Annotated in this window: 44 protein-coding genes and 1 tRNA gene; 17 read left to right on the top strand and 28 right to left on the bottom strand. The window is 69.9% G+C overall.

Annotated elements, in window-relative coordinates; translation table 11 throughout:
- Positions 1–152: 152 nt before the first annotated feature.
- Both mtnC and CQ393_RS03770 read left to right on the top strand, forming a co-directional pair.
- Positions 153–851, top strand: a complete 699-nt coding sequence (mtnC, locus tag CQ393_RS03775; RefSeq protein ID WP_153190282.1) for an acireductone synthase — start codon at positions 153–155, stop codon at positions 849–851.
- A 178-nt stretch (positions 852–1029) separates the two neighbouring features.
- The gene (locus CQ393_RS03770; RefSeq protein ID WP_153190281.1) at positions 1030–1533 is read left to right on the top strand and encodes an MgtC/SapB family protein; all 504 of its coding nucleotides are present in this window, start codon (positions 1030–1032) and stop codon (positions 1531–1533) included.
- 22 nt (positions 1534–1555) lie between these two features.
- On the opposite strand, the gene CQ393_RS03765 is transcribed toward CQ393_RS03770, so the two are convergent.
- Positions 1556–2722 (bottom strand): metallophosphoesterase, encoded by a 1167-nt coding sequence (locus CQ393_RS03765; RefSeq protein ID WP_153190280.1) that lies wholly within the window; start codon positions 2720–2722, stop codon positions 1556–1558.
- Between the two features lie 244 nt (positions 2723–2966).
- Entirely contained in the window at positions 2967–4787 is a 1821-nt protein-coding gene (locus CQ393_RS03760; RefSeq protein WP_228114241.1) for a DUF885 family protein, read from the bottom strand.
- Positions 4788–5005: 218 nt separating this feature from the next.
- On the opposite strand from CQ393_RS03760, the gene CQ393_RS03755 reads away from it, so the two are divergent.
- Positions 5006–6274 carry an amino acid permease gene (locus CQ393_RS03755; RefSeq protein WP_153190278.1) on the top strand — a complete coding sequence of 423 codons (1269 nt, stop codon included), beginning with the start codon at positions 5006–5008 and terminating at the stop codon, positions 6272–6274.
- Positions 6275–6322: 48 nt separating this feature from the next.
- Here the strand turns inward: CQ393_RS03755 and CQ393_RS03750 are convergent, their stop codons facing one another.
- Together CQ393_RS03750 and CQ393_RS03745 are read right to left on the bottom strand one after the other, a co-directional pair.
- On the bottom strand, positions 6323–6943 hold the full coding sequence (locus tag CQ393_RS03750) for a cytochrome b/b6 domain-containing protein (protein WP_194269575.1): 621 nt from the start codon (positions 6941–6943) through the stop codon (positions 6323–6325).
- Complete coding sequence (locus CQ393_RS03745; RefSeq protein ID WP_153190276.1) at positions 6940–7614, bottom strand: hypothetical protein; 675 nt, start codon at positions 7612–7614, stop codon at positions 6940–6942. Before CQ393_RS03745 ends, CQ393_RS03750 begins: the two co-directional genes overlap by 4 nt.
- A gap of 126 nt (positions 7615–7740) precedes the next feature.
- Here CQ393_RS03745 and CQ393_RS03740 point away from each other — a divergent pair, with 126 nt between their 5' ends.
- Positions 7741–8289: a sigma-70 family RNA polymerase sigma factor gene (locus CQ393_RS03740; RefSeq protein ID WP_153190275.1), complete on the top strand. Its 549-nt coding sequence runs from the start codon at positions 7741–7743 to the stop codon at positions 8287–8289.
- Positions 8282–9271, top strand: coding sequence for a hypothetical protein (locus CQ393_RS03735; RefSeq protein WP_153190274.1), 990 nt, complete (start codon positions 8282–8284; stop codon positions 9269–9271). Before CQ393_RS03740 ends, CQ393_RS03735 begins: the two co-directional genes overlap by 8 nt.
- A gap of 528 nt (positions 9272–9799) precedes the next feature.
- Here the strand turns inward: CQ393_RS03735 and CQ393_RS03730 are convergent.
- Positions 9800–10285 carry a MarR family transcriptional regulator gene (locus CQ393_RS03730; protein ID WP_153190273.1) on the bottom strand — a complete coding sequence of 162 codons (486 nt, stop codon included), beginning with the start codon at positions 10283–10285 and terminating at the stop codon, positions 9800–9802.
- Between the two features lie 53 nt (positions 10286–10338).
- On the opposite strand from CQ393_RS03730, the gene CQ393_RS03725 reads away from it, so the two are divergent.
- The 3 genes from CQ393_RS03725 (at position 10339) to CQ393_RS03715 (ending at position 12984) form a co-directional block, all read left to right on the top strand.
- Positions 10339–11415 (top strand): bifunctional NAD(P)H-dependent oxidoreductase/GNAT family N-acetyltransferase, encoded by a 1077-nt coding sequence (locus tag CQ393_RS03725; RefSeq protein WP_265588065.1) that lies wholly within the window; start codon positions 10339–10341, stop codon positions 11413–11415.
- Between the two features lie 94 nt (positions 11416–11509).
- Positions 11510–12472 (top strand): C13 family peptidase, encoded by a 963-nt coding sequence (locus CQ393_RS03720; RefSeq protein ID WP_194269574.1) that lies wholly within the window; start codon positions 11510–11512, stop codon positions 12470–12472.
- A 50-nt stretch (positions 12473–12522) separates the two neighbouring features.
- On the top strand, positions 12523–12984 hold the full coding sequence (locus CQ393_RS03715; protein ID WP_153190271.1) for a YciI family protein: 462 nt from the start codon (positions 12523–12525) through the stop codon (positions 12982–12984).
- 9 nt (positions 12985–12993) lie between these two features.
- Here CQ393_RS03715 and CQ393_RS03710 read toward each other — a convergent pair whose 3' ends face one another.
- From CQ393_RS03710 to hisS, 11 genes are all read right to left on the bottom strand, one after another.
- Positions 12994–14520, bottom strand: a complete 1527-nt coding sequence (locus CQ393_RS03710; protein WP_153190270.1) for a calcineurin-like phosphoesterase family protein — start codon at positions 14518–14520, stop codon at positions 12994–12996.
- Positions 14521–14640: 120 nt separating this feature from the next.
- Entirely contained in the window at positions 14641–15276 is a 636-nt protein-coding gene (hisIE, locus tag CQ393_RS03705) for a bifunctional phosphoribosyl-AMP cyclohydrolase/phosphoribosyl-ATP diphosphatase HisIE (protein WP_153190269.1), read from the bottom strand.
- Positions 15266–16042 carry an imidazole glycerol phosphate synthase subunit HisF gene (hisF, locus tag CQ393_RS03700; RefSeq protein WP_153190268.1) on the bottom strand — a complete coding sequence of 259 codons (777 nt, stop codon included), beginning with the start codon at positions 16040–16042 and terminating at the stop codon, positions 15266–15268. Before hisF ends, hisIE begins: the two co-directional genes overlap by 11 nt.
- Complete coding sequence (gene hisA, locus CQ393_RS03695; RefSeq protein ID WP_153190267.1) at positions 16036–16770, bottom strand: 1-(5-phosphoribosyl)-5-[(5-phosphoribosylamino)methylideneamino]imidazole-4-carboxamide isomerase; 735 nt, start codon at positions 16768–16770, stop codon at positions 16036–16038. Before hisA ends, hisF begins: the two co-directional genes overlap by 7 nt.
- Positions 16767–17369 carry an imidazole glycerol phosphate synthase subunit HisH gene (gene hisH, locus CQ393_RS03690; RefSeq protein ID WP_343199492.1) on the bottom strand — a complete coding sequence of 201 codons (603 nt, stop codon included), beginning with the start codon at positions 17367–17369 and terminating at the stop codon, positions 16767–16769. Before hisH ends, hisA begins: the two co-directional genes overlap by 4 nt.
- Positions 17366–18439 (bottom strand): bifunctional histidinol-phosphatase/imidazoleglycerol-phosphate dehydratase HisB, encoded by a 1074-nt coding sequence (gene hisB / locus CQ393_RS03685; RefSeq protein WP_153190266.1) that lies wholly within the window; start codon positions 18437–18439, stop codon positions 17366–17368. Before hisB ends, hisH begins: the two co-directional genes overlap by 4 nt.
- Positions 18436–19518 (bottom strand): histidinol-phosphate transaminase, encoded by a 1083-nt coding sequence (gene hisC / locus CQ393_RS03680; protein ID WP_153190265.1) that lies wholly within the window; start codon positions 19516–19518, stop codon positions 18436–18438. The genes hisB and hisC overlap by 4 nt, the downstream gene beginning before the upstream one ends.
- On the bottom strand, positions 19515–20810 hold the full coding sequence (hisD, locus tag CQ393_RS03675; RefSeq protein ID WP_153190264.1) for a histidinol dehydrogenase: 1296 nt from the start codon (positions 20808–20810) through the stop codon (positions 19515–19517). Before hisD ends, hisC begins: the two co-directional genes overlap by 4 nt.
- Entirely contained in the window at positions 20807–21718 is a 912-nt protein-coding gene (gene hisG / locus CQ393_RS03670) for an ATP phosphoribosyltransferase (RefSeq protein ID WP_153190263.1), read from the bottom strand. The genes hisD and hisG overlap by 4 nt, the downstream gene beginning before the upstream one ends.
- Positions 21719–21728: 10 nt before the next feature.
- A complete protein-coding gene (locus CQ393_RS03665; protein ID WP_153190262.1) occupies positions 21729–22055 on the bottom strand; it encodes a YerC/YecD family TrpR-related protein in 327 nt (108 codons plus the stop codon).
- Positions 22056–22191: 136 nt separating this feature from the next.
- A complete protein-coding gene (hisS, locus tag CQ393_RS03660; RefSeq protein WP_343199491.1) occupies positions 22192–23598 on the bottom strand; it encodes a histidine--tRNA ligase in 1407 nt (468 codons plus the stop codon).
- 108 nt (positions 23599–23706) lie between these two features.
- Between hisS and CQ393_RS03655 the strand changes: the two genes are divergently transcribed.
- The gene (locus CQ393_RS03655) at positions 23707–24465 is read left to right on the top strand and encodes a helix-turn-helix domain-containing protein (RefSeq protein WP_153190260.1); all 759 of its coding nucleotides are present in this window, start codon (positions 23707–23709) and stop codon (positions 24463–24465) included.
- Between the two features lie 90 nt (positions 24466–24555).
- On the top strand, positions 24556–25002 hold the full coding sequence (locus CQ393_RS03650) for a hypothetical protein (RefSeq protein ID WP_153190259.1): 447 nt from the start codon (positions 24556–24558) through the stop codon (positions 25000–25002).
- A gap of 132 nt (positions 25003–25134) precedes the next feature.
- Here CQ393_RS03650 and thrC read toward each other — a convergent pair whose 3' ends face one another.
- The 7 genes from thrC to CQ393_RS03620 all read right to left on the bottom strand — a co-directional run bounded on the left by thrC (position 25135) and on the right by CQ393_RS03620 (position 32487).
- Entirely contained in the window at positions 25135–26433 is a 1299-nt protein-coding gene (thrC, locus tag CQ393_RS03645; protein WP_153190258.1) for a threonine synthase, read from the bottom strand.
- Positions 26434–26655: 222 nt separating this feature from the next.
- Positions 26656–27606, bottom strand: coding sequence for a homoserine kinase (locus tag CQ393_RS03640; protein ID WP_153190298.1), 951 nt, complete (start codon positions 27604–27606; stop codon positions 26656–26658).
- 11 nt (positions 27607–27617) lie between these two features.
- Positions 27618–30122, bottom strand: coding sequence for a bifunctional aspartate kinase/homoserine dehydrogenase I (gene thrA / locus CQ393_RS03635; protein WP_153190257.1), 2505 nt, complete (start codon positions 30120–30122; stop codon positions 27618–27620).
- An 88-nt stretch (positions 30123–30210) separates the two neighbouring features.
- Complete coding sequence (locus CQ393_RS18340; protein WP_265588064.1) at positions 30211–30345, bottom strand: hypothetical protein; 135 nt, start codon at positions 30343–30345, stop codon at positions 30211–30213.
- Between the two features lie 279 nt (positions 30346–30624).
- Entirely contained in the window at positions 30625–31557 is a 933-nt protein-coding gene (locus CQ393_RS03630) for a DMT family transporter (protein WP_153190256.1), read from the bottom strand.
- A gap of 82 nt (positions 31558–31639) precedes the next feature.
- Positions 31640–32335, bottom strand: coding sequence for an AraC family transcriptional regulator (locus CQ393_RS03625; RefSeq protein WP_153190255.1), 696 nt, complete (start codon positions 32333–32335; stop codon positions 31640–31642).
- A 75-nt stretch (positions 32336–32410) separates the two neighbouring features.
- A tRNA-Arg gene (locus CQ393_RS03620) sits at positions 32411–32487 on the bottom strand.
- A gap of 151 nt (positions 32488–32638) precedes the next feature.
- On the opposite strand from CQ393_RS03620, the gene CQ393_RS03615 reads away from it, so the two are divergent.
- From CQ393_RS03615 to CQ393_RS03590, 6 genes are all read left to right on the top strand, one after another.
- Complete coding sequence (locus CQ393_RS03615) at positions 32639–34171, top strand: aldehyde dehydrogenase family protein (RefSeq protein ID WP_153190254.1); 1533 nt, start codon at positions 32639–32641, stop codon at positions 34169–34171.
- Between the two features lie 303 nt (positions 34172–34474).
- Positions 34475–34762: a DUF4190 domain-containing protein gene (locus tag CQ393_RS03610; protein ID WP_153190253.1), complete on the top strand. Its 288-nt coding sequence runs from the start codon at positions 34475–34477 to the stop codon at positions 34760–34762.
- A gap of 7 nt (positions 34763–34769) precedes the next feature.
- Positions 34770–35537: a class I SAM-dependent methyltransferase gene (locus CQ393_RS03605; protein ID WP_343199490.1), complete on the top strand. Its 768-nt coding sequence runs from the start codon at positions 34770–34772 to the stop codon at positions 35535–35537.
- A 6-nt stretch (positions 35538–35543) separates the two neighbouring features.
- Positions 35544–36599 (top strand): quinone-dependent dihydroorotate dehydrogenase, encoded by a 1056-nt coding sequence (locus tag CQ393_RS03600; protein ID WP_153190252.1) that lies wholly within the window; start codon positions 35544–35546, stop codon positions 36597–36599.
- Positions 36596–37636, top strand: coding sequence for a UDP-N-acetylmuramate dehydrogenase (gene murB, locus CQ393_RS03595; RefSeq protein ID WP_153190251.1), 1041 nt, complete (start codon positions 36596–36598; stop codon positions 37634–37636). The genes CQ393_RS03600 and murB overlap by 4 nt, the downstream gene beginning before the upstream one ends.
- Before the next feature lie 32 nt (positions 37637–37668).
- Entirely contained in the window at positions 37669–38556 is an 888-nt protein-coding gene (locus CQ393_RS03590) for a DMT family transporter (RefSeq protein WP_153190296.1), read from the top strand.
- A 3-nt stretch (positions 38557–38559) separates the two neighbouring features.
- On the opposite strand, the gene CQ393_RS03585 is transcribed toward CQ393_RS03590, so the two are convergent.
- From CQ393_RS03585 to CQ393_RS18425, 5 genes are all read right to left on the bottom strand, one after another.
- On the bottom strand, positions 38560–39867 hold the full coding sequence (locus CQ393_RS03585; RefSeq protein ID WP_153190295.1) for an McrC family protein: 1308 nt from the start codon (positions 39865–39867) through the stop codon (positions 38560–38562).
- A gap of 5 nt (positions 39868–39872) precedes the next feature.
- The gene (locus CQ393_RS03580; RefSeq protein WP_228114240.1) at positions 39873–42023 is read right to left on the bottom strand and encodes an AAA family ATPase; all 2151 of its coding nucleotides are present in this window, start codon (positions 42021–42023) and stop codon (positions 39873–39875) included.
- Positions 42024–42080: 57 nt separating this feature from the next.
- Positions 42081–42245 (bottom strand): hypothetical protein, encoded by a 165-nt coding sequence (locus CQ393_RS03575; protein ID WP_153190249.1) that lies wholly within the window; start codon positions 42243–42245, stop codon positions 42081–42083.
- A 209-nt stretch (positions 42246–42454) separates the two neighbouring features.
- Positions 42455–43588, bottom strand: a complete 1134-nt coding sequence (locus CQ393_RS03570; protein ID WP_194269573.1) for a hypothetical protein — start codon at positions 43586–43588, stop codon at positions 42455–42457.
- A gap of 322 nt (positions 43589–43910) precedes the next feature.
- Positions 43911–44105, bottom strand: coding sequence for a hypothetical protein (locus CQ393_RS18425; RefSeq protein ID WP_153190247.1), 195 nt, complete (start codon positions 44103–44105; stop codon positions 43911–43913).
- 424 nt (positions 44106–44529) lie between these two features.
- Between CQ393_RS18425 and CQ393_RS03560 the strand changes: the two genes are divergently transcribed.
- The gene (locus CQ393_RS03560) at positions 44530–45567 is read left to right on the top strand and encodes a hypothetical protein (RefSeq protein ID WP_153190246.1); all 1038 of its coding nucleotides are present in this window, start codon (positions 44530–44532) and stop codon (positions 45565–45567) included.
- Positions 45568–45916: the final 349 nt, after the last annotated feature.

Here is a 45916-nt window from a genome sequence, read left to right as displayed (position 1 = left end):
CTGCCCCCCCCCCCCGCTCCACCGTAACCCCTTCCGCCCTTCGGGCACCTGCATCCGGCACACCCCTGTGCCTCACCCTCCGGGCGGTTTCGCCGTGCAGCTGGCAATCCTGCCAAGCTGTCCCCCGCAAGGAAAGGAACTGGACTCCCCGCATGACCATCCGCGCCATCCTCACCGACATCGAAGGCACCACTTCGAGCATCTCCTTCGTCAAGGAAGTGCTGTTCCCCTATGCCCGCGCCGCCCTGCCCGGCTTCGTGCGCGCGCATGGCCAGGAACCGGAGGTGCGCCGCTGGCTCGATGCCGTCGCCACCGAGATCGCCGCCAGCGCCTGCCAGGACGAGGTCATTGTCGAGACGCTGCAGGGCTGGATCGACCAGGACCGCAAGCACACCGCGCTCAAGGCGCTGCAGGGCATGATCTGGGACGCCGGCTACCGCAACGGCGACTACACCGCGCACCTGTATCCGGAAGTGGCCGCGGTGCTGCGCGGCTGGCATGCCGCCGGCATCCCGCTGTACGTGTATTCCTCCGGCTCGGTGGCGGCGCAGAAGCTGTTCTTCGGCTACAGCGACGCCGGCGACCTCGGCGGCCTGTTCTCGGGAAATTTCGACACCGAGATCGGCGGCAAGCGCGAAGCCGGCAGCTACGCGCGCATCGCCGCGGCCATCGGCATCGCGCCGCACGACATCCTGTTCCTGTCCGACATCGTCGAGGAGCTGGATGCCGCGCGCGAAGCCGGCCTGCGCACCGTGCTGCTGGACCGCCTGGACGACTACCCGATGCCGCGCACCGGTGATGCCACGCATGGCCACGCGCGCGTGGAGAACTTCGGGCAGATCGTGCTCTGAGCGCACGCCGGCGCACCCGCGACGCATGACCGCGACGGCCCCTCAGCGGGCCGCCGTCGTCTGCGCGCTTCCATGATCTTGCGTCCGCGGCCCTCACCCCGGCCGCATCGGCCCGATGCTAGCGTGCGGCGGCAAGACGTCCCTCGACCCGTAGTCCCATCCGCGCCGGAGGCACCCGATGAGCATCACCGCACAGATCGGCCAGGCGCTGGCCGCCGAGTTCGCCATTCCCGACATGGGCACGCTGACCGTTGTCGCTACCCGCCTGCTTACCGCCATCGTGCTCGGCGGGCTGCTGGGACTGGAACGCGAGAGCAAGGGCCGCGCGGCGGGGTTGAAGACCCACATCCTGGTGTCGGTGGGCTCGGCGCTGTTCGTGCTGGCGCCGCTGCAGATGGGCATCGGCGGCGCGGACGTCACCCGCGTCATGCAGGGCATCGTCTCGGGCATCGGCTTCCTCGGCGCCGGCGCCATCCTGAAGCAGGACCGCAAGGAACGGGTACAGGGCCTGACCACGGCCGCCGGCATCTGGATGACGGCGGCGATCGGCATGGCCGCCGGCATGGGCATGCAGATGGTGGCGCTGGCCACCACCGTGGCCGCATTGGCGGTGGTGAGCGCGCTGCCCAGGCTGATGCCCGACCGGAAGGCCGCGCCCGGCAGCCTGGCCGACGACGGTTGACGGCATGCGGGTCGGCGGCGCCTCAGCGCCCGTTCGTGTTCCCGCTCCTCAGCACCAGCACGTCGATGCTGGACGGCACGCCCAGGCGCACGGTGAAACCGTCCCACTGCCCGGCGCCGCTGCTGACGAACAGCGTCATGCCGCCGACCCGGTACGCGCCGCGCACGTAGCCGTGGTTGGCCGGCGCCACCACCCAGCGGTCGAAGCCCAGCATGTGGCCGCCATGGGTATGGCCGGACACCTGCAGGTCGAACGCGCCGGTCGCGGCCGCCTCGCGCGCCTGCTTGGGCTGGTGGGCGAGCAGGATGTGCGCGTCGCTGCCCTTGCCCGCGGCGATCACCGCCGGCAGGTCCGGGGCGAGCCCGCCGCGCATGTAGGCGCTGGGCCGCAGCGCGGCCAGATCGCCCACGCCGGACACCGCCAGCGTGCGGCCATGGATGTCCAGCCTGGCGGTCTGGTTCTCCAGCACCCCCAGGCCCAGGCCGCGGAAGTGCGCCATCCAGCGCCGGTAGCCGTGGTAGTACTCGTGGTTGCCCGGCGCCACCCATACGCCATGGGGCGCGGCCAGTTCCGCCAGCGGCGCGACGAAGGCGGCCGTGTCCTCGACCTCGCCGTCCACCATGTCGCCGGGCAGCACGATGAGGTCGGGCCGTGCGGTCATCACCGCATCGACGATGCGGCGCGTGCGCCAGGTGCGCTTGACCGGGCTGGCGTGCAGGTCGGCGAGCACCGCCATGCGCAGGCCGTCCAGTTCGTCCGGCAGGCCCGGCACGACCAGGTCGCGCTCCTGCACCTGCGGCGGTTTCAGGCCGTTCCAGATGCCGAGCGTGGCCAGCAGCACGATCGCCGCGGCGGCGGCCTGGTTCGTGCGTGCGCCGTGCCACGGCGTGGCCAGGGCCGAGGTGCGCGGCGCCAGGCGCGACAGCAGCCAGCCGGCCTCGCGCAGCACCAGGTAGGCGAACAGCATCACGAACATCGCCAGCACCCAGCCGAACGCCAGCTGGATCCAGGCTTCGACCGCGTACGCGAGCACGTCCATGCGCCACAGCGTGGCCAAGCCCACTCCAAGCAGGGCCAGCGCGAGGGTAATGCCGAGGTGCCAGCGGCGCTGCCGCCGGCCAAGGGACTGCACGGGCCACCACAGCCACAGGGCCAGCAGCGGCAGGAGCAACGATACGATCAGGGTCATCTGCGGGGGCGGCAACCGGGCGGACGCGGACGGACCGCGGACCGGCTGGCGGAAAGTCGTTCAAGGGGATGGCGGGTACTGTGGCACAGCCGCGCCGCGGCACGATGGCACCGGCTGGACCAGTGCGTTCTTCGCGCGCAACACGAATGCGGCGGGCCAAGCACGGCGCCGTGCACGCACGGCGCCATCGGCCGCGGACGAGGCGACGCGGCCATGCCGGCGCCCCGTCCGTGCGCGGCGTCGCTCAGCCGCCCTGCGCGGCGATCCAGCCGTCCACCTTTTCTTCCAGCACGTCCAGCGGCACCGAACCGTCCTTGAGCACCTCGGCATGGAACTGGCGGATGTCGAACCTGGCGCCCAGTTTCTCCTGCGCGCGCTTGCGCAGCTCCTGGATCTTCAGCTCGCCGGTCTTGTAGGCCAGCGCCTGGCCCGGCCAGGCGATGTAGCGCTCGGCCTCGGCGATGGCATCAGGCTCGCTGACCGAGGAGTTGGCGAACATGTAGTCCAGCACCTGCTGGCGGCTCCAGCCCTTGGAATGCAGGCCGGTGTCCACCACCAGGCGTACCGCGCGCCACAGCTCGCCCTGCAGGCGGCCGAAGTAGCTGTACGGATCGGTATACACGCCCAGGTCCTTGCCCAGGCTCTCGGCGTACAGGCCCCAGCCCTCGATGAAGGCGGTCTCGCCGCCGAAGCGGCGGAACGCCGGCACGCCCTTCAGCTCCTGCTGCAGCGCCAGCTGGAAGTGGTGGCCCGGGATCGCCTCGTGCAGGAACAGGTCCTCCGCATCCCAGGTCTTGCGGGTCGGCAGGTCGTAGGTGTTGACGTAGAAGATGCCCGGACGGCTGCCGTCCTCGCTGGGCTGCATGTACTCGCCGCCGGCGGCCGACTTGGCGCGGAACGCCTCGATCGGGCGGATCTCGAAACCGGCCTTCGGCGTCAGCGAGAACAGCTTGGGTACATTGGCATTGATCTTGGCTTCCAGGCCGCGGTAGTGCTCCAGCAGGGCCGGCTCGGAGGTGAACTCGAACCGCTTGTCGTTCTGCATGAACTTGAAGAAGTCCTGCAGCGAGCCCTTGAAGCCCACCTGCTCCATCACCGTGCGCATCTCGCCGTGGATGCGCTCCACTTCCTTCAGGCCGATCTCGTGGATCTGCTCCGGGGTCTGCGCGGTGGTGGTGCTTTCCTTGGCGTTGAAGGCGTACCACGCCTTGCCGTCAGGCAGGGAATCCAGGCCGACCGTGTCGCGGGTGGCCGGCAGGTATTCGTTGGCGATGAAATCGCGCTGCTTGCGGATCGCCGGCAGCAGCTGGTCGGCGATCAGCGTGCGGTAGGCGGCGGTCAGGCGCTCCTTGTCGGCCTGCGCGAAGTCCGCCGGCATCGCCGTGACCGGCCCCCAGAACTGGCTGTCCTCGGCGCCCTTGGCCGCCAGGATCTCGTCGAACTGCGGCACCACCTTTTCCATCAGCACGCGCGGCTGCACCACGCCGGCCTTCATGCCCTCGCGCATGTTGGCGATCTCGGTATCCAGCAGCACCGGGATGCGCGCGGCGCGCGCCAGCCAGTTGTCGTAGTCCTTGACCGTCTTGAACGGCTGCGCGACCTGGCCCGAGCCCAGCATCACCGCATAGCTCACGGTCGACCCCATCTGGTTGACCGGCATCATCCAGCCGGGGAACTTCTCCCCTTCCAGCGACTGCTTCTGCTCCTCGACGAAGATGCGGTAGCTGAGCAGGTCCTGCCCGGCCAGGCCGGCGTCGCCGATCTTCTCCACCCTGGCCAGCCATTCGCTGGTGAAATCGTGGCTCTGCTTGCGGAACTGCGCCGAGCCGAAATCCGGCAGCTGGTCGTTGTAGCGGTTGTCGCCCTGGAAGGTGGCCTGCAGCGGATTCAGCTTGAGCACGCCTTCCCAGTAGTCGGCATAGAGCTGGTTGAGCTGGGCGGCCTTGTCGGCCTGCGGCGCCTGGCTGGCGGCGTCGCCGCCGGCCGGCTGCGAGGACGGGGAACAGGCCGACAGCGCGGCGGCCAGGGACAGCGAAACGGACAGGGCCAGGGGGCGGAGCTTCATCGGGCAATCCATTGGGTACAGGAAGCGGCCAGCGTCCATGCAGCGCCCCGGCCGGGGAAAGGGCCAAAGGTCATTGCCGCGGCGGCCGTCGCGGCGGTGCCGGCAAACCGTCATAATCCGCGCCCGATCCCGCGCCCGTCCACGCAGGCGTTCCTCCTCCCTCTTCCGCCCGGTCCGGCGCCACCGCGCCCGCGGCCGCGCCTTCCTCCGCGCATCCGATGACTACCTCGCACCGCCCGCTGGGCTTCTGGTCCGCCACCGCCCTGGTCGTGGGCAGCATGATCGGCTCGGGCACCTTCCTGCTGCCGGCCACGCTGGCGCCCTACGGCGCCGCCACCCTGGTCGGCTGGGCCATCACCCTGTGCGGCGCGCTGCTGCTGGCCGTCACCTTCGCCCGGCTGGCGCGGCGCTGGCCGCAGACCGGCGGCCCGTACGTATTCGCACGCAACGCCTTCGGCGAACTGCCCGGCTTCGTGGTGGCGTGGAGCTACTGGATCTCGATGTGGTGCGCCATCGCCGCGATTGCCGTTGCCTTCGCCGGCAGCGTCGGCGCCATCTTCCCGGCATTGACCGCCACGCCGGTGCGCGCGGCCAGCTGCGGCCTGATCGCATTGTGGCTGTGCGCCGGCGTGAACCTGGCCGGGCTGCGCGAGGCCGGCCGCCTGCAGCTGCTGACCACCGTGCTGAAGGTGGTGCCGCTGCTGCTGTTCGGGCTGGTGGCGCTGTGGTTCGTCGATACCGGCCGCTACGTGCCGTTCAACCCCAGCGGCCAGTCGCTGGGCAGCGTGGCCGGCGCCACCGTGGCGCTGACGCTGTGGGCGATGATCGGCCTGGAAGCGGCCACCGTGCCGGCCGGGTCGGTGGACGACGCCCCGCGCACGGTGGCCCGCGCCACCGTGGCCGGCACCGCCCTGGCCGGCGTCGCCACCGTGCTGGCCTGCACCACCGTGCTGGGCCTGCTGCCAGCCGAGATGCTGGCCCGCTCCAGCGCACCGATGGCCGACGCCGCCGCCGCGCTGTGGGGCCCGGCGGCCGGCGTGCTGCTGGCGCTGGTGATGGCGGTGTCCTGCGTGGGCGCGCTCAACGGCTGGACCCTGCTGGCGGCGCAGCTGCCGATGGCCGCGGCCCGCGACGGCGTGCTGCCGCGCGCCTTCGCCCGCGAGAACCGCCGCGGCGCGCCGGCCTTCGGCGTCCTGGTCAGCTGCCTGCTGGCGACCGTGCTGGTGATCAGCAACTACAACCGCTCGCTGGTGGACCTGTTCAAGTTCTCGGTGCTGCTGTCCACCGCCGCCACCCTGCTGCCCTATCTCGCTGGCGCCGCCGCATGGCTTTGGCGCGGCAACGGCGGCGCCTCGCGCCTGGCCGCCGCCGGCGCGCTGGCCTTCAGCCTGTACGCGCTGGGCGGCATCGGCGCCGAGGCCCTGCTGTGGGGCGCGGGACTGGTCGTGGCCGGGCTGCCGATCTATTTCTGGCTGCGGCGGGGTTGATGCGCCGCCGGCAGGCGGCGGGCATCTGCCCTCCGTCGGATGCCGACTTCATTCCCCGACCTGCGACGCCGCGCCGGTGCCGGTGCATCGTGCCGGCCCGCCGTCTGCAGCCTTTCCGGACAACGCCCCGAACCCCATGCGCCGGGCGATGAAACCGTCGCCATGCCGGATCTGGCGCGACACCGCGGCCGCCACGTGCAGGGCGGCCAGGGCCGACAGCGCCCAGGCGCCGTACACATGCACGTACCAGGCGAGCGCCCGTCCTGTTTCGTCGGCTGGCGGGACGAACAGGGCCGGCACCTGCACGCCCGCGAACAGGGTCCGGTCCGCGCCCATCCATACCCAGATGACGTGGCCGCTGACCGGCAGCACCAGCGCCAGCGCGTACAGCAGGCCGTGGACCCCGCCGCGGAGCCGCGCGCCCCACCGCGCCCCGCCGTCGTGACCGGGCACCGGCAGCCACACGCGCACGGCAAGGCGCAGCAGCATCAGGCACAGGATCAGCACGCCCAGCCGGAAATGGAGCGGGAACAGCGCCTCGGACAACGCCGGCGTGGGCGCATGTTCGGCCGCGAACCCGAGCGCGATCTGCAGCGCCAGCAGCAGCGCGAGCAGCCAGTGCAGCAGGCGCAGGGCGAGCGGATAACGCTGCACGCGGCGGCCGCTCACGGCGCGCACCCCGGGTATCCGGGGATGTTCCGGCCCAGCACGATGTCGCGCGTCGCTTCCCAGCCATCGGCGACCCGCACCGGCGCGACGATGCCCGGGCCGCCGCGGCCCTGGGCCGCCTTGCGCGCGACCGTGGGCGTCAGGTGCGGGTCGTCGCGGAACAGCACGTCGTCGATGTAGTACAGCGCGCAGCCGCGCTCGATCACGTACAGGTGGATGTGCTGGGGCATGCGCGTTCCCGGATAGCTGCCGGGGCGGACGGTGAGGAACGCGTAGCGCCCGTCGGCGTCGGTGGCGGCCCACGCGCGCAGCCGTCCATGCTGGCGGACGCCGGGGGCGGCGTCCGTCTTCTCGCCCGGGTAGATGCCCTGCTGGTTGGTCTGGTGCGCGTAGACGACGACGCCCTGGCGTGGCCGTCCCTGCGCGTCGGTCACCCGCCCGTGCAGGCGCAGGCGCTGTCCGGGTTCGTCGGCGGGCGCCAGCAGGGCCGTGGCCGGCGGCGCGGCGGGCAACCCGATCAGCGGTACGTCGCAGTCCTCGCAGGGCAGCCCGACGACCGGCGTCGTGCCGGCGCCGACGCCGCTGCAGGCGACCAGCAGGACAAGCAGGATCGGCACGCGTGCGACGCGCGCGGCGGGGTTCGGGATCGACGGCGGGGTGGATCGGTGCATGGGGACGCTCCAGGCGGGGTTCGCCAATGAAGAGCGCATCCGGCGCGGCGGCGTTAACCGCGCCGCCGTGTTAACACTCCACGCCGACGTGCCCTCTTTCTCCGTGCTCCCCCGACCCTCCAGGACATGAAGGCCGCGACCCTCCCGTTGGACATCGCCCGGCAGGTACAGGACGCCCGCCGCGGGTCGCAGGCGGCGTTCGCCTGGCTTTACCGCACCTTCGCCCCGCTGGTGCATGCCATCCACCTGGGCATGGCCTCGCGCGCGCGCGCCGAGGAGCTGACCCAGGAAACCTTCGTCATCGCCTTCGCCCGGCTGGAGCAGCTGCGCGAGCCGGCGCGATTCGGGCCGTGGATCGCGATGATCGCGCGCAGGAACCGCCCGTCCACGACCATCGACGAACGCGGGCTGGCCGACGCGGACGAGCCGGTCTGGCCCGGGTCGGGCCCGGATGCGATGGCGCAGGCCGGCCAGGCGCTGCGTGCGATCCGCAACCTGCCCGCGGCCTACCGCGAGACCCTGATCCTGCGCCTGGTCGAAGGCCTCAGCGGCCCGGAGATCGCCAGCCTCACCGGACTGACGCCGCAATCGGTCCGGGTGAATCTTCATCGCGGCATGCAGCGCCTGCGCGATGCGCTGGGCATCGCCCGGCAGGAGGAAACGAGCGATGGTTGAGACACCCGATCCGCTGTGGGACCCGGATCTTCCCGGCGACGGTGAACTGGAGCGCCTGACGGCGCTGCTGGGCGCTTACCGCCATGTTCCCGGGCCGGTGCCGGCCGCGCCGCCGCTGCGCCGCCGGCGCAGGCGCCTCTTCCCCCTGGCCGCGGCCGCCGCGCTGGTCGCGTGCGCGATCGGCATCGCCGCCTGGGTGCCGTGGCGCCTGCAATGGAGCGAGCACCGGCAGTGGGCGGTGCAGACCGATGCCCCCCCCTTCCCGGCAACGCTGGCGGTCGGACAGACGCTGGCGACGGCGGCGACGCAGTCGGCCACGCTGCAGGTGGCGCGCATCGGCCGGATGCAGGTGATGCCGGGGACGCGGATCCGGCTCGCGGACACGCGCACCGGCCATCACCGCCTCGAACTGCTGGAAGGCCGCATCCGCGCGCGCATCTGGGCGCCGCCCGGCCATTTCGGCATCGCCGCCGGCGCCAGCGAAACCGTCGACCTGGGATGCGAGTTTGAAATGAGCCGCACGCCGCAGGGCGAAGGCACGATCCATGTCACCAGCGGCTGGGTCATGCACAGCGTGGAAGGCCAGGAAACCCTGGTGCCGGCCGGTTCGACGCTCGACTTCACCGGCGAACGCAGCGGCATCCCGCTGGCGACGGGCGCCAGCGCCGGTTTCCGCGCGGCAGTGGACCGGTTCGACCGGGCGATGGCGGCGGGACAGCGCCCCGCCGACGCCGAGGCGCTGATCGCCCGCGAGGCGACGGCCGCGGACCGGTTCACCCTGCTCACCCTGCTCACCCGCTATCCGGCGCTGGCCTCCGGGCCGCTCTACCCCCGGCTCGCGGCGATGTTCGACGGCGCGCCTGCGCCGGGGCACCGCACGGCATGGCAACACGGCAGCGTGCACGCCATGAACCAATGGTGGGAGCAGATCCCGCGCCCGCCGAAGGCGTGGTGGCTGAACTGGCGCGACGCGCTGGATTGAGCGGCGGCGGTCCATCGCCCGGCCGATGGCGCACGATCATTCCGTTCCGCCCATGCCGCGACGGTGCCTCCAGCCGCCATCGCCCTGCTCTGCCTCGTTCGGCATTCGCGCACCATCGCCCTCGCCTGCGCTCTGGTCGGCGCGATCTGGCTGGCGCTGGCGCATATGCCAAACACACCACCATGGGAACCGACCACGCCGAAGCGGGAAGGCGCGCAGTTGGCCCTGCTCGACGTCGCGCTGGACCGCCTGCTGCCGCAGCATCCAGGCGTGACCCATACGTGTTCGGCGTGGCCGACGACACCGTGCGCCACCGTGAAAAGCAGGAAGGCGAACTGCAGCCGCAGTTCGCCGTCGGTGAGGTGATCGGGCTGGTACCGGCAGGCTGGCGCGCCGATGCCGTATCCGTTCTTGCACGCATCGCCGGCCGTCCGCGCGCGAAACCGGCCATGCACGGATCGCACCAGACGGCATCGGCGCGGAAGCGCTGCCCGCGGACACCGGACCGATCGTGGCTTGATTGCCGATCTAGTCGGGTTGCGGCGCGGCAGAGCCACCCGCGCAGAGTTTCTCCGCGATCCGCTTGAGGTCGCGCAGGTCGTCGGCATCGAGCAGATCGGCGAAATGGTGGCGCACAGACTCCAGGTGCCGCGGCGTCGCCGCGCGCAGCGTGTCCCGGCCCGCGCGGGTCAGGACCAGCAGGCACCCGCGGCCGTCCTCGGGGTCGGGCGCACGCTCGATGAGCCCGCGCGCCTCCATGCGCGAGGCATGCCGCGAGAGCCGGCTGCGCGACCACCCCATCTTGGCGGCCTGCAGGTGCAGGGTGCTGGTCGTGTCCGGGCGCTCGACCAGGGTGCTGAGCACCTCGTAGTCCGCTTCGGACAACCCGGTGGCGGCCAGCGCCTGGCCGATCCGCGTGCGCACGCCGACCGTCATGCGCCGGAAGGCGCGCCATGCCTCCTCCTCCTCGCCGTCGAGCCAGTCCGAGGTGGCCGTCTTCTTTTTCGTTGACATGTAATCGAATATCCCCCAGTCTCGATTACATGTCAACGAACAAACCCCGCATCATGGTGCTCGCCTGCAGCACCCGCCCAGGCGCACTGGCCCCCGCGGTCGCAGACTGGTTCGTGCGTGCGGCCGCGCCGCATGCGCAGACGCTGGACGTGGAACTGGTACCCGTCTCGCTGGCCGACCTGGACCTGCCGTTCCTGGACGAACCCGAGCACCCCGCGTCCGGCGTCTATCGGCAGCCGCACTCGCTGGCCTGGAGCGCGCTTGTCGATGGCGTCGATGGCTTCGTCTTCGTCACCCCCGAATACAACTACGGCATGCCCGCGGTCCTGAAGAACGCGCTCGATTACCTCGGTCGCGAATGGGCGTGGAAGCCGGTCGGCTTCGTCAGCTACGGGCATACCTCCGCCGGCACGCGGTCGGTGCAGCACGCCAAGCAGGTCGTGTCCGCACTGCGGCTCGTCCCGACCGGGGCGACGGTGTCCCTGCGCATCGGCGACGCCATCGCCGAGGGACAGGTGCGGCAGGACGAGCGCCTGGACGGCCTCGCGGCCCGGCTCCTGGGAGAGGTCGTCAGGCTGGGCCATGCGCTGCGGCCCATGCGCGAGCCGCTGGACGCCGCGACGCAGGCCGGGCCGGTCGCCGGCTCCCACGTCCGCAGGCTGACGCCGGCGGATGCAGCCGATGCCATCGTCCTGCAGCGCTGCTGCTGGGTGGACGAGGCGCTTGCCAACCAGACCCTGGACATCCCGGCCCTGCACGAAGGCCTCGACGATGTACGCCACTGGCTCGGGCAATGGACGGCGCTCGGGCTGTGGCGCGACGGCAAGCTGCTCGGCATGATCCGCGCCCGGCGCGAAGGCGATGCATGGAACATCGGCCGCCTGGCCGTGGCGCCGCACATGCGCGGAACCGGCGTCGGCCGCTGGCTGCTGAAGCTCGTGGAAGGCAAGGCCGAGCCGGCCTGCGCCCGGGCGACGCTGGAGACCGGGGCCCGGAGTGCGCAGAACATCGGCCTGTACCTGAGCGAAGGTTTCGAGCACATCGCCGGCATGGAAGGGGGCGACGTCGTGCATCTGGCGAAGCCGTTGCGGGAAAAGGCCGCGCAGGCAGGCATTCCAGCCGAACACTGAGGCAGGGCCGGGGCCGACGGCGGTCCGCAACGGTCACGCTAGAATCGCCCCGCCTTCCTTCGCGCCTGTACCGATGACGTCCACAACTTCTGCCATGACGCGCGTCGTCCGACGCTCCAAGGCGATGGCGCCGGTCCTGGCATTGCTCGCCTGCATCTGGCCGGCGCTGGCGCAGACGCCCGAAGCCGATGCGTGGGAACCGACCACGCCGCGGCTGGAAGGCGCGCAACTGGCCCTGCTCGATGCCGCGCTGGAGCGCCTGCCGCCGCAGCGCCCGGGCGTGACCGATCTGTACGTGCTCGGCGTGGCCGGCGACGCCGACGAGGACGTGTTCCGCAACGAGGTCGCCTACCTGCGGCAGCTGTCGGCGCAGCGCTGGGACGCGCAAGGGCGCATGGTCGCGCTGGTCAACCAGCCTGATGCGCTGCCCGGCGAGCCCGCCGCGCCGCTGGCCACCTATGAAAGCATCGGCTATGCACTCGACGTGCTGGGGCAGACGCTGGACCCGCGCGAGGACGTGCTGTTCCTCTACCTGAGCAGCCATGGCCTGGACGACAACAGCGTCTACCTGCACACCGGGCCGGACGAGGAGGATTACCTAGCGCCGGAGGACCTGGCGCAGTTGCTGGACGAGGCGAAGATCGGCAACGCGGTGATCGTGATCTCGGCCTGCTACTCGGGCGGGTTCGTGCCGGTGCTGAAGGCACCCGACCGCATGGTCATCACCGCCGCGCGCCGGGACCGCCCGTCGTTCGGCTGTGGCAACACCGACAGTGCCACCTGGTTCGGCCGCGCCTTCCTGGTCGAGGCGCTCAACGCCACCAGCGACTTCGCCGCCGCCTTCGGCATGGCCCGCGACACCGTGCGGCGGCGGGAGCAGGAGGAAGGCGAGCTGCCGTCGCAACCGCAGTTCTTCGCCGGCAGGGCGATCGCGCCGGTGCTGGCTCGATGGCGCACGGGCCTGCCCGAACGCGCGCCGGTGCCCTATCCCTTCGTCCACGTGCCGCAGCCGGCCCCGCACGCATCCGCGGGCGCGCCACCCGGCCCGGAACCGTAGCCGCCGCGGCGCAGTACGATGCCTGCACTCGAAACCCCGGGGAGAACGCCATGTTCTTCAGGATTGCCGGCACGCTTGCCGGCTTGCTGATGCTTGCCCTGCCCGCTGCCGCGCAACCGGCGGCGCCGGCGTATGACCCGGCGCTGGCGGCGAGGTTCGGCGCCGACGAGCGCGGCATGCGCGCCTACGTGCTGGTCATCCTGAAGACCGGGCCGAACAGGGTACCGGACGGACCGGAACGCGATGCGATGTTCCGCGGCCACTTCGCCAACATGCAGCGCCTGTCGGACGAGGGCAAGCTGGTGCTGGCCGGCCCGCTGGACGGGGTGGACGGCTGGCGCGGGCTGTTCGTCTTCGCCGTGGCCGACATCGAAGAGGCGCGCCGCCTCGCCGCGACCGACCCGGTGCTGGTCAACGGCGAGATGGTGGCCGAATACCACGCGTACTACGGCAGCGCCGCACTGGCCGGCCTGGCCGAGGTGCACAAGCAACTGGTCAAGCCGCAGCCCTGACCCCCGCGCTCAGGGGTTCGCGTCCTGCAGCTGGTAGGTGGTGCGGCTGCGGTATTCCCTGCCGTCGAGCGTGGCGCGCACCTCGACCGCGTGCTCGCCCGCATCCAGTTTTGTCGGCAATGCCGCGCGCCACAGGTGCGAGGACGGCGTCGCCTCGGGCGAACGGTCGTAGCCGCGCAGGCGCCCGGCCTGATCGTCGGCCACGTTCTCGGCCAGCAGGCGCGGGTCGGGCTGCTCGACGCGCTTCATCGGCTGCCACTGGCCACCATCGACGCGGAACTCCACCGGCAGGCCGTCGTGGCCCATGAACACGTTGGCGTACACGCCCCACGCCGGGTAGGCGCCGCGACGCAGCACCTTGGGCGCATGCAGCGCGATCTGCTCGTCCTCCGGCGCGCGGGCGACGCGGTATTCCACGCTGTAGTAGCCCTGCGGCTGCACGTTGAGCAGGCCGTAGCCGTTGGGGGTGCCGTCGGACATGGTGGTGTCGGGAATGCCCTGCGCATCCTTCACCCCGGACCAGAACGCGCCGCAGGCCGCACCGACGTTGTACTCGTGCAGCGGCCGCGCGCCCTTCCAGCCCTGCGCCGCATTCCAGAACACCTGGTTCTGGTTGTGGGTATGGCCGCTCAGGACCAGCGGGTGCCGCACATTCTCCAGCAGCGCGAACAGGCGCGCGCGGTCCCCGGCGCGGAACGCGTGGTCGAACAGCGGGATGTGGATGCCCAGCACCACCAGCCGGTCCTGCGGCACCGTCGGTAGGTAGCGTTCGAGGAAGGCGAACTGGTCCTCGCGCAGGCCGCCGACATAGGCCGGCTTCTGTCCCGGCTGGGCGAGGATGTCGTCCAGGCCGATGAACACCATCGACGGCTCCTCCCAGGCATAGGTGTCCGGGCCGAGCTGGCGGTGGAAGCTGTCCAGCGACTGCGCATCGCTGCGCGCGCCCAGGTCCATGTCGTGGTTGCCGGGCACGTGCAGCCACGGCACGCCGAGCGAGGTCACCGCCTTGACCAGCAGCGGGTACAGCGAGGGATCGTCGTTGGTGATGTCGCCCAGGGTCATGCCCAGCCGCGCCTGGTGCCGGCCGCGCAGCGGCGCGACGATGTCGCGCTCGAAATAGCCCACGTCCAGCGCGCTGGCGGTCTGGCTGTCGGCCATCACCAGCGCCTGGAAGACGTCCGGCGCATCCGGCTGCGGCACCAGCGCGAACGGCCGACATTGCCCGCCCTGCGCCTCGCCCGCGCGCGGGCGCCAGATGTCCGGCAGCCCGTCGGCGCGCGATGCGGCGCGACGGCCGGCGGGCTTGATGACGAACACCGTGGGCTGCGCCGAATCCGGCAGGCGGTAGCGGCCATCACGGCCGGTGACGGCGATGTGCTCGCCATCGGAAACGCGGATGCCCGGCAACGGCTGCTCGCCCGCCTCGCGCACGCCGTTGCCGTTGGCATCGTCGAACACCAGGCCCTCCACGCAGGAAGCGGCCGCGGTCAGCGGTACGCAGGCCAGCAGCAGGCCGGCGAGCAGGTAAGGGCGCATGGAAGCCTCGTCGGGCGAACGGACAGGCCGCCATTATCGCCCCGTCATGCGACAGGCGCATGGCGCTGGGTTTGCCGCGGCCGGCGGATCGACAGACGGGATCGCTGAAGACGCCCGTCCTCAACCGGCGGCCTTCTCCGCCGCCCTGGCATGACGCTGTTCCAGCACCGCCACCGCATCGTCCAGCGACAGCCCGCGCGCGCGCAGCAGCACGATCAGGTGGAACAGCAGGTCGGCCGATTCGCCCAGCAGTTCGTCGTCGCGCTGGACCACGCCGGCCAGCGCCGTCTCCACGCCCTCCTCGCCCACTTTCTGCGCGATGTGGCGCGTGCCCTTCTCGAACAGTTTGGTGGTGTAGCTGTTGAGCGGGCGGTCGTGCTCGCGCTGCCGGACCAACGCGTCCAGCGCGCCCAGGAAATGCCCCGGCGCGTGACCGAAACAACTGGTGCTGCCGGTGTGGCAGGTCGGCCCGTGCGGGCGCACGCTGACCAGCAGCGTATCGGCGTCGCAGTCGGTACGCACCGCCACCAGTTCCAGGTGGTTGCCCGAGGTCTCGCCCTTGGTCCACAGGCGCTGCCGGCTGCGGCTGAAGAAGGTGACCTTGCCGCCCTGCAGCGTCCGCTCCAGCGCGGCGCGGTCCATGTAGCCGAGCATCAGCACGCGCAGCGTGGCCGCGTCCTGCACGACGGCCGGCATCAGCCCGCCGACCTTGTCCCAGTCCAGCGCGGCCGGGTCGAAGGCGTTTTCAGTAGACATCGCGTACCTCGATCTGTTGTGCGCGCAGGAAGCGCTTCAATTCCGCAATGGCGATGGCGCCGGAGTGGAATACGCTGGCCGCCAGCGCGCCGTCGACGTCGGCCTGCTCGAACACGTCGGCGAAATGCTGCGGCGTACCCGCGCCGCCGGAGGCGATCAGCGGCACGTGGCACAGGGCGCGGGCCTGGCGCAGCTGGACGATGTCGTAGCCCTTGCGCACGCCGTCGCTGTCCATGCAGTTGAGCACGATCTCGCCGGCGCCGCGCTGCTGCGCCTCGCGCAGCCAGTCCAGGGTGAGCCGCGCCTCGTCGCGGGTTTTCGCCGGGTCGCCGGTATAGGAACGTACCCGCCACTGCCCGTCGGGCTCGCGGATGGAGTCGATGCCGACCACCACGCATTGCTGGCCGAACGCCTCGGCCAGCTCGCCGATCAGCGCCGGCCGCTCCAGCGCCGGCGTGTTGATCGAGACCTTGTCGGCACCGGCGTTGAGGATGCCGCGCGCGGTCTCCACGTCGCGGATGCCGCCGGCCACGCAGAACGGGATGTCGATCAGGCGCGCGACGCGCTCGATCCAGGCGCGGTCCACCGAACGCCCCTCCGGGCTGGCGGAGATGTCGTAGAACACCAATTCGTCGGCGCCGGCGTCGCGATACCGCAGCGCCAGTTCGGCGATGTCGCCCATGTCGACGTGGTCGCGGAAACGCACGCCCTTGACCACGCGGCCCTCGCGCACGTCCAGGCAGGGAATGATGCGGCGGCTCAGCATGCCAGCGCCTCCTCCAGCCGCAGCCGGCCTTCGAGCAGCGCCTTGCCGAGCACCGCACCGGCGCAACCGGCCGCGCGGGCCGCGGCCACGTCGGCCACGTCGCGCACGCCGCCGGAGGCCTGCACCGCCACGCCGGGCAGCAGCCGCGACAGGTGCGCGTACAGGTCGAGATTGGGACCGGACAGCATGCCGTCGCGGGCGATGTCGGTGCACAGCAGATGCTTCATGCCCGCCTGCGCGTAGCGCACGGCGAGTTCGTCCAGGGTGGCGTCGGCGGTTTCGGTCCAGCCGTGTACCGGCAGGCGCCACACGCCATCGCCGCCCTGCCGCGTATCCAGCGCGATGGTCAGTCGCTCCGCGCCGAATTCCTCCAGCCAGGCCAGCACGCGTTCGGGTTCGCGCACCGCCAGCGAACCGATCACCACCCGGCGGGCGCCGGCGTCGAGGATGCGCGCCACGTCGTCGCGGCCGCGCACGCCGCCGCCGGTCTGCACGTCCAGCGAGGTGCTCGCCGCGATCCGCGCCAGCAGCGGCGACAGCGTATAGCCGCCGGCCTTGGCCGCGTCCAGGTCGACCAGGTGCATCCACCGCGCGCCGGCGGCGGCGAAGGCCTGCGCGCGCGGCAGCGGGTCGTCGCCATAGATGGTCTGCTGCGCGTAGTCGCCCTGCAGCAGGCGTACCACCTGCCCATCACGGATGTCGAGCGCGGGATAGACAACAAAGCTCATGAAAAGTCGTTCTCGATGAAGTTGCGCAGGATGCGCGCGCCGGGCCCGGCCGAACGTTCGGGGTGGAACTGCGCGCCGCACAGGCGGCCGCGCTGCACCACCGCGGTGAACAGGCCGCCGTGATCGCAGGCCGCCACCGTGTCGGAGGTGACCGGCGCGGCGTAGCTGTGCACGAAATAGGCGCTGGACCCGGCCGCAACGCCATCGAGCAGCGGCGATTCGCGCAGCGCCAGCAGCTTGTTCCAGCCCATGTGCGGCACGCGCACGCCCACTGCCGGATGCAGGCGGCGCACCACGCCCGGCAGCAGCCCCAGGCATTCCACCCCGCCCTCCTCCGAGCGCTCGAACAGCAGCTGCATGCCCAGGCAGATGCCGATCAACGGCACCTGCAGTCCGCGCAGCGGCTGCACCAGCCCCTGCGCGTGCAGCCGGCGCATGCCCTCGGCCGCGGCGCCGACGCCCGGCAGGATCACCCGCGACGCACCTTCCAGCTCGGAGGGTTCGCGCACCATGCGCACCGCCACGTCGAGCCGTTCCAGCGCATAACGCACCGAGCCGAGGTTGGCGCCGCCGGCGTCGATCAGGCCGACCGTGATCACAACGCGCCCTTGGTCGACGGCAGCTCGGTGCCCTCGCGGCGGATCGCCTGGCGCAACGCCCGCGCCAGCGCCTTGAAACAGGCCTCGACCTTGTGGTGGTCGTTGTCGCCCTCGACCTTGAGGTTGAGGTTCAGCCCGGCGGCGTCGCACAGCGAACGGAAGAAGTGCGGCACCAGTTCGGTCGGCATGTCGCCCACGCGCTCGCGCTTGAATCCGCCCTCGAACACGAAGTACGGGCGGCCGCTGAAATCCAGCGCGGCGCTGGCCAGGGTCTCGTCCATCGGCAGGGTGAAGCCGTAGCGGCCGATGCCGCGCTTGTCGCCCAGCGCCTCGCGCAGTGCCTGGCCCAGGGCCAGACCGGTGTCCTCGATGGTGTGGTGCTCGTCGATGTGTAGGTCGCCTTTGGCCTGGACTTCCAGCGCGAACCCGCCGTGGCGGCCGATCTGGTCGAGCATGTGGTCGAAGAACGGCAGGCCGGTATCGATCTTCGCCGCGGTCGCCTTGTCCAGGTCGACGGCCACGCGGATCTGCGTTTCCTTCGTATCACGCTGCACGACGGCGCGCCGCGGCGCATCGGCCAGTTCGTGGGCGATGCCGTCCCAGTCCCACTCGCCTCCGAACTGCGCGGTGCGCAGCTGGAAACCGCGGATCTTCATGTTGTCGGCGAACTGGATGTCGGTGGGCCGGTCGCCGACCATCGCCGAACGCGCCCAGTCGATATTCCGGTCCTGCAGGTACGGCAGCATCATGCCGATGCCCGGCTTGCGGCTGGGGCTGTTGTCGGCCGGCCAGCTCGGGTCGACCAGCACGTCGCGGAAGACGATGCCCTGGCTGGCGAAGATCTGCAGCATCAGGTCGTTGGGGCCGTCGAAACTTGCCTGCGGGTAGCTCTCGCTGCCCAGCCCGTCCTGGTTGGAGACGATGACGAACTGGTAGCCGGCGTCGCGCAGGCGCAGCATCGCCGGGATGACATTTTTCACGAAGCGGATCTTCTCGTAGGCGTCGATCTGGAAATCGGCCGGCTCCTCGATCAGGGTGCCGTCGCGGTCGACGAACAGGATGGGGGTCATGCGGCAGGCTCCAGGGTGGCAAGCACGCCCAGCACGCGCGCGTTCTGTTCGGGGGTGCCGAGGGTGATGCGCAGCGCGTCGTGCAGCTGCGCCGCGGCGCGCTGGTCGCGCACCACCACGCCGGCGGCCAGCAGGCGCTGGAACGCGGTTTCGGCATCGACGAAACGCACCAGCAGGAAGTTGGCATCGGAGGCGTAGACCCGGCGCACGCCGGGCAGTTCCGCCAGCGCGGCGCGCAGCCGCTCGCGCTCGGCGCGCACCAGGGCCACGCGCTCGCGCGTGCGCGCCAGCGCCGCCTCGTCCAGCCCGTCCATGGCCAGCGCCGAGCAGGGCGACGGGATCGGGTACGGCGCCTGGCAGCGGCGCAGCACCGCGATCAGGGCGGCGTCGGCGATCACGCAGCCGATGCGCGCGGCGGCCAGCGCATGCGCCTTGGACAGCGTGCGCAGCACGGCGATGTTGTCGTGGCGCGGCAGCAGGCTCACCGCCGAGGGTTCGTCGGCGAACTCGGCATAGGCCTCGTCCACCACCACCAGCGCCTGCCCGCGCAAGGCGGTAGCCACCTGTTCGACCTGCGCCAATGGGATGCCCAGGCCGCCGGGATTGGAGGGCGAACACAGGAACACCAGCCGCGCGTTGCCCTGCCGGGCGGTGGCGATGATGGCCTCGATGTCCGGCACCAGGCCCGCTTCCTCGTCGCGCAGCGGCACTTCCAGCGTCGCCGCGTTCTGCAGCCGCGCACTGACCGCGTACATGCCGAACACCGGCGGCGTGTACAGCACCGCGTCGCGGCCCGGCACGCACAGCGCGCGCACCAGCAGGTCGATGGCCTCGTCGCTGCCGCGTCCGATCAGCAACTGCCCGGACGTGCAGCCGTAGAGCTGGGCCAGCCGTTCGCGCAGGGCCTGCGGCTGCGGTTCGGGATAGCGCCGGCACGTGGCTGCCGCGTCGCCCGGATTGGCCCATGCCGATTCGTTGGCGTTGAGCCAGACCTCGCCCTCGATCTTCGCGCTGCGCGCGGAGGCGTAGCCGGCGAAACCGCGCAGGTCCTCGCGCACCAGGTCGAGCACGCCGCTCATGGCGCCGCTCCCAGCCGCAGCGCGACCGCGTTGGCGTGCGCGTCCAGCCCTTCGGCGCGGGCCATGACCAGGGCGCACGGGCCGATGCCGGCGATGCCCTCGGCGCTGGCCGCCTGCACGCTGATCTGGTTCTGGAAACTGGCCACGCTGACGCCGCTGTAGGCGCGCGCGGCGCCGGCGGTGGGCAGCACGTGGTTGGTGCCGGAGCAGTAGTCGCCCAGCGCTTCGGGCGTGTAGTCGCCGAGGAACACCGAGCCGGCGGCTTCGACATGATCCAGCCAGCGGCGCGGCTCGCGCAGCGCCAGGATCAGGTGCTCGGGCGCATAGCGGTTGGAAACGGCGAAGGCCTGCTCGATCGACGCCACCTTGATGAGCTGCGAAGCAGCCAGCGCCTGCCGCGCGATGTCCTGCCGCGCCAGCCGCGCCACCTGCGTTTCCACCTCGGCCTGCACCGCCGCGATCAACCCGGCATCGTCGCTGAGCAGGATCACCTGCGAATCCGGGCCATGCTCGGCCTGCGACAACAGGTCGGCGGCGACGAAGGCCGCAGTGGCGCCGGCATCGGCGATCACCAGCACCTCCGACGGACCTGCCGGCATGTCGATCGCCGCGGCGCCGGCCTGCGCCACCTGCTGCTTGGCTTCGGTGACGTAGCTGTTGCCCGGTCCGAACAGCTTGTCGCAGGACGGGACGGTTTCGGTGCCCCAGGCCATCGCCGCGATCGCCTGCGCGCCGCCGATCTTGTAGACCCGGTGCACGCCGGTCAGGCGCGCGGCCACCAGCACCGCCGGATCGGCCGTGCCGTCCCTGCGCGGCGGCGTGCACAGCACCACTTCGCGGCAACCGGCGAGCTTGGCCGGCACCCCCAGCATCAGCGCGGTCGAAGGCAGCGGCGCGCTGCCTGCCGGCACGTACAGGCCGACGCGGCCGATCGGGCGGATGATCTTTTCGCAGACCACGCCGGGCGCGGTTTCCACGCGGTACGGCTGGGCCATGCCGGCGCGGTGATAGGCGTCGATGCGGCCGGCCGCCTGCTGCAGGGCGATGCGCAGTTCGGCCGGCACCGCCAGTTCGGCGGCGGCGAACTCGGCCTCGCCCACCTCGAAGCGTTCCAGCGCCACGCCGTCGAAACGTGCGGTGATCTCGCGCAGGGCAGGATCGCCGACGCCGCGCACCTGTTCGATCAGCGCGGCTACCGATTCGCGGGTCTGCGCGGCCACGGCCTGTACCGGCCGGGTCAGCGCGCGCGCCTGCGCGTCGGCGTCCAGTGCGTTCCAGTCGAGGATGTTCATGCCAGCGACTTCTCCACCGCCAGCACCATCAGCCCCTGCGCGCCGGCGCGTTCGAGTTCCTCCAGCCGCTGCCAGCTCAACGCGCCGTTGCACATGGTCTGCAGGCGCACCGCCCCGCCATCGCCCGGCAGGCGCAGCAGCGGTTCGGCGTCGGGCAGCAGCCGCGCCAGTTCGTCCACGCGTTCCTCGGCGGCGGAGAACATCAGCAGCTTCCGGTCCTGCACCCGGGTCAATCCGTCCAGGCGGCGCAGCAGCATCGCCATCAGCCCGGCGCGGGCGTCGTCCAGTTCGTGCGCCGGCCCGGCCAGCACGGCCTCGCTTTCCAGCAGCGTTTCCACCGGCGTGAGCTGGTTGGCCGCGAGCGTGGCGCCGCTGGAAACCAGGTCGCAGATCAGGTCGGCGGTGCCGAGCTTGGGCGCGATCTCCACCGAGCCGGACAGCTCGACCACCTGCGCGTCCACGCCCTTGTCCTTCAGCCAGGCGGCGAGGATGGCCGGGTAGCTGGTGGCGATGCGCTTGCCGGCCAGCTGCGCCGGCCCCTGCCAGTCCCATTCCTCGGGTATGGCGATCATCAGCCGGCACTGGCCGAAGCCGAGGCCGCGCAGCGGCTGGTAGGCATCGGCCAGCCCCAGCTGGCGACGCGCGTTGGCCTGCTCGTCCAGTTCGTTGAGGCCGACCACGCCCAGGTCGCAGACGCCATCGGCGATCAGCCCCGGGATGTCGTCGTCGCGCACCAGCAGCAGGTCCACCGGCAGCGTCTCGCCGAAGCAGAACAGCTTGTCGCGGCTCTGCCGCCAGCTCAGTCCGCAGGCGGCCAGCAGGCTGCGCGCCGGGTCGGCCAGGCGGCCGCTCTTCTGGATGGCGATGCGCAGCCGGTCGCGGGCCGGCGCGGAGGTGGAAGCACTCATGGGTCTTGTCTCAGTTGGATTCGGTCTTGCGCGCGGACAGGCGCGCGATGGCGACGGCGTAACCGCCGGCGCCATGCTCGAGCGAGCGCGCGACCCGGCCGATGGTGGTCACGCTCACCCCGGTCAGGTCGTGGATCTCGCGGTACGGCACGCCCTTGCGCAGCAGCGGCACCACCCGCCAGCGGTCGGCCATGGCCTCCAGCTCGGCCGGGGTGCACAGGTCGCGCAGGAAGGCCTGCACGTCCTGCGGCCGTTCCAGCGCGGCGAACGCGCGCGCCAATGCCTTGAGGGATGCGTCGGAAGCCTTTTCGCGGTCGGAGTCGGGGCGGGTCTTCATACGTACCAATGTAATAGCGTGCTAGCACATTAATCCAAACCGGACAGCCCGGTCAAACATCCGGCCCGCGGCCGCCATCCGGACAAAAGAAAAGGCCCCGCGATGCGGGGCCTTCCGTAGCGGCGGCACCAGGCGCTCAGCGCGCCATGGCGCGGGCCTGCTCCAGCTCCACCCGCAGGGTGGACGCCAGTTCGTCGCGGGCGACCTCGAACTGCTGCTCGCGCAGCAGGTCCTTGACCGCGACCACCCCGCGCGCCAGTTCGTCCTCGCCGGCCAGCACCACGAAGCGGATGCCGGCCTTGGCCGCGTACTGGAACTGCTTGCCGACCTTCTTCGGCTCCATCTGCACTTCGGTGTTGATGCCGCCGGCGCGCAGGCGGCGGGCGATGTCCAGCGAGTGCGGCATCGCCTCCTCGTCCATCAGCGCCACCATCGCCTGCACGCTGCTCTCGGCGATGCCGTCGATCAGGCCGGCCTCGCGCAGCTGCCAGAACAGGCGGGTCAGGCCGATGGAGATGCCCACGCCCGGCAGCCGGCTCTTGGTGTAGTGGCTGGCCAGGTCCTCGTAGCGGCCGCCCGAGCAGATCGAGCCGATCTGCGGGTGGTCCAGCAGCGTGGTCTCGTAGACGGTGCCGGTGTAGTAGTCCAGGCCGCGGGCGATGGAGAAGTTCAGGCAGTACGCGCTTTCCGGCACGCCCAGCGCCCTGACCAGTTCCAGCACCTCGCGCAGTTCGGCGGCGCCGGTGCGCAGCGATTCGCTGGCGGCGGCGCCGGCGTCGGCCAGCACCGCGTCGATCTTCGCCAGCGCGTCGGCGTGCGACTGCGAACGCACCTCGACGAAGGCGAGGATGCGCTCCACCGCCGCGGCCGGCAGGCCGAAGTCGGGGCCGACCAGGGTCTGGCGCACGTAATCGGCGCCGCGCTTGTCGAGCTTGTCGACCTCGCGCAGCACCAGCGCCTGCTGCTGCGGGTCGGACACGCCCTGCGCCTCGAAGAAACCGCGCATCAGCTTGCGGTTGTTCAGCTGCACCGCGAAGCGGCCGATGCGCAGCTCGGAGAACACCGCGTGGATCACCGCCAGCACCTCGGCGTCGTAGCGGATGCTCAGCGCGTCCTTGCCGATCACGTCCACGTCGCACTGGTAGAACTCGCGGAAGCGGCCGCGCTGGGCGCGCTCGCCGCGGTAGACGCGCTGCATCTGGTAGCGGCGGAACGGGAAGGTCAGCTCGTGCTCGTGCTCGGCCACGTAGCGCGCCAGCGGCACGGTCAGGTCGAAGCGCAGCGCCATTTCCGGCAGCCCTTTCTCGCCCGACTCGGCGGCATTGGCCAGCGCGCCGGTGGACTGCACGAAATACACCTGCCGCTCGGTCTCGCCGCCGGACTTGGTCAGCAGCACGTCGGACAGCTCGAACACCGGGGTCTCCACCGGCAGGAACCCGAAGCGCTCGTAGTTGCGGCGGATGACGTCCAGCATGCGCTGGAACGCAATCTGCTCGCGCGGCAGCAATTCCATGATGCCGGGCGGGGTACGGGGCTTGATCACGGGCGAAACTCCTGCAAACGGTGGGGGTGAGCGGACGCCAATTCTAGCGCCACGCCGCCCGGCCGACCGCATGAAGTATCATGCGCGCACGTCCCCCGCCCCGAAGCCATGACCCGGCCCGTCCCCGGTTCCGAGCCAACCTCCGCATTGCCGACCGTTTCCGAGGGAAGCGGCGCGCGCGAGTGCCTGCAGTGTTCGGTGCGGCACCTGTCGGTGTGCTCGGCGCTGTCCTGCGACGAAGTGCAGGCGCTGGAGCAGATCACCCTGTCCATGCCGGTACCGATGGGAACCACCCTGGCCCGCAGCGGCGAGCCGCGCGCGCATGTGTTCACCGTGACCGAAGGCGCGCTGCGGCTGGTGCGCACGCTGTCCGACGGCCGCCGCCAGGTCAACGGCTTCGTGCTGCCCGGCGATTACGTGGGCCTGAGCGGCAGCGACCACCACCGCTACGACATCGAGGCCATCGCCGAGAGTCGCGTATGCCGCGTGTCGACCTCGCAGATGCGCGACCTGCGCCAGCGCTTCCCGCACCTGGAACGCAAGCTGCTGCAGCGCGCCTGCCAGGAACTGGATGCGGCCCAGGACAACGCCCTGGCGCTGGCGCGGCTGCAGCCGCCGGAACGGCTGGCCGATTTCCTGCTGCGCCTGGCCGCGCGCGAGGCGATGCAGGGCCAGGTCGGCAACCGCGTGGCACTGCCGATGGGCCGCGGCGACATCGCCGACCACCTCGGCCTGACCATGGAAACGGTCAGCCGCACCTTCACCAAGCTGCGCCAGCAGGGCCTGATCGCGCTGCCGCACCTGAACGTGGTCGAGATCCTCGACTTCGCCGGCCTGCAGAAGCTGGCCAACGACGACCTGGGCTGAGCGCCGGCCCTGCGTTTGACTCTCCCGTACCGGCCCTGCAAGCTGGCCACGACCGCCGCGACACCGCCGGCGGCAGACCCGGGAGGCCTCATGTCGCGCGCCATCGCCGCACTGCTCTCCATCGCCATCGGCATCGGTTTCGTGCTGCTGGTCCTCTACGCCTGGCCGCTGATCGCCGCGCACAACACGGTTCCGGTGCGGCTCGCGCAGGCCGGGCTGTCCGGCACCGCCTGGTATGGCGCGACGCTGCTGCAGGACTTCGCGATCAACCTGCTGCTCGCCCTGCCCGCCGCCTGGCTGCTGCGGCGGCTGGGACGCGACCGGCTCCGCTTCCATTGCGCGCTGGCGACCCTGGTGTTCGCCACCGCCTTTACCGCCGCGGCGGGCCTGCCGATGTTCTCGGCCAGCGGCTTCATCGTCGCGGGCTGGCTGCTGATGCTGGCCGCACTGCCGGTGGCGACCTGGCTGCTCAGCCTGTCCGGGCGCGGCAACAGGCGCGACCGCTCCGGCGACCTACCCCGCCCACGCACCGCCTAGCCGCGGACGCCGGCCTGGCGCCGTTTTGACCAGACCGGCGCCGACGCCCGCCGGCACTGGCCCGGCGGGTACTTGTCCACAGGCTTTCCTCGCCGCGTTCCACATCCGCTGTGGACAACGCGGCCGCGGCGCTCAGCCCAGCAGGGTGTCGCGCAGCGCCGCGTACTCCGGCGCGCACGGCTCGGCATGGGCCGGGCGCCGCAGCAGTTCCGCCAGCGCCGGCGGCACCGGTACCTCGCGGCCGATCAGCGGCTCGACCACCGTCTCGAACTTGGCCGGGTGGGCGGTCGCCGCCACCGCCCAGTGCTCGTGCGCGGCGGCCTCGCCGCTGGCGCGGAGCTGCTCCAGCACCCGTACCGCGGTGGCGGTGTGCGGGCAGAACACTTCGCCGTGCCGCTGGTGGCGCGTGGCGATGGTGTCGCGGATGGCGTCGTCGTCCACCGCACGCGAGAGGAACTGCGCGCGCAGCACCGCGTCGTCGCCGGCATGCAGCCAGCGCAGCCGCTCGAAGTTGCTGGGGGCGCCCACGTCCATCGCGTTGGCGAGCGTGGCCACGCTGGTGCGGGCCTGGTACTGGCCGCCGGCGAAATAGTCCGGCAATACGCGGTTGGCGTTCGTGGCCAGCACGATCCGCCCCAGCGGCACGCCGAGCGCGCGCGCCATGACCGCCGCCATCGCGTTGCCGAGATTGCCGGTGGGAACGACGAGGTTCAGCAGCGAGCCGTGCGCGGCATGGTGGGTCAGCGCCGCGTGCGCGTAGTAGCTCATCTGCGGCAGCAGGCGGCCGAGGCTGATGCTGTTGGCCGAACTCAACGGCACCTGCGCCTGCAGGCCGGTATCGTTCAATGCCTGCTTGACCATGGCCTGGCAGTCGTCGAACGAACCGGCCACGCGCAGCGCGCGGATGTTGCCGCCCAGGCAGCCCAGCTGGTGCGCCTGCCGCGGCGACACGCGCCCATCCGGGTACAGCACCACCACCTCCAGGTTGGGCTGGTTGTGGAAGGCGGCGGCCACGGCCGCGCCGGTGTCGCCGGAAGTCGCCACCACAATCGTCAACGGGCGCTCCTGCCCCGCGCGCAGCCGCGACAGGCTGGCGGCGAGGAAACGCGCGCCGAAATCCTTGAACGCCGCCGTCGGGCCATGGAACAGCTCCAGCACGTGGTCGTTGCGGGTGGCCAGGCGCCGCAGCGGCGCGGGGAAGTCGAAGGCTTCGGCGCAGATCCGCGGCAGTTCCGCTTCCAGGCCGTCGCCGGCGAAGAACGGCTGCAGCAGCGTCGCCGCGGTATCGGCCAGCGCGTCGCCCGCCTGCAGGGCGCGGGCCGGCGGCATCTGCTGCGGCACATACAGGCCGCCGTCGGGTGCGAGGCCGGCGGCGATGGCCTGGCTGAGCGTGGCGGCGGGGGCGGTGTTGCGGGTGGAGATGAAGTGCATGGCGAAGGGTTCCGGATGGGACTGTTTTTGCGGGGCACCGTGTTCTGTCCTTCTCCCTCCGGGAGATGGCCCGGCAGGATCGCCGGAATCCGCCCGAAGCGGGAAGTACAAGGTGCTCGGAAGGGGCGGATGAAAGTACGGACGAAACCTTGCAGTACCGCGCTGCACGCGGCTCCGCCCGTACCCTCACCCCTCTCCCGATGGGAGAGGGGCTTCAGGTCTTCAAAGCAAGTGCGCGCCCGGGCTGTCCAGCGCGGTGACCCAGCTCTGGCTGCCGAAGCCCGCGGCGGCGAAAGCAGCTTGCACCTTCGGCGCCGCGGCCTCCGCCGCTTCGCGCGTCTCGAACCACGCGAACACGCTGGGCCCGGCGCCGGAAATGCTCGCGCCCATCGCACCGGCATCCAGCGCAGCCTGCTTGGCGGCGTCGAAGCCACCGATCAGCGGCGCGCGGCGCGGTTCGACCAGCACATCGCGCAGGCCGGCGCGCACCAGCCCGGCATCGCCGGCATGGCAGCCGGCCAGCACCAGCGCCAGGTGGGTGCTCTGCGCGACGAACTCCTTCAGTTCGTAGCTGCCCTGCAGGGCGGCGCGGGCGCGGCGGGTTTCCAGCAGCGCGTCCGGGTGCACCAGCAGGCTGTGCCACTGCCCGGACACGGGCACCGGCACCAGCCGCTCCAGCGTGGACAGCACCAGCCCGCCGAGGAACATCGGCCCGAGGTTGTCGCCATGGCGGCTGCCGCTGGCCACCGCCTCGCCTTCCAGCGAATGCAGGTAAAGCTCCTCGCGGCTCAATGGCGCATCCAGCAGGGCATTGGCCGCGACCAGTGCGGCCACGCACGAGGCGGCCGAGCCGCCCATGCCGGAGCTGAGCGGTATGCCCTTGTCGATCTCGATCTCGAAGCCGAACGGCAGCGCCAGCGCCTGGCGCAGCGCGATCAGCGCCGCGCCGGCGGTGTTGCCGGCCGCCTCCTTCGGCAGTTCCGCGGTGGTGCCGCGGATCGCCGCGATGCGCACACCCGGCTCATCGATGTCGGGCGCCTCGATGCGCCGCACCGTCACCGTATCGCCGACGCCGGCCACGGCGTAGCCGAGCAGATCGAACCCGACCGCCACGTTCGCCACCGACGCCGGCGCGAAGGCACGCGCCTCGCGCCGCCCGCCACCCTGCTGCATTGCCTGCCCGCTCACAGTCGCGCTCCCTCCCCCGCGGCCACCCGCAGCACGTCGGCGAACACGCCGGCGGCCGTCACTTCCGGGCCGGCGCCCGGCCCCTGCACCACCAGCGGATTGTCGCAGTAGCGGCGGGTGGTGAACTGCACCACGTTGTCGGTCAGGCGCAGGTTGGCGAAGGCGTGGTCGCCGGGCAGTTCGACCAGGCCGACCGTGGGCCGCTGCCCCGGCTCGAAGCGCGCGACATAGCGCAGCACGTTGCCGCGCGCGCGCGCGTCGGCCAGGCGCTGGCCGAAACCGGCATCGACCTCGTGCAGGCGCGCCATGAAGTCGTCCACGCTGCCCTGCTGCAGCGCCTCGGGCACCAGGCCTTCGATCGCCACGTCCTCCAGGCTGAGCGCATGGCCGGCCTCGCGCGCCAGGATCACCAGCTTGCGCGCCACGTCCACGCCGGACAGGTCGTCGCGCGGGTCCGGTTCGGTGTAGCCCATCGCCCGCGCCTGCGCGACCAGCTGCGAGAACGGCGCGCTGCCGTCGTACTTGTTGAACAGCCACGCCAGCGTGCCGGAGAAGATGCCGGCGATCGCGGTGACCTCGTCGCCGGTATCGACCAGGTCGCGCAGCGTGGTGATGACCGGCAGCCCGGCACCCACCGTGGCCTCGTAGCGGAAGCGCGCGCCGGTGGCGGCGGCGGCCTCGCCGATGGCCTGGTAGCGCGCCAGCGGCCCGGAGCCGGCCTGCTTGTTGGGCGTGACCACATGGATGCCGGCGGCGAGCCAGTCCGCATAGCGGTCGGCCACGTCCGGGCTGCCGCTGCAGTCGATGATCAAGGTATGCGGCAGGCGCGCGGACAGCAGGTGCTCGGTGAAGCGGTCCAGGTCGGCCGGCTGCGCGGCGGCCTCGAACGCGGCCTTCCAGTCGCCCTGCATGCCGCGCGTCTCCAGCAGCATGCGGTTGCGCGACAGCACCGCGCGCAGGCGCAGGTCCAGCCGTGCCCGCGCCAGCAGCTGCGGCTGGGCGATGCGCAGTTGTTCCAGCAGCGCGGCGCCGACGTTGCCCGGGCCGATCACGCCGACCGAGAAGGTCTGCGGCGACAGCCAGAACCCGGCATGCGCGGCGCGCAGCGCCTTGGTGGCGTCGCGGGTGTCGATGGCCACCGAGATGTTGCGTTCGGACGAGCCCTGCGCGATGGCCAGGATGTTGACCTGCGCCCGCCCCAGCGCCTCGAACAGGCGCGCGGCCACGCCCGGCTGGCCGGCCATGCCGTCGCCCACCGCGGCCAGCACGCTCACGCCCTCGGTCAGCTGCACGCGCTGCACCTGGCCGGCGGCCAGCTCGTGCGAGAACGCCTGCACCAGCGCATCGCGCGCGTGCGCCGCCTCGGCCTGGCGCACCACGCAGCAGATCGAATGCTCGGACGATCCCTGCGAGATCATCACCACCGACACGTGCGCGTTGCGCAGCGCCGCGAACACGCGCTCGGCGGTGCCCGGCACGCCGATCAGGCCGGTGCCCTCGACGTTCAGCACCGCCAGCTCCGGGCTGAGCGTCAGCCCCTTGATCGGCCCGCTGCCGGCGCTGGCCGCGGTGATGCGGGTGCCGGGGTGCTGCGGCTGGAAGGTGTTGCGGATGATGATCGGCAGGCCGCGTTCGATCGCCGGCGACATGGTCTGCGGGTGCACCACCTTGGCGCCGAAATAGGCCAGTTCGCAGGCCTCGTCGTAGCTGAGCGCCTCCAGCTGCACCGCCTCGGGCACCACGCGCGGATCGGCCGAGAGCACGCCGTCCACGTCGGTCCAGATGTGCAGTTCGTCGGCGGCGAACAGCGCGGCGAAGATCGCGCCGGAAAAATCGCTGCCGTTGCGGCCGAGGGTGGTGATGTTGCCCTTGCGGTCGCGGGCCACGAAGCCGGTCACCACCAGCCGCCGCGCCGGATGCGACTGCCGCCACAGCGCCAGCTTGGCCGCGCTGGCCTTCCAGTCCACGTCCACGCCGAGTTCGCCGTGGTCGACCACCAGCACCTCGCGCGCGTCCAGCACGTCGGCGTCCTCGCCCAGCGCCTGCAGGTGGTGGCCGAGCAGGTGCGCGGAGAACACCTCGCCCAGGCCCTGCACGCGGTCCAGCACTTCCCGCGGCAGTTCGCCGATGACCGCCAGCGCGGCGAGGATCTCGCGCAGGCGGTTGAAGCGCGCGTCCAGCCACTCGATGGTCGGGCCGGCGTTCTCGGCCAGCAGCGCCACCGCCGCCGCGCGGTGGCGGGCGCGCAGTTCGTGCCAGCGCTCGTCCCAGGCCGCATCGGCGGCGGCGGCCAGGCGGGCCAGGTCGATCAGCGCATCGGTCACGCCCTTCATCGCCGAGACCACGGTGACCTGCACGTCCTCCTCGCGCGCCAGCAGCAGCTGCGCCACGTGGCGGTAGCGGTCGGCATCGGCCACCGAGGTGCCGCCGAACTTGTGGACGACGGTACGGACGGCGGCGTCCGCGGCGGGAGCGAGGGGTGAAGCGGCAACTGGCGACATCGGATGAACCTCGGCTGGAGGCCCCGACACGCATCAGGATGGGAGCCCCCGCATCCTGATCCGGGTGCGGGGCCGTGGTTTTCGGAAACTACGCGAAGACGACGGGCCGCACCGGGCGAGTGGTGACGGTAATGGTGGTGGTAATGGACACGCGCGCGCCGATGCCCGGCAGCGCGCCTGCAGGCGGCGGGGCGATGGCGAAGAGAGACGACGGCGTGTTCATGCGGTCAAGAGGACACCAGCGGTGAATGCGCTGTCAAGTGTTGCAACGCAAAAGATCACCTGCGGCCATCGTCGGCGAACCTGCCGGCATCGGTTGCAAATGTCATCAACGCCCATCATCGCCCATCTATCGCGCAAGCATCAGCGAAAACGCCATTTCGCATGCCTGCAAGCGACGCAGACAGCAGCCCTTCGATACGCCGCGAACAGTCCGAGGCGCAGGACCGGCAAATGGCGGAACAGGAAAGAACTGCGCGGAACGCGTGCCGGAAAGCGGCGATCAGTGGGGAGCGACCGCCTCGGCAGCGGGCCGGTGCGCGGCCGCGCTCAGTACCACGCCGGCGAGCAGGCAGCCCGCGGCCAGCAGTTCCAGCGGCAGCGGCCAGCGCTGCTGCCAGAGGAAGCCGTAGAGCAGGCCGAACAGCGTCTCGAACACGATCATCTGCCCGCCCAGGGTGAGCGGCAGCGCCCGGCTGGCGCGGTTCCAGCAGGCATTGCCAAGGATCGAGGCCAGCACCGCCACCGCCGCGGCGATCAGCCAGAACTGCCCCCACGCGGCCGCCGGGCGCCCCTCCCCGCCGCAGGCGAACGCGACCGGCGCCAGCAGCAGCGCCAGGGCGCCGGTGGCCACGCCGGTCAGCAGCGACCAGTCGTGCCCGGATACCTCCGGGCAGCGCGCCAGCCAGCGCGTATTGCCCACCGAGTACACCGTCCACGACAGCAGCGCACCGACCGCGCACAGCAGGCCGACCAGGCGCTGCCCGGCGCCGGTGTGCACATGCGAGGACGCCATCGCCGCCCATCCCATCAGCACCACGCCGGCCACGCACAGGGCCAGTGCCGGCGCCAGCTTCGACAATGGCACCGCGCCCGGCTCGCGCGAGGCGGTGACCGCCACCAGCACCGGCACCATGCCGACGATCAGCGACGCCGCGGCGCCGCCGCTCCACTGCACCGAAATGGACAGCAGCACGTAATAGAGCAGGTTGCCGAGCAGGCTGAGCCAGGCCAGCGCGCCCCATTCGGCGCGGCCGATGCGCGAACGCAGCGCCGGCCAGCGCGGCACCAGCAGCACCAGCGCGATGGCGCCGTAGACCAGGTAGCGCGCGGCCGCCAGCTGCAACGGCGCGAATCCGGCCAGCATGGCCGGGGCCAGGAACACCACGCCCCACAGCGCCCCGGAGGCCACGCCGTTGGCGATCCCGACACTCATCGAACGACTCACGCCTGCCGCACCTGCCGTGGAGAAGGGCGCGCAGTGTAGGCGCCGCCCCGGCGCAGCGTCTTGACCCAGGCTACTGCCCCGCCCGCCACTGCCGCGGCGTGCGCCCGCTCTCCCGGCGCAGCGCCCGGGTGAAGGCGCTCTGCTCCGAATATCCGGCGCGCTGGGCGATGTCGCTGATGCTGGCGTCGCTGCCCAGCAGTTGCCGCTTGGCCCAGCGCAGGCGCGCGGCGCTCACCCAGGCCTGCGGCGCAAGACCGAACTCGCGCGCGAACAGCGCGTGCAGGCGGCTGCCACTGACGCCGGCCACGGCCGCCATGCGCGCCACCGACCAGTCCAGGCCCGGCGCCGAGGCCACGGCCATGCACAGCGCCTGCAATCGCGCGCCGCTGCCCGCCGGCGCGAAATGCCGCAGCAGGCGCGGCAGCGGATCGGCCTCCAGGCCGTTGCCCGGCAGTCCCTGCAGGCGCCGGCGCATGTCCGCCGGCACAGCCAGCCAGGGCCTGCGGTACAGATGGTCCAGGGTGTCGTCGTCGAGCACGCCTGCCGGGCAATCGACGATCAGGCAGCAGTGCTCGCCCAGCGCCTCCAAGTCGTGGGTCTGGCCGGGCGCGACGAACGCGCCCTGCAACCGGTCCAGGTGGCCGCCGGCGCCGCCCACTTCGAACTGCAGCTCGCCGCGCACCGGCAGCACCCATTGCGCGTAGTCGTGGCACTCCAGCCCGGTGGGCCCGAGATAACGGCGCAGATGGGGGGTGCTGGCGGACATGGAGGCAGCCTGCGCAGGAGGCGGCCGGCCCCGCAACCGGGGCGCCGCGGGACGGAGATTCGCAGCGACGAAGGATGGCGGCCCCGACACGATTCGAACGTGCGACCTGTCCCTTAGGAGGGGACCGCTCTATCCAGCTGAGCTACGGGGCCTGCGGACGCGTATTGTGACATGCCGCCGCACCGTCGGGCAGCCACCGGTGCCGAGAAGCGGCGCCGGCTCTGCTAAAATCGCGCTTCTGCATGCCGCACCCCACCGCTGCCAGCGGCTGCGCCCCCCAACGCAAAGCAATCAGGAGATTTCATGTCCTTCGAAATGCTCAAGGCGCTCGGCCTCGACGCTTCCAACGCTGGCACCTATATGGGCAATGGGCAGTGGTCCGCCGCCACCGGCGCGGGCGTGCTCAAGCCGAAGAACCCGACCACCGGCGAGGTGATCGCCGAGGTCCAGGCCACCACCGAGGCCGATTACGAAACCATCGTCGCCCGCGCCCAGGAAGCCTACAAGGTGTGGCGCACCACGCCGGCACCGCGCCGCGGCGAAGCCGTGCGCCTGTGCGGCGAGGCGCTGCGCCGGCACAAGGACGCGCTGGGCTCGCTGGTCGCGCTGGAGATGGGCAAGTCCAAGCCCGAAGGCGACGGCGAAGTGCAGGAGATGATCGACATCGCCGACTTCGCGCTGGGCCAGAGCCGCATGCTGTACGGCTACACCATGCACTCCGAGCGCCCCGGCCACCGCATGTACGAGCAGTACCACCCGCTGGGTCTGGTCGGCATCATCTCGGCCTTCAACTTCCCGGTCGCGGTGTGGAGCTGGAACGCGTTCCTGGCCGCGATCTGCGGCGACGTGTGCATCTGGAAGCCGTCCAACAAGACCCCGCTCACCGCCATCGCCACGATGAAGATCTGCAACGAGGCGCTGAAGGAAGGCGGCTTCCCGGACATCTTCTTCCTGATCAACGACGCCGGCACCGCACTGTCGGAAAAGCTGGTCGACGACAAGCGCGTGCCGCTGATCTCCTTCACCGGCTCGACCCAGATCGGCCGCGTCGTCAACGAGCGCGTCGCCCGCCGCCTGGGCCGCTGCCTGCTGGAGCTGGGCGGCAACAACGCCATCATCCTGGACGAGACCGCCGACCAGAAGCTGGCCGTGCCGGGCATCGTGTTCGGCGCCGTCGGCACCGCCGGCCAGCGCTGCACCACCACCCGCCGCCTGATCGTGCACGAATCGATCTACGACAACGTGCTGGCCACCCTGGTCAAGGCCTACAAGCAGGTCGAAGGCAAGATCGGCGACCCGACCGATCCGGCCAACCTGATGGGCCCGCTGAACAGCCCCGAGGCGGTGCAGCAGTTCCTGGCCTCGATCGAGAAGGCCAAGGCCGCCGGCGGCACCATCGAGACCGGCGGCACCGCCATCGACCGTCCGGGCAACTTCGTGCTGCCGGCGATCGTCACCGGGCTGAAGAACACCGATGAAATCGTGCAGCACGAGACCTTCGCGCCGATCCTGTACGTGATGAAGTACACGACCCTGGACGAAGCCATCGACATGCAGAACGGCGTGCCGCAGGGCCTGTCCTCGTCGATCTTCACCACCAACCTGAAGTCGGCCGAGAAGTTCCTGTCGGCCGCCGGCAGCGACTGCGGCATCGCCAACGTCAACATCGGCACCTCCGGCGCCGAGATCGGCGGTGCGTTCGGCGGCGAGAAGGAAACCGGCGGCGGCCGCGAGTCCGGTTCGGACGCGTGGAAGGTCTACATGCGCCGCCAGACCAACACCATCAACTACTCCGATTCGCTGCCGCTGGCCCAGGGCATCAAGTTCGACCTGTAACGGCTTTCCCTTTCCCCTCCGGGATGGCGACGCGGCAGGACCGCCGCGTCGCACGGCGAAGCCGCCCGAAGGGGAGGCACAGGGATGTGCCGGATGAAGGCGTCCCGCAGGGGCGGATGAAGGCAAGGGTGAAGCCGGGCGCGGTGAATACCGCCGGGCTTCGCTCCCTTCCCTCTCCCCACCCGCGCTCCGGCCCACGCCGCGCTGGCGTGGGCACTCCAAGGCACGCGCGCCCATGGCGCGCAGGCCGCGCCCTCCCGCCCCACGGGGAGAGATCCTCTCCACCCACGACGGAGTCCCACGATGAGCATCCCCGCACCACGACAGACCAGCAACTATGCCGTGATCGCCCTGGTCGCCGGCATCCTCGGCTGGACCCTGCTGCCGTTCCTGGGCAGCATCGGCGGCATCATCTTCGGCCACATGGCGCGCGGCCAGATCCGCCGCAGCAACGGCCAGCTCGACGGCGACGGCCTGGCCATCACCGGCCTGGTGCTGGGCTGGGTGTCGGTGGCGATGTGGGTGCTCTGCATCCTCGCCTTCGTCCTGTTCTTCGGCGGTCTGGCCTGGCTGGCCGCGCTGAACTCCTGAGACCGGCGTGCACACCGATCCGACCGAACGTTTCAGCAACCGGGTGGCGGACTACGTACGCTACCGCCCCGGCTACCCGCCGGCGCTGCTGCACTGGTTGCATCACGACATCGGCGTGCCGGCCACCACCCCGGTAGCCGACATCGGCGCTGGCACCGGCATTTCCACCCGTATGTTCCTCGACGCCGGGCATCCGGTGGTCGCGGTCGAACCCAACGCCGCGATGCGCCAGGCCGCCGAGCGCTGGCTGGCGCACGACCACCCGCAGCTGAGTTTCGCCGCCGGCACCGCCGAAGCCACCACGCTGGCCGATGCCAGCATCGGCCTGATCAGCGTCGCCCAGGCCTTCCACTGGTTCGACACCGACGCGGTGCGGCCGGAATGGCGGCGCATCCTGCAGCCGGGCGGCATGGCGCTGGTGTACTGGAACTCGCGCCTGCTCGATGTCTCGCCGTTCCTGTCCGGCTACGAACAGCTGCTGCAGGACTACGGCACCGATTACAACGCGGTGGCCGAGCGCTACCAGGACGACGCGACGATGCGCGCCTGGTTCGGTTACGGCCTGCGCGGCATGGTCCAGCTGCCGAATACGCAGCACCTGGACTTCGACGGCCTGCGCGGCCGCCTCCTTTCCTCCTCCTATGCGCCGCAGGCCGGCGATCGGCGGCATGCGCCGATGCTGGAGGCCCTGCGCGCCCTGTTCGACGCCCATGCGGTGGACGGACGGGTCGCCTTCGAATACCGAACCCGTGCCTTCATCGGCACGCTGGACTGAAACAGCATGTACCCGCTTGCCCGCCCCTTCCTGTTCGCACTCGACGCCGAACGCGCCCATGGCCTGACGCTGTCCGCGCTGGAACTGGCCTGGCGCACCGGCACCACGCCGCTGATCGCGGCGCGGCCGGCGCCGATGCCGACCGCGGCGTTCGGCCTGGACTTCCCCAACCCGGTCGGGCTGGCGGCGGGGCTGGACAAGAACGGCGAGCACATCGACGCGCTGTTCGGCCTGGGCTTCGGTTTCGTCGAGATCGGCACCGTCACTCCGCGCCCGCAGGCCGGCAACCCGAAGCCGCGCCTGTTCCGGCTGCCGCGGCACGCGGCCATCATCAACCGCATGGGCTTCAACAACGCCGGCGTCGACGCGCTGGTGCGCAACGTCGAGCGCAGCCGCCAGCGCACCGGCCCGCTGGGCATCAACATCGGCAAGAACAAGGACACGCCCAACGAGGACGCGCTGTCCGACTACCTGGCCTGCATGGAGAAGGTGTACCCGCTGGCCGACTACATCACCGTCAACATCTCCTCGCCCAACACCGCCGGCCTGCGCGAACTGCAGGAAGAGCAGGCGCTGCGGCGGCTGGTCGGCGGCCTGCGCGAGGCGCAGGAACGCCTGGCCGCCCAGCATGGTCGGCGCGTGCCGATGCTGGTCAAGGTCGCCCCCGACCTGAGCGACCGCGACATCGAGGCGGCCGCGCGCGTGCTGGGCGAGCTGGAAGTGGACGGCGTGATCGCCACCAACACCACCGTCGGCCGCGAGGGCGTCGAGCGCGACCCGCGCGCCGCCGAGACCGGCGGCCTGTCCGGCGCGCCATTGCTGGGCCAGTCCACCCTGGTGCTGCGCCGTCTGCGCGCGCGCCTGCCCGAACGCATCCCGCTGATCGGCGTGGGCGGCATCCAGTCCGGCGCCGACGCGGTGGCGAAGATGTCCGCCGGCGCGACCCTGGTGCAGTGCTACAGCGGTCTGATCTTCCGCGGCCCGGCGCTGATTGGGGAATGCGTGGACGCCATCCGCCGCCGCCGCGAGGCCCCGTCCCGAGGCGCCGTCGCTCCGCTATGACAACCGCTGCACCCTGGTCGCTGACCGAAAACGCCCCGCTGCATTCCCTCAACACCTTCCACGTCGCCGCCCGCGCGCCGCGCCTGCTGCGCGTGAGCGATGCGGCCGCGCTGCCCGAGGCGCTGGCCGCGGTGGCGCCGTCGCCGCTGCTGGTGCTGGGCAGCGGCAGCAACGTGCTGCTCGCCGCCGATCCGGAAGGCACCGTGCTGTGCTTCGACAACCGCGAGATCGACATCCTCGAGCACCGCGCCGACCATGCCGTGGTCCGCGCCGGCGCCGGCGTGGTCTGGCACGAGCTGGTGATGTGGTCGCTGGCCCAGGGCCTGTCCGGGCTGGAGAACCTGGCGCTGATCCCCGGTACCGTCGGCGCCGCACCGATCCAGAACATCGGCGCCTACGGTGCCCAGGTCGGCGAATTCATCCAGGCCGTCGAGGCCTGGGACACGGTGCAGCGCGAATGGGTGCAACTGGACCAGGCGGCCTGCCGCTTCGGCTACCGCGACAGCCTGTTCAAGCACGAGCCGGACCGCTACCTGATCACCGCGGTGCAGCTGCGCCTGCCGCTGCTGCACGAACTGCGCCTGGACTACGCCGGCATCCGCGAGGAACTGCAGGCCATGGGCGTGGAGCTGCCGGCGGCTACCGACGTGGCCAACGCGGTCATCGCCATCCGCCGCCGCAAGCTGCCCGACCCGGATGTGCTCGGCAACGCCGGCAGTTTCTTCAAGAACCCGATGCTGCCGCGCGAGCAGGCCGAGGTGCTGTCGCTGCAGCATCCGCAGCTGCCCGTGTTCCCCGGCGACGGCGACGGCAGCCGCAAGCTGTCGGCGGCGTGGATGATCCAGGCCTGCGGCTGGAAGGGCCGGCGCGAGGGCGATGCCGGCGTGTCGCCGGACCATGCGCTGGTGCTGGTCAACCACGGCAACGCCAGCGGCGCCGAACTGCTGGCCTTCGCCCGCCGCATCTCCGCCTCGGTGCTGGAAACCTTCGGCGTGCCGATCGAACCCGAACCGCGGCTGGTCGGCGCGCGCTGGTGAACGCCGCCGCGGCCACCGCCTCCCCTGCCCCCCTGCGCGCGGCGCTGCTGATGTTCGGCAGCGCCATGGCCTTCGGCCTGATGGCCATCGCCATCCGCTACGCCACGGCCCACGTGCCGACCCAGGAAGTGGCCTTCTTCCGCAACGCCTTCGGCCTGCTGGCCTTGTTGCCGATGCTGCTGCGCCCGGGCCATGCGCCGCTGCGCACCCGGCAACTGCCGCGCTACCTGGTGCGCAGCGCGATCGGCCTGGCCTCAATGCTGTGCGCCTTCTGGGCGCTGGGCCACCTGCCGCTGTCCCAGGCCATCTCGCTGTCCTATTCCACGCCGCTGTTCGTGACCATCGCGGCGGTGCTGTGGCTGGGCGAGACCGTGCGCGCGCGCCGCTGGGCCGCGGTGATCGCCGGCTTCATCGGCGTGCTGGTGATCGTGCGGCCCGGCTCGCACGGCTTCCAGGCCGGCAGCCTGATCGCGGTGGCCGCGGCCATGCTCAGCGCACTGGTGTCGATCCAGATCAAGCAGCTCACCCGCGTCGACGGCCCGGATACGGTGGTGCTCTACACCTACGTGTTCTGGGTACCGCTGTCGCTGGTGCCGGCGCTGTTCGTGTGGACCTGGCCGACCGGCATCGCCTGGCTGTGGCTGGTAGCCACCGGCGTGCTGGGCACGGTCGGCCAGTTGCTGTGGACGCGCGCGCTCAGGCTGGGCGAAGTCTCGGCGCTGACTCCGATCAGCTTCACCCAGCTGCCGCTGGTGGTGCTGCTGGGCTGGCTGCTGTTCGGCGAGACGCTGGACCGCTGGACCCTGCTGGGCGCGGCCATCATCCTCGCCGCCAATGCCTATATCGCCCATCGCGAGGCGGTGCTGGCGCGCCGGGCCGCCTCGCAGGCCCCATGCACCATTGCCAAGGTCAACGAATAGCCGTCAGCCGGCCTGCAGCAATTGCGGCAGCAGCGCGTCGGGCAGATGCAGGCGCGCACTTTCCAGGCAGAACGGCAACGCCCACAGGCGCAAGCCGGGGTTGTGCGGGAAGGTGAACTCCAGTGGCGCGGCGAAGGCATCGGTCATCGGATAGACCAGTGCCATCTCGCCCACCCCACGCAGATAGGCATGGCCATAGGCATGCAGCTGGTAGAAATCCGCCTCAGCCAGGCCATAGCCGCGGGCAGCGCTGCCTGAGCGGGAATCGAGCAGTTTCCATTTGGTATCCAGCACCATGCGCGCCGCCGTCCCCTGCTTGAGCAACAAGTCCGGTTGCAGCCGGAACCACTGCGCCTGCGCATGCCGCACCAGGTGCTCACTGCGCGCCTGCACGGCAAGGTGCAGCAACGCCGGCAGTTGCGCAGGCAGGTGCCTGGCGACATAGGCCTCGAACAAGGCGGCCATCGGGAACAGCAACGAGGGCGCGGCATGCGCACCGCCGCTGGGCAACGGAGAGCAGCCCTCGAGGATCAACCGCGCCCACGCCAGCGCATCGGCGTAATGCGCCATGCCACGGTCGCGCTGCACCCGCGCGAAATCCATGGCCGGCGCCGTCGAGGGCGGCACCTCGGCGAACACGAAGGCCAACTCGCGCGCCAGCCGCTGGTTTTCCCGCGAGCTGCTCTGCGCAAGCACCCGGCGCAGCGCCGCATGCAGCAGGCGGTTCTCGGCGCGGTCGCTGGAAAATTCATCGTGCGCGGTGAAAAAGCGGTCCGGGTGCAGGCGATTGCGCCGCAGCTGCTCGCCCAGCAGCAGCTTGCCGCGCAGCGCCGGCAGGTTGCCTACGCATTGCCGGTAATCGCTACGCAGGCCGCGCTTGACGATACCCCGTACGCCATCGAGGAATCCGGCGATGAACACTTCCGGCAGCGGCATGCGCAGCGCCAGTTGTTCGGCGCTGCCGGCGCGCACGTGGCGGAACCCCGGCAGGCAGCGCAGCATCGCCACCAGCAGACGCCGCGCCGACGCATCGCCACCGGCAATGGCTTTGCCGACCTTGGGCAACACCTCGATCCGGACACCATCGGCGGCCTGCACGATGCCGGCATGGCTGGTCAGTTGCAGCGCCGGGCGCCCGCGCCAGCGCGCCGGCCGTATCCAGGGCGCGTCGCCATCGCCGCCGAAGCATCGCGCCTCCAGCCAGCGATACGTCGATGCCGGCACCGCGCGCACGCCGGCCTCAAGCGCGGTCGCCGCGTCGCCGGCAACCAGCCGGTCGAATTCGTGAGCGGTGATGACCCCGGCCGGCATCGGCATCACGCCAAGGTCGAATAGATACAGACGTAGGATTCGGGCCGCTCGAACGCCTGCATGTCCAGTTCATGGCGCGGGTTGACGCCATGTTCGTCCAGGCCGTGGTCGTCGCCGAACAACTGCTCCAGCGCGCCATCCGCATCGGCCTGCACCACGAACCGCACGCCCTCCGGCTTCTGGTTGTCGGCCAGTATCAGGCGGATCTTGTTCCAGTCCTCGAAGAAATATTCCTCCAGCAGCGGCAGGATGCGGCTGCGGAACACCGCCTTCAGCGCGGCAAAACGCGCCGGGCCTTCCGCCACGTCGCGCAGGCCGGTGAAGAAGGCATGGCCGATGGCATGGTCGCGGTCGTACAGGCTTTCGATGCGGCGGTTGATGGCCGCCAGCATGCGCGCGACGTCGATCTCGCCGACGCGCAAGTCCTGCAACGGCGCAAGGTCGGGCGGTACCGGCACGAACTCGAAGCGTCGGCGCAGTGCGGTGTCCAGCAGCGCCAGCGAACGGTCGGCGGTGTTCATCGTGCCGATGATGTCCACGTTGCGCGGCACGCTGAACGGCTCGCCCGAATACGGCAGCAGCACCGACAGCGCATTGGCCGCGCCCTCGCGCTTGTCGGCCTCGATCAGGGTGATGAGTTCGCCGAATATCTTGCTGATGTTGCCGCGGTTGATCTCGTCGATGACCATCGCGAAACGGTGCTGCGGCTCGCGCCGCGCCCGCTCGCACAGCTTCTTGAACGCGCCGGGGCGGATTTCGTAGCGCACCTGCCCGCCTTCGGCCTCCTCGTCCAGCATCGGGCGCAAGCCTTCGACAAACTCCTCGTAGCCATAGGACTGGTGGAAGGTGACGAAGCTGTAGCGCTGGATTTCCTCGCCGGCCACCCTGCCGGCCTGCAACGCATCCACGGTGTCGATGATGTCGGCGCAGGATTCATGCCAGTCGCCGGCAAGATGCCAGATCGAATTTTCGTCCTTGTCGAATACGCCCGGCGCATTGCGCCGCCCGAATTTCACCGTGATCGAATCGTCCACGGTATGCGCCTGCAATGCGCCCCACAGATATTGGCGCGCGTTCCGGCTCTGCGACTGCCCTTTGGCCGCCGCGATGGCGGTGATGAACGGATGTTCGGCCAATGCGGTGACCGAGGCGCTGCCGCCCAGCTGGTACAGCGCGGCCACCAGCCCTTCCCAGCGGGTCAACGGCGCAATGCGTTCGGCGATGAGTTGTTCGCGAAGCTCGGCGGCACTGGCCTGCGATTGCGTGAAGCGCTCCTTCAACAGCCTCGAAACCCGCCAGGTTTTTCCCGTTCCCGGTGGCCCGTAATAGATGCGGTTGAGCGGCGCGGTGCCGGCCACCTGCTGATCGTTCGATGTCATCGTCACGTTTGCATTTCCCTTCGCCAGTTCCGCAAGCCCGACCAGACCCAGCCCGAAGAAAGGCGCAAGCAGCAAGCCCTCGCAATCGGTCAGCTCGGCCGCCGGCACCTGCTTGAAGGTGGAGTTGTAGTTCGGCGTCCAGCCGCGTCGCTCTGCGGAATAGGAGTCCTGTCGGATGGCCGGCTGCAACACCCGGTAATGCCGCTGCAACCAGCCTTCGCCCTTGGCGCAGGGCTCGGCGGCCGAAGTGAACTGGCCTAGCAGCACGATGCGTTCGTTGCCATGACACAGGAAGAACACGCTGCCCAGCGGCGCCTCAACGAAGGCCTCGCCCTGGCCTTTGCCGGTGTTGGCGTGCATGACTGCCAGCCCCCGCTGCAAATACTGCTCGCGCTCCAAGCCGCTGAAATCGGCCGAACCATGCGAGAGCTTCCAGAGCGGAGGTAGCGCCGTGGCGCCTCCCTGCACCAGCCGCTGCGCCCGCCTGCAAGCATGAAACTCCTGCTGCACCTGGCTGCCTTCGGGCCGATTGATGCCTCCATTTTCATCCGGCAGCGCCCGGCGCGCGTCCTCCACGCTCGCTCGCGGGTTCTCCACCGCCCAGCGCCAGATCCTGCCGCTGCTGGTAGTGGGGGTCTGCAGGCGACGCACCAGCTTCGCCGCCGCGGCCTCCGGCGTAGTGCCGGATGGCACATGGTCATCGGCAGGCGGCGATGACCCGGCCAGCCACGATGCCCGTTCCAGCATCGTGCGGATGCGTTCAGATGCTTCGTCCATATCCCCTTTCACTCGCTCCACCGACACCGGCATCACGCTATCGGCAACGTGTGCCGGCTACAAGGTCCCCAAGCGCATGTTGATCGGCCAACGCACCTCGCGGCGCTGTGCGGCGTCACCCCACAGCGCCGCCATATCGGCGGCGAAGTCATGCAGGATGCCTTCGTACCCTGCCTCGCGCACGCTGCGCACCGCCGACAAGGTGGAGACGTAGCCCAGCAATTCCTCCAGATTCCACGTCTTTCGTATCTCCAGCGAGGCGGGGCATGTTCTTCGAAAGGAAAAGGTAGATCCGCGTAGCCAATATCGACAAGCTTGCGCTCGGCAGGCCAGTACCGGCAACCATAGCTCGAAAAAACAACGCCCCTGGCGGGGCGTTGTGCATTGCCGGATTCAGGCGCGTTCGGACCCAAGCATCTGCAGCGCCAGGATCACTCCCACTCATATGTAGTTTCAGCCAGCACGGCCAAGCCGATCTGGGATGAACTTGCCGAAACCATCTCACGCGACCGCCGACGCATGATATTCCGCCAGCGCTCCTGTAGTCGGCTTGATCGATTTTCCCACTCAGCGAGCGGAACATCGCCCCCCTTCACCAGACGATGCTTTTCTATACTGAATTTCAGAAAGTGGTCGACGGCCTGGACGATGTCTTCTTGCTCGGCTGAAATGCGGCCAAGATGCCCTACAAAATTGCGGGCGAGGGCTAGTTCACGGTCGTGGACAGAGACGGGAACGTCACCGGATGCTCGCGGCAGAAAGCGGCTCTTCTTCTGCATGTCCTGAAGCGCGTGACTTTGTACCAGTATCTCGCGACGAGAGATAAGAGCAGGACGTCCTTCGGACCAGTCTGTCCGGACCTTGGTTGTAAGCCATCCGAGCAGACCGTCGATGATGGCATCGGTGTCCGCCTGGGGATGGAGCGCCAATCCGTTCGCCAGAGTCGCTCGGATCGTGGCTGGCTCATCAGCTCCAACAATCTCGATCGCTTCAATCAGCTTCGACAGAGTGGTGTCATCGCGGGTCAGCACGTCCGCAATGAGGATGTCGATTTTCGCCTTGCCGGGCTTTGCACCCTTCGTGCGCAGCGCGGCGACGATATCTAGAGTCGGCGTGGCGTTGGCTACGCGATCTCGAAGAAGTGTTGCGAGCGGGGTCGCCACCCATTGGTTGACGAAGAGGAGATGACGATTGCAGTCCCTACCCTCATCCATCTCCCGAAGCTGGAGCCATATCTGCAGTGTTCGCCAGAGCGCCCTGCTACGATCGTTCAAGACTTTCGACGACGGATTGGAGGTGTTCTTGTCCTGTTCCGCAATAATCAGCTTTCCATCCCGTAGTACAGCAACATCGTCGAAATGCTCAACCGCAATAACGTCCTCTATGGAGGTTGCAGTAGCGAGATGATGAAGGGCACGATCTAGCTGCAGGATGTAGCCCGCGCTCTGAGGACCTGCCGTATTTTCGCAAATCTTGCTCAAACGACTGACCGACCTTGCGTCCGATTTCATCGTGGAGGGGAAGCTCACAAACTTCAAGCCGGAGACAGCACCTTCGAATGCCAACCATAAACTTGGTAGGGATTATAGGCAAAGATCAAGGATCTAAAGCACATTTGTGACCTCAAGAAGCTGCCTCTTTGAACTACCACCAACAGGCCGTAGCCCCCTTCTCGCGCATGAGCTTTCTGGTACTCCAAAGATTTGAGAAAAGGAAGTATCCGGCAACCAGAACAAGGGTGATCCCAATCAACAGGAATACGAAAGAGGCAACATCCGATGCCTTGTCATTTCGCGCTTCCGAGCTTGTCATTTCACCCCCGGCCGTCCCCCTCAAGAGCTGCTTCAATGTACATGCATCGCGTGCCATACGGGATAGCTACACCCCTCACGATACTAGAGCCATGCCTGCGTACTGGACCAGCGCGCCTTGCGGCTGTGCAACCACCAGCACCTTGCGAACGACCACCTTCTTCCCGTTGCCGACCTCATGGGTTCCCTCCGCCAGCTTCTCGACCTGGCCGCGCGTGCCCCCAAGCGCCGAGACCGGCAGGCCGAGCACCAGGAGGTCGATGGCCTCCACCCGCCCATGCCGTCCACAATGCCCGTTCTCTAGGCCAGCGGGCCTGCTATTTCTGGCGAGCGCCGCGTCTTCGGACCGGCGCTCTTCTTTTGGGCACCCCGGCCAGCCGCCCTCCAGCGACGTCCTTCAACCCGCCCGGACTTGGGTCACCACGCTGACACCTAGGAGGCTGCCGCCCTTGCCCAAGTATCGGCAAAGGCCGTACCCGGCACGCACGCTTGTGGGCATCCACCACGTGAGGCCTGTTAGTCACCTTCAACCAAACAAGCAGGCCCATAGCTCACAGTGCAGCGTGCTCACAGGCTTGGCATCGTCGGCGAGTAAAGAGCTCTTCGCGGTCAGCCCAAGAACTTCCAACTCAGCTGGCGAGACCGAAGGCATCTAGGCTGGAGGCCCCTTCCACATCGACCTGACAAGAACGCCAATGACCAAAACGCGAGCATATACCTCGGAGTTCGGCAACCAGATGGTAACGGCGGAGGCCATCAGCAAGATCCGATGCCGCGACTACAACCGCCAGCCAACCGGCCAACGTTTCTTCAGTACGCATCGTGTGGGACAGCGCCGTCCCGTTAAGCACATTCTAAAAGGGAACGGCTTCTTCGCTTACATCGAAGGCGGAAGCAACGATTCCGCTTCCGATGGCGAATCGCTGAGCCACCTCCTGTTCAAGGAGGCACTGGAGCGACTGGAATGCACCAAGCTCTCCCTGTATGTAACCACCTCGGGAACCCAGAGGCACTGGATGGACGTTCCCATTCGAATCAGGAAAGCGGAACAGGAGAAAATCGTCCCGCGCTCGGATGCGGCGCCGTTCCGGGCGGATGTCTACATGGAATTTGAGGATGACACCGGCCTCGCATTGAAATGGGAAAACCGGCTGTACTTGGAAATTTGCCATACCCACGCGGTCGATGCCAAGAAACAAGATGAACTTCGGGAACTGGGACTTCCGGTCATCGAGGTGGAGATTCCCGAATGCTTCGTCTACACCATCTCGGAAGACGAAACCAGCGACGCGAAGGAAGAACACTATCGGCAACGGATCAAGAAGATCCTCGAAGGCGAGCGCGGCTTCCTCAAGGGGGTGATCCTCAGCAATCCCAGCTCGAATGCGTACCTGCAGGCCGAGATACGGAATCAACGCCGCGAGATCACATCGCTGAAGAGCGAGATCGCAAAGCAAAAGGAGCTGCTGGCAGGGTCCCGGGAGCAGTTGCAGGCATCGGCCGTAGAAACCCAGCGTCTGTCCTCACGGCTGCAGGCCGCTCAAGATGCCGCGGTTGGACATGCATCCGCTCTGGCCAAGCAGAACCAGGAACTGGATCGCGTGAGCCAGGAACTGAGCAAGATCCAGTCGACAGCCTTGAAATTGCGCGAACAGCGAGACTGGTTGCTGGCGTCTTGGATCCTGCCTATCGGCCTCGGTCTCGTCCTGGGCCTCGCCTGGTACCTGTGGTGATGGCGCCCCATCGGAGAGGCACAAACCGAAGAAGAACGCATGCGGGTGATGAGCGATGCCCGGCAGTTCGCGCGACGGCTGCCGTCTGCGTTGGAGGCACTGCCCCAGGAATGTCGATGCGTTGTCTTGCTCAGCAGCGCCGTGGTCGCGTCAGGCTCCGACATGGTGGATCTGACACCAGCGCTCCATTTGTGTCTGGGACTCCAATGGGAAGCCTCCCGACAGCCGGCTGTGAGCCACGACCACGGACTATGGTGTCGGCCCGTCCCCCCTTCCTAGTGACCTTCCCCCGGGAGCACATGAGGACACTGAGCACACGGAGCACTCAGAGCACGGGATCACCGCCCCT

This window comes from Stenotrophomonas sp. MYb238 (assembly GCF_009496535.1).
In the GTDB taxonomy this organism is placed as follows: domain Bacteria; phylum Pseudomonadota; class Gammaproteobacteria; order Xanthomonadales; family Xanthomonadaceae; genus Stenotrophomonas.
This window is presented reverse-complemented; position numbering and strand designations above follow the sequence as displayed.

Excerpts from the sequence above, each read along its gene's own strand:
- CQ393_RS03710 (WP_153190270.1), bottom strand. The coding sequence starts at position 14,520 with ATGCGCCCTTACCTGCTCGCCGGCCTGCTGCTGGCCTGCGTACCGCTG.
- CQ393_RS03740 (WP_153190275.1), top strand. The coding sequence starts at position 7,741 with ATGAAGGCCGCGACCCTCCCGTTGGACATCGCCCGGCAGGTACAGGAC.
- murB (WP_153190251.1), top strand. The coding sequence starts at position 36,596 with ATGACAACCGCTGCACCCTGGTCGCTGACCGAAAACGCCCCGCTGCAT.
- hisF (WP_153190268.1), bottom strand. The coding sequence starts at position 16,042 with ATGCTGAGCCGCCGCATCATTCCCTGCCTGGACGTGCGCGAGGGCCGC.
- CQ393_RS03585 (WP_153190295.1), bottom strand. The coding sequence starts at position 39,867 with ATGCCGGCCGGGGTCATCACCGCTCACGAATTCGACCGGCTGGTTGCC.
- CQ393_RS03655 (WP_153190260.1), top strand. The coding sequence starts at position 23,707 with ATGACCCGGCCCGTCCCCGGTTCCGAGCCAACCTCCGCATTGCCGACC.
- CQ393_RS03610 (WP_153190253.1), top strand. The coding sequence starts at position 34,475 with ATGAGCATCCCCGCACCACGACAGACCAGCAACTATGCCGTGATCGCC.
- CQ393_RS03640 (WP_153190298.1), bottom strand. The coding sequence starts at position 27,606 with ATGCAGCAGGGTGGCGGGCGGCGCGAGGCGCGTGCCTTCGCGCCGGCG.
- hisB (WP_153190266.1), bottom strand. The coding sequence starts at position 18,439 with ATGACCCCCATCCTGTTCGTCGACCGCGACGGCACCCTGATCGAGGAG.
- CQ393_RS03630 (WP_153190256.1), bottom strand. The coding sequence starts at position 31,557 with ATGAGTGTCGGGATCGCCAACGGCGTGGCCTCCGGGGCGCTGTGGGGC.
- hisG (WP_153190263.1), bottom strand. The coding sequence starts at position 21,718 with ATGAGTGCTTCCACCTCCGCGCCGGCCCGCGACCGGCTGCGCATCGCC.
- CQ393_RS03600 (WP_153190252.1), top strand. The coding sequence starts at position 35,544 with ATGTACCCGCTTGCCCGCCCCTTCCTGTTCGCACTCGACGCCGAACGC.
- CQ393_RS03725 (WP_265588065.1), top strand. The coding sequence starts at position 10,339 with ATGGTGCTCGCCTGCAGCACCCGCCCAGGCGCACTGGCCCCCGCGGTC.
- CQ393_RS03650 (WP_153190259.1), top strand. The coding sequence starts at position 24,556 with ATGTCGCGCGCCATCGCCGCACTGCTCTCCATCGCCATCGGCATCGGT.
- CQ393_RS03730 (WP_153190273.1), bottom strand. The coding sequence starts at position 10,285 with ATGTCAACGAAAAAGAAGACGGCCACCTCGGACTGGCTCGACGGCGAG.
- hisA (WP_153190267.1), bottom strand. The coding sequence starts at position 16,770 with ATGAGCTTTGTTGTCTATCCCGCGCTCGACATCCGTGATGGGCAGGTG.
- mtnC (WP_153190282.1), top strand. The coding sequence starts at position 153 with ATGACCATCCGCGCCATCCTCACCGACATCGAAGGCACCACTTCGAGC.
- hisD (WP_153190264.1), bottom strand. The coding sequence starts at position 20,810 with ATGAACATCCTCGACTGGAACGCACTGGACGCCGACGCGCAGGCGCGC.
- CQ393_RS03580 (WP_228114240.1), bottom strand. The coding sequence starts at position 42,023 with ATGGACGAAGCATCTGAACGCATCCGCACGATGCTGGAACGGGCATCG.
- thrC (WP_153190258.1), bottom strand. The coding sequence starts at position 26,433 with ATGCACTTCATCTCCACCCGCAACACCGCCCCCGCCGCCACGCTCAGC.
- CQ393_RS03715 (WP_153190271.1), top strand. The coding sequence starts at position 12,523 with ATGTTCTTCAGGATTGCCGGCACGCTTGCCGGCTTGCTGATGCTTGCC.
- CQ393_RS03745 (WP_153190276.1), bottom strand. The coding sequence starts at position 7,614 with ATGCACCGATCCACCCCGCCGTCGATCCCGAACCCCGCCGCGCGCGTC.
- CQ393_RS03755 (WP_153190278.1), top strand. The coding sequence starts at position 5,006 with ATGACTACCTCGCACCGCCCGCTGGGCTTCTGGTCCGCCACCGCCCTG.
- CQ393_RS03770 (WP_153190281.1), top strand. The coding sequence starts at position 1,030 with ATGAGCATCACCGCACAGATCGGCCAGGCGCTGGCCGCCGAGTTCGCC.
- CQ393_RS03735 (WP_153190274.1), top strand. The coding sequence starts at position 8,282 with ATGGTTGAGACACCCGATCCGCTGTGGGACCCGGATCTTCCCGGCGAC.
- CQ393_RS03665 (WP_153190262.1), bottom strand. The coding sequence starts at position 22,055 with ATGAAGACCCGCCCCGACTCCGACCGCGAAAAGGCTTCCGACGCATCC.
- thrA (WP_153190257.1), bottom strand. The coding sequence starts at position 30,122 with ATGTCGCCAGTTGCCGCTTCACCCCTCGCTCCCGCCGCGGACGCCGCC.
- hisC (WP_153190265.1), bottom strand. The coding sequence starts at position 19,518 with ATGAGCGGCGTGCTCGACCTGGTGCGCGAGGACCTGCGCGGTTTCGCC.
- hisIE (WP_153190269.1), bottom strand. The coding sequence starts at position 15,276 with ATGTCTACTGAAAACGCCTTCGACCCGGCCGCGCTGGACTGGGACAAG.
- CQ393_RS03760 (WP_228114241.1), bottom strand. The coding sequence starts at position 4,787 with ATGAAGCTCCGCCCCCTGGCCCTGTCCGTTTCGCTGTCCCTGGCCGCC.
- CQ393_RS03560 (WP_153190246.1), top strand. The coding sequence starts at position 44,530 with ATGACCAAAACGCGAGCATATACCTCGGAGTTCGGCAACCAGATGGTA.
- CQ393_RS03625 (WP_153190255.1), bottom strand. The coding sequence starts at position 32,335 with ATGTCCGCCAGCACCCCCCATCTGCGCCGTTATCTCGGGCCCACCGGG.
- CQ393_RS03720 (WP_194269574.1), top strand. The coding sequence starts at position 11,510 with ATGACGCGCGTCGTCCGACGCTCCAAGGCGATGGCGCCGGTCCTGGCA.
- CQ393_RS03765 (WP_153190280.1), bottom strand. The coding sequence starts at position 2,722 with ATGACCCTGATCGTATCGTTGCTCCTGCCGCTGCTGGCCCTGTGGCTG.
- CQ393_RS03615 (WP_153190254.1), top strand. The coding sequence starts at position 32,639 with ATGTCCTTCGAAATGCTCAAGGCGCTCGGCCTCGACGCTTCCAACGCT.
- CQ393_RS18340 (WP_265588064.1), bottom strand. The coding sequence starts at position 30,345 with ATGAACACGCCGTCGTCTCTCTTCGCCATCGCCCCGCCGCCTGCAGGC.